Source organism: Streptomyces sp. NPDC002044 (assembly GCF_040296725.1).
Lineage (GTDB): Bacteria > Actinomycetota > Actinomycetes > Streptomycetales > Streptomycetaceae > Streptomyces > Streptomyces antarcticus.
On sequence record NZ_JBEOXU010000020.1, the window covers coordinates 1 to 54,791 of the forward strand.

At 73.2% G+C, this 54,791-nt stretch carries 57 protein-coding genes and 2 pseudogenes (1 of these 59 running past the window's edge); 27 read left to right on the top strand and 32 right to left on the bottom strand.

What is annotated here, in order from left to right; genetic code table 11:
- Positions 1 to 189: 189 nt before the first annotated feature.
- Positions 190 to 498, top strand: coding sequence for an SCO5918 family protein (locus ABT106_RS07915; RefSeq protein WP_351273901.1), 309 nt, complete (start codon positions 190 to 192; stop codon positions 496 to 498).
- A gap of 25 nt (positions 499 to 523) precedes the next feature.
- Positions 524 to 904, top strand: coding sequence for a hypothetical protein (locus tag ABT106_RS07920; RefSeq protein ID WP_267725252.1), 381 nt, complete (start codon positions 524 to 526; stop codon positions 902 to 904).
- Positions 905 to 957: 53 nt separating this feature from the next.
- Here ABT106_RS07920 and ABT106_RS07925 read toward each other — a convergent pair whose 3' ends face one another.
- A complete protein-coding gene (locus ABT106_RS07925; RefSeq protein WP_351273904.1) occupies positions 958 to 2,040 on the bottom strand; it encodes an alpha/beta hydrolase family protein in 1,083 nt (360 codons plus the stop codon).
- A 69-nt stretch (positions 2,041 to 2,109) separates the two neighbouring features.
- On the opposite strand from ABT106_RS07925, the gene ABT106_RS07930 reads away from it, so the two are divergent.
- The 3 genes and pseudogenes from ABT106_RS07930 to ABT106_RS07940 all read left to right on the top strand — a co-directional run.
- On the top strand, positions 2,110 to 2,709 hold the full coding sequence (locus ABT106_RS07930; protein WP_351273907.1) for a GNAT family N-acetyltransferase: 600 nt from the start codon (positions 2,110 to 2,112) through the stop codon (positions 2,707 to 2,709).
- A 77-nt stretch (positions 2,710 to 2,786) separates the two neighbouring features.
- A complete protein-coding gene (locus ABT106_RS07935) occupies positions 2,787 to 3,632 on the top strand; it encodes a PaaX family transcriptional regulator C-terminal domain-containing protein (RefSeq protein WP_502979261.1) in 846 nt (281 codons plus the stop codon).
- Positions 3,633 to 3,659: 27 nt separating this feature from the next.
- Positions 3,660 to 4,541, top strand: a pseudogene (locus tag ABT106_RS07940) (RNA polymerase sigma factor SigF); the annotation flags it as partial.
- 121 nt (positions 4,542 to 4,662) lie between these two features.
- Here ABT106_RS07940 and ABT106_RS07945 read toward each other — a convergent pair.
- Positions 4,663 to 5,124: an ATP-binding protein gene (locus tag ABT106_RS07945; RefSeq protein ID WP_351273913.1), complete on the bottom strand. Its 462-nt coding sequence runs from the start codon at positions 5,122 to 5,124 to the stop codon at positions 4,663 to 4,665.
- 293 nt (positions 5,125 to 5,417) lie between these two features.
- Here ABT106_RS07945 and ABT106_RS07950 point away from each other — a divergent pair, with 293 nt between their 5' ends.
- Together ABT106_RS07950 and pucL are read left to right on the top strand one after the other, a co-directional pair.
- Positions 5,418 to 6,767: an aspartate aminotransferase family protein gene (locus tag ABT106_RS07950; protein ID WP_351273916.1), complete on the top strand. Its 1,350-nt coding sequence runs from the start codon at positions 5,418 to 5,420 to the stop codon at positions 6,765 to 6,767.
- A 294-nt stretch (positions 6,768 to 7,061) separates the two neighbouring features.
- Positions 7,062 to 7,979, top strand: a complete 918-nt coding sequence (pucL, locus tag ABT106_RS07955) for a factor-independent urate hydroxylase (RefSeq protein WP_351273919.1) — start codon at positions 7,062 to 7,064, stop codon at positions 7,977 to 7,979.
- A gap of 58 nt (positions 7,980 to 8,037) precedes the next feature.
- On the opposite strand, the gene ABT106_RS07960 is transcribed toward pucL, so the two are convergent.
- Complete coding sequence (locus ABT106_RS07960; RefSeq protein WP_351273922.1) at positions 8,038 to 8,304, bottom strand: hypothetical protein; 267 nt, start codon at positions 8,302 to 8,304, stop codon at positions 8,038 to 8,040.
- 84 nt (positions 8,305 to 8,388) lie between these two features.
- On the opposite strand from ABT106_RS07960, the gene ABT106_RS07965 reads away from it, so the two are divergent.
- The 3 genes from ABT106_RS07965 to ABT106_RS07975 all read left to right on the top strand — a co-directional run bounded on the left by ABT106_RS07965 (position 8,389) and on the right by ABT106_RS07975 (position 9,714).
- On the top strand, positions 8,389 to 8,625 hold the full coding sequence (locus ABT106_RS07965) for a hypothetical protein (protein ID WP_351273924.1): 237 nt from the start codon (positions 8,389 to 8,391) through the stop codon (positions 8,623 to 8,625).
- A 506-nt stretch (positions 8,626 to 9,131) separates the two neighbouring features.
- Entirely contained in the window at positions 9,132 to 9,488 is a 357-nt protein-coding gene (locus ABT106_RS07970; protein WP_351273927.1) for a hypothetical protein, read from the top strand.
- A gap of 55 nt (positions 9,489 to 9,543) precedes the next feature.
- Positions 9,544 to 9,714 carry a hypothetical protein gene (locus ABT106_RS07975; protein ID WP_351273930.1) on the top strand — a complete coding sequence of 57 codons (171 nt, stop codon included), beginning with the start codon at positions 9,544 to 9,546 and terminating at the stop codon, positions 9,712 to 9,714.
- Positions 9,715 to 9,992: 278 nt separating this feature from the next.
- Here the strand turns inward: ABT106_RS07975 and ABT106_RS07980 are convergent, their stop codons facing one another.
- The 4 genes from ABT106_RS07980 to ABT106_RS07995 are packed head-to-tail and all read right to left on the bottom strand — an operon-like array spanning position 9,993 to position 12,521.
- Positions 9,993 to 10,922: an ABC transporter permease gene (locus ABT106_RS07980; RefSeq protein WP_351273933.1), complete on the bottom strand. Its 930-nt coding sequence runs from the start codon at positions 10,920 to 10,922 to the stop codon at positions 9,993 to 9,995.
- Positions 10,919 to 11,881, bottom strand: a complete 963-nt coding sequence (locus ABT106_RS07985) for an ATP-binding cassette domain-containing protein (protein ID WP_351274071.1) — start codon at positions 11,879 to 11,881, stop codon at positions 10,919 to 10,921. The genes ABT106_RS07980 and ABT106_RS07985 overlap by 4 nt, the downstream gene beginning before the upstream one ends.
- Positions 11,878 to 12,288 carry a hypothetical protein gene (locus ABT106_RS07990; RefSeq protein ID WP_351273936.1) on the bottom strand — a complete coding sequence of 137 codons (411 nt, stop codon included), beginning with the start codon at positions 12,286 to 12,288 and terminating at the stop codon, positions 11,878 to 11,880. Before ABT106_RS07990 ends, ABT106_RS07985 begins: the two co-directional genes overlap by 4 nt.
- A gap of 59 nt (positions 12,289 to 12,347) precedes the next feature.
- A complete protein-coding gene (locus ABT106_RS07995; RefSeq protein ID WP_351273939.1) occupies positions 12,348 to 12,521 on the bottom strand; it encodes a hypothetical protein in 174 nt (57 codons plus the stop codon).
- A gap of 91 nt (positions 12,522 to 12,612) precedes the next feature.
- Between ABT106_RS07995 and ABT106_RS08000 the strand changes: the two genes are divergently transcribed.
- From ABT106_RS08000 to ABT106_RS08015, 4 genes are all read left to right on the top strand, one after another.
- A complete protein-coding gene (locus tag ABT106_RS08000) occupies positions 12,613 to 13,440 on the top strand; it encodes a hypothetical protein (protein WP_351273942.1) in 828 nt (275 codons plus the stop codon).
- 87 nt (positions 13,441 to 13,527) lie between these two features.
- A complete protein-coding gene (locus tag ABT106_RS08005; protein WP_351273945.1) occupies positions 13,528 to 15,516 on the top strand; it encodes an FUSC family protein in 1,989 nt (662 codons plus the stop codon).
- Positions 15,517 to 15,596: 80 nt separating this feature from the next.
- On the top strand, positions 15,597 to 16,301 hold the full coding sequence (locus tag ABT106_RS08010; RefSeq protein ID WP_351273948.1) for a hypothetical protein: 705 nt from the start codon (positions 15,597 to 15,599) through the stop codon (positions 16,299 to 16,301).
- Positions 16,289 to 17,545, top strand: a complete 1,257-nt coding sequence (locus ABT106_RS08015) for an ATP-binding protein (protein WP_351273951.1) — start codon at positions 16,289 to 16,291, stop codon at positions 17,543 to 17,545. Before ABT106_RS08010 ends, ABT106_RS08015 begins: the two co-directional genes overlap by 13 nt.
- A gap of 74 nt (positions 17,546 to 17,619) precedes the next feature.
- Here the strand turns inward: ABT106_RS08015 and ABT106_RS08020 are convergent, their stop codons facing one another.
- A complete protein-coding gene (locus ABT106_RS08020; protein ID WP_351273954.1) occupies positions 17,620 to 19,707 on the bottom strand; it encodes a PhoX family protein in 2,088 nt (695 codons plus the stop codon).
- Between the two features lie 293 nt (positions 19,708 to 20,000).
- Between ABT106_RS08020 and ABT106_RS08025 the strand changes: the two genes are divergently transcribed.
- On the top strand, positions 20,001 to 21,617 hold the full coding sequence (locus ABT106_RS08025; protein WP_351273957.1) for a VWA domain-containing protein: 1,617 nt from the start codon (positions 20,001 to 20,003) through the stop codon (positions 21,615 to 21,617).
- A 114-nt stretch (positions 21,618 to 21,731) separates the two neighbouring features.
- Here the strand turns inward: ABT106_RS08025 and aspS are convergent, their stop codons facing one another.
- On the bottom strand, positions 21,732 to 23,558 hold the full coding sequence (aspS, locus tag ABT106_RS08030) for an aspartate--tRNA ligase (RefSeq protein ID WP_351273960.1): 1,827 nt from the start codon (positions 23,556 to 23,558) through the stop codon (positions 21,732 to 21,734).
- Positions 23,559 to 23,695: 137 nt separating this feature from the next.
- Here aspS and ABT106_RS08035 point away from each other — a divergent pair, with 137 nt between their 5' ends.
- Positions 23,696 to 25,909, top strand: a complete 2,214-nt coding sequence (locus ABT106_RS08035) for an ATP-binding SpoIIE family protein phosphatase (RefSeq protein WP_351274074.1) — start codon at positions 23,696 to 23,698, stop codon at positions 25,907 to 25,909.
- A 127-nt stretch (positions 25,910 to 26,036) separates the two neighbouring features.
- Here ABT106_RS08035 and ABT106_RS08040 read toward each other — a convergent pair whose 3' ends face one another.
- Positions 26,037 to 26,996 (bottom strand): pirin family protein, encoded by a 960-nt coding sequence (locus tag ABT106_RS08040; protein ID WP_351273963.1) that lies wholly within the window; start codon positions 26,994 to 26,996, stop codon positions 26,037 to 26,039.
- 155 nt (positions 26,997 to 27,151) lie between these two features.
- Between ABT106_RS08040 and ABT106_RS08045 the strand changes: the two genes are divergently transcribed.
- Positions 27,152 to 27,619: a hypothetical protein gene (locus ABT106_RS08045; protein ID WP_351273966.1), complete on the top strand. Its 468-nt coding sequence runs from the start codon at positions 27,152 to 27,154 to the stop codon at positions 27,617 to 27,619.
- Positions 27,620 to 27,690: 71 nt separating this feature from the next.
- Here the strand turns inward: ABT106_RS08045 and ABT106_RS08050 are convergent, their stop codons facing one another.
- From ABT106_RS08050 to ABT106_RS08065, 4 genes and pseudogenes are all read right to left on the bottom strand, one after another.
- Positions 27,691 to 27,963, bottom strand: coding sequence for a hypothetical protein (locus ABT106_RS08050; RefSeq protein ID WP_351273969.1), 273 nt, complete (start codon positions 27,961 to 27,963; stop codon positions 27,691 to 27,693).
- 51 nt (positions 27,964 to 28,014) lie between these two features.
- Entirely contained in the window at positions 28,015 to 28,476 is a 462-nt protein-coding gene (locus ABT106_RS08055; protein WP_351273972.1) for an SseB family protein, read from the bottom strand.
- A 67-nt stretch (positions 28,477 to 28,543) separates the two neighbouring features.
- Positions 28,544 to 28,759 carry a DUF397 domain-containing protein gene (locus tag ABT106_RS08060; RefSeq protein ID WP_351273975.1) on the bottom strand — a complete coding sequence of 72 codons (216 nt, stop codon included), beginning with the start codon at positions 28,757 to 28,759 and terminating at the stop codon, positions 28,544 to 28,546.
- Positions 28,740 to 29,596, bottom strand: a pseudogene (locus tag ABT106_RS08065) (helix-turn-helix domain-containing protein). The gene ABT106_RS08060 and the pseudogene ABT106_RS08065 overlap by 20 nt, the downstream one beginning before the upstream one ends.
- A gap of 116 nt (positions 29,597 to 29,712) precedes the next feature.
- On the opposite strand from ABT106_RS08065, the gene ABT106_RS08070 reads away from it, so the two are divergent.
- From ABT106_RS08070 to ABT106_RS08090, 5 genes are all read left to right on the top strand, one after another.
- A complete protein-coding gene (locus ABT106_RS08070) occupies positions 29,713 to 29,928 on the top strand; it encodes a hypothetical protein (protein ID WP_351273978.1) in 216 nt (71 codons plus the stop codon).
- On the top strand, positions 29,925 to 30,293 hold the full coding sequence (locus ABT106_RS08075; RefSeq protein WP_351273981.1) for an ATP-binding protein: 369 nt from the start codon (positions 29,925 to 29,927) through the stop codon (positions 30,291 to 30,293). Before ABT106_RS08070 ends, ABT106_RS08075 begins: the two co-directional genes overlap by 4 nt.
- 327 nt (positions 30,294 to 30,620) lie before the next feature.
- Positions 30,621 to 32,447 carry an acyl-CoA dehydrogenase gene (locus ABT106_RS08080; RefSeq protein WP_351273984.1) on the top strand — a complete coding sequence of 609 codons (1,827 nt, stop codon included), beginning with the start codon at positions 30,621 to 30,623 and terminating at the stop codon, positions 32,445 to 32,447.
- A 170-nt stretch (positions 32,448 to 32,617) separates the two neighbouring features.
- Entirely contained in the window at positions 32,618 to 33,355 is a 738-nt protein-coding gene (locus tag ABT106_RS08085; protein WP_351273987.1) for a hypothetical protein, read from the top strand.
- A gap of 102 nt (positions 33,356 to 33,457) precedes the next feature.
- On the top strand, positions 33,458 to 34,750 hold the full coding sequence (locus tag ABT106_RS08090; protein ID WP_351273989.1) for a M18 family aminopeptidase: 1,293 nt from the start codon (positions 33,458 to 33,460) through the stop codon (positions 34,748 to 34,750).
- 86 nt (positions 34,751 to 34,836) lie between these two features.
- On the opposite strand, the gene ABT106_RS08095 is transcribed toward ABT106_RS08090, so the two are convergent.
- Positions 34,837 to 36,717 (bottom strand): NHL domain-containing thioredoxin family protein, encoded by a 1,881-nt coding sequence (locus ABT106_RS08095; RefSeq protein ID WP_351273992.1) that lies wholly within the window; start codon positions 36,715 to 36,717, stop codon positions 34,837 to 34,839.
- Between the two features lie 147 nt (positions 36,718 to 36,864).
- Here ABT106_RS08095 and ABT106_RS08100 point away from each other — a divergent pair, with 147 nt between their 5' ends.
- Positions 36,865 to 37,419, top strand: coding sequence for a Uma2 family endonuclease (locus tag ABT106_RS08100; protein ID WP_351273994.1), 555 nt, complete (start codon positions 36,865 to 36,867; stop codon positions 37,417 to 37,419).
- 21 nt (positions 37,420 to 37,440) lie between these two features.
- Here ABT106_RS08100 and ABT106_RS08105 read toward each other — a convergent pair whose 3' ends face one another.
- Complete coding sequence (locus tag ABT106_RS08105; protein ID WP_351273997.1) at positions 37,441 to 38,241, bottom strand: ATP-grasp domain-containing protein; 801 nt, start codon at positions 38,239 to 38,241, stop codon at positions 37,441 to 37,443.
- Between the two features lie 32 nt (positions 38,242 to 38,273).
- Between ABT106_RS08105 and ABT106_RS08110 the strand changes: the two genes are divergently transcribed.
- Positions 38,274 to 38,771, top strand: a complete 498-nt coding sequence (locus ABT106_RS08110) for an LURP-one-related/scramblase family protein (protein WP_351274000.1) — start codon at positions 38,274 to 38,276, stop codon at positions 38,769 to 38,771.
- A gap of 74 nt (positions 38,772 to 38,845) precedes the next feature.
- Here ABT106_RS08110 and ABT106_RS08115 read toward each other — a convergent pair whose 3' ends face one another.
- Entirely contained in the window at positions 38,846 to 39,625 is a 780-nt protein-coding gene (locus ABT106_RS08115; RefSeq protein WP_351274002.1) for a carbon-nitrogen family hydrolase, read from the bottom strand.
- A 150-nt stretch (positions 39,626 to 39,775) separates the two neighbouring features.
- On the opposite strand from ABT106_RS08115, the gene ABT106_RS08120 reads away from it, so the two are divergent.
- Entirely contained in the window at positions 39,776 to 40,600 is an 825-nt protein-coding gene (locus ABT106_RS08120) for a maleylpyruvate isomerase family mycothiol-dependent enzyme (protein WP_351274005.1), read from the top strand.
- On the opposite strand, the gene ABT106_RS08125 is transcribed toward ABT106_RS08120, so the two are convergent.
- From ABT106_RS08125 to ABT106_RS08160, 8 genes are all read right to left on the bottom strand, one after another.
- Positions 40,590 to 41,942: an MFS transporter gene (locus ABT106_RS08125; RefSeq protein ID WP_351274077.1), complete on the bottom strand. Its 1,353-nt coding sequence runs from the start codon at positions 41,940 to 41,942 to the stop codon at positions 40,590 to 40,592. The genes ABT106_RS08120 and ABT106_RS08125 overlap by 11 nt on opposite strands.
- A 56-nt stretch (positions 41,943 to 41,998) precedes the next feature.
- Positions 41,999 to 42,649, bottom strand: coding sequence for a GntR family transcriptional regulator (locus ABT106_RS08130; RefSeq protein WP_351274008.1), 651 nt, complete (start codon positions 42,647 to 42,649; stop codon positions 41,999 to 42,001).
- A 150-nt stretch (positions 42,650 to 42,799) separates the two neighbouring features.
- Positions 42,800 to 43,126 carry a protease inhibitor I42 family protein gene (locus ABT106_RS08135; protein WP_351274011.1) on the bottom strand — a complete coding sequence of 109 codons (327 nt, stop codon included), beginning with the start codon at positions 43,124 to 43,126 and terminating at the stop codon, positions 42,800 to 42,802.
- 25 nt (positions 43,127 to 43,151) lie between these two features.
- Complete coding sequence (locus tag ABT106_RS08140; RefSeq protein WP_351274014.1) at positions 43,152 to 45,035, bottom strand: C1 family peptidase; 1,884 nt, start codon at positions 45,033 to 45,035, stop codon at positions 43,152 to 43,154.
- 208 nt (positions 45,036 to 45,243) lie between these two features.
- Entirely contained in the window at positions 45,244 to 45,843 is a 600-nt protein-coding gene (locus tag ABT106_RS08145; RefSeq protein ID WP_351274080.1) for a TIGR04222 domain-containing membrane protein, read from the bottom strand.
- Between the two features lie 19 nt (positions 45,844 to 45,862).
- Complete coding sequence (locus ABT106_RS08150; RefSeq protein ID WP_351274017.1) at positions 45,863 to 46,105, bottom strand: glutaredoxin domain-containing protein; 243 nt, start codon at positions 46,103 to 46,105, stop codon at positions 45,863 to 45,865.
- Complete coding sequence (locus ABT106_RS08155; protein WP_351274020.1) at positions 46,102 to 46,281, bottom strand: DUF397 domain-containing protein; 180 nt, start codon at positions 46,279 to 46,281, stop codon at positions 46,102 to 46,104. The genes ABT106_RS08150 and ABT106_RS08155 overlap by 4 nt, the downstream gene beginning before the upstream one ends.
- A 3-nt stretch (positions 46,282 to 46,284) precedes the next feature.
- Positions 46,285 to 47,166 (bottom strand): helix-turn-helix domain-containing protein, encoded by an 882-nt coding sequence (locus ABT106_RS08160; RefSeq protein ID WP_351274023.1) that lies wholly within the window; start codon positions 47,164 to 47,166, stop codon positions 46,285 to 46,287.
- A gap of 209 nt (positions 47,167 to 47,375) precedes the next feature.
- Between ABT106_RS08160 and ABT106_RS08165 the strand changes: the two genes are divergently transcribed.
- Positions 47,376 to 47,810: an ATP-binding protein gene (locus ABT106_RS08165; protein WP_351274026.1), complete on the top strand. Its 435-nt coding sequence runs from the start codon at positions 47,376 to 47,378 to the stop codon at positions 47,808 to 47,810.
- A gap of 12 nt (positions 47,811 to 47,822) precedes the next feature.
- On the opposite strand, the gene ABT106_RS08170 is transcribed toward ABT106_RS08165, so the two are convergent.
- The 7 genes from ABT106_RS08170 to pdhA all read right to left on the bottom strand — a co-directional run bounded on the left by ABT106_RS08170 (position 47,823) and on the right by pdhA (position 54,075).
- Entirely contained in the window at positions 47,823 to 48,587 is a 765-nt protein-coding gene (locus ABT106_RS08170; protein WP_351274028.1) for a hypothetical protein, read from the bottom strand.
- A 91-nt stretch (positions 48,588 to 48,678) separates the two neighbouring features.
- A complete protein-coding gene (locus ABT106_RS08175) occupies positions 48,679 to 49,632 on the bottom strand; it encodes a GNAT family N-acetyltransferase (RefSeq protein ID WP_351274031.1) in 954 nt (317 codons plus the stop codon).
- Between the two features lie 85 nt (positions 49,633 to 49,717).
- Positions 49,718 to 50,110: an Imm50 family immunity protein gene (locus ABT106_RS08180; protein WP_351274034.1), complete on the bottom strand. Its 393-nt coding sequence runs from the start codon at positions 50,108 to 50,110 to the stop codon at positions 49,718 to 49,720.
- 1 nt (position 50,111) lies between these two features.
- A complete protein-coding gene (locus ABT106_RS08185) occupies positions 50,112 to 50,312 on the bottom strand; it encodes a hypothetical protein (RefSeq protein ID WP_351274036.1) in 201 nt (66 codons plus the stop codon).
- A 109-nt stretch (positions 50,313 to 50,421) separates the two neighbouring features.
- Positions 50,422 to 51,849 (bottom strand): dihydrolipoamide acetyltransferase family protein, encoded by a 1,428-nt coding sequence (locus tag ABT106_RS08190; protein ID WP_351274082.1) that lies wholly within the window; start codon positions 51,847 to 51,849, stop codon positions 50,422 to 50,424.
- 31 nt (positions 51,850 to 51,880) lie between these two features.
- Positions 51,881 to 52,861: an alpha-ketoacid dehydrogenase subunit beta gene (locus ABT106_RS08195; protein ID WP_351274039.1), complete on the bottom strand. Its 981-nt coding sequence runs from the start codon at positions 52,859 to 52,861 to the stop codon at positions 51,881 to 51,883.
- Between the two features lie 5 nt (positions 52,862 to 52,866).
- Positions 52,867 to 54,075 carry a pyruvate dehydrogenase (acetyl-transferring) E1 component subunit alpha gene (gene pdhA / locus ABT106_RS08200; RefSeq protein ID WP_351274042.1) on the bottom strand — a complete coding sequence of 403 codons (1,209 nt, stop codon included), beginning with the start codon at positions 54,073 to 54,075 and terminating at the stop codon, positions 52,867 to 52,869.
- Between the two features lie 325 nt (positions 54,076 to 54,400).
- On the opposite strand from pdhA, the gene ABT106_RS08205 reads away from it, so the two are divergent.
- Positions 54,401 to 54,791: the 5' portion of a response regulator gene (locus ABT106_RS08205; protein ID WP_351274045.1), read on the top strand. Its footprint extends 272 nt past the window's final position; 391 of the gene's 663 nt are visible here — the first part of the coding sequence; its start codon is at positions 54,401 to 54,403; the stop codon falls past the right edge of the window.

Below are 54,791 nucleotides of genomic sequence, written 5' to 3' on the forward strand. Positions count from 1 at the left end.
CTCCGGGATCCCCGTCACCATCACCAACCCCGTCTCGGACCGCCCCAAGCGCAGCGCCGCCTCCTCCCGCGGACGCCGCAGCCGCCCCGCACAGGAGCGCCGGCGCGCGCACGGCATGGCCGCCTGACCGGGCTCCGCCCGCCTTCCGCTCCGTCGTCCCCGCGTATCCCATCCAGTCTGTGAGGCATCATGCGCTTCGTCATCGCCCGATACCCCTTCGACCTCGAGAAGAGCGAGGTCGAGCAGTCGATGAAGGGCATCAAGCCCGAGCCCGTCACGGGAGCGTCCGTGATCATCGGCCGCCGGTCCTACCCGGTCAAGCAGGTCGGTGAGGTCATCACCCGTCAGGACCGCCGCGACTTCACGGCCGCCGAGGTGACGCGGGCCCTGGCCCGCCTCGGCTTCACCTGCCGCGACATCGCCGCGCCCGTCCCGGCGCCCGCGCTGACCCCGCTGCAGGAGGCTTCGGCGCTGCTCGGATCCTCGACCGGCGTCTGAGAGCCCCTTGCTAGAGTCCGTGCCCATGTCGATCCCTGATGACCTGCTCGTCGATATCGCCACCATGGTCGAGTCGGAGCAAAGCAATCAGATGTCCCTCACCGTCGTGGTGAACGGTGCCGTGATCACCGGCCGCCTCGCACCCGAGAGCGTCTGGCGTCAGCGCGTGGCCGAGGTCCTGCGGGACTCCGACCAACTGGGCCCGTTCGCGGACATCTTCAGGTCACCCGATCCGGCCGGCCCACCCGGGCCGGCCGCCGGGGCGGCCCCGTCCCATCTGCACTTCCACGTGGCGCGCATCCTCCAGGGCACCCTGGGCATCCCCGAGACGGGCGGGATGTACCGGATCGCGCTGAGGGACGTGGGCGCCTGGACGGTCGGGGACTTCAGCTACTCCGACAAGTGACGCGAGACGCCCCCGGATCTGTTCCGGGGGCGTTTCGTCGTTTCCGGGCCCCGCTACCGGCGTTCCTCCAGGAAGCGGCGCTGGTCGTCGAGGAGGCCCGGCGGGAACAGGGCGCGCGGCGCGAACACCGCCGTCAGCGCCAGCCGCCACGGGGAGCGCTCGACCGGGGTGCGGACCAGGGCGTGGGTGGCCCCCGGATAGCGGCGTACGGTCAGCGTGCCGGGCGCGAGCAGGGCGCGGTAGACGGCCTCGGTCTCGGCGCCGTCCACGTTCAGGTCATCGGCGCCCGAGATCAGCAGCACCGGCACGGGCGGCATCGCCCGCAGGTCGGCGCTGGCGTCCGCGGTGTGGTTGCGGCTGATGAACGCCCAGCGTTCCGCGGTGAGTCCGGGATCGGCGCCGGGGCTCGCCCGGTACTCCCCGTACGCCGCCCCGCGCCGCAGGAGCGCGAGCGTGTCCTCCCGGGCGCGCAGGGCGCCCGCCGTGCGCGCGGCGCCGGCCCCCTCGGCGCGCAGTCCGGCGCGCAGGTGGTACTCCCCCTGGCGGTGCCAGTTCACGGCGGTGCCGACCGCGATGACGAAGCGCACGCCGGGCGCCGGGGCCCGCGCCACCACCTTGGGCAGCACCCAGCCGGCCTGGCTGGCGCCCCACAGGCCGATCCGGGCGGGGTCGACCTCGGGGCGGGTGCGGGCCGCCCAGGCCATGGCGTCGAGGGTCTCGCGGGCCCGGTCGTCCATGCTCTGGCCGAGCCAGTCGGCGGGCTTGTCCAGGGACAGCGAGGCGTATCCGGCCCGCGCGAACGCCTCCCAGTACGGCCGGTAGAAGCCCTCGTGGGTGGCGTCGGCCTCGCCGTCGCCGTGTACGAGGACGACGAGCGGGAAGGGGCCCGGGCCGCGCCCGGCGGGGGTGGCGAGCACGCCGCGCAGCTCGTGTCCGGCGGCCGGGACGGTGACGCTCCGCTCGCGCAGGCCGTAGTCGTGCTGCCACAGGACGACCCCGGTGAGGACGAGCGTGGCGGCGAGGAGGGCGGCGGCGGTCCGGAGCAGGGCGGTACGGAGCCGGCCGCGGCGCGTGTGGGGCTCACGGGGTGTGCGGGGCGTGCGGGGGCCGCTGCGCCGGAGGCGGAGGCGGATCATGGGGAACTCCCGTCATTCGCTCGTGTCAAAAACGATCGTAGCGACAATGAACGTATTAAGCTTGCCCGTATGACGACGGAGAAGAGCACGGAGGTCCGGCGCGGGGTGCCCGAGGGTGCCGGCGAGCGCGTCGCGGAGCTGTACTGGGAGGCGTTCGGGGGCAAGCTCGGCGCCGCCCTGGGCCCCGCCGCGGCGGGGCGGCGCTTCATCGCCGGGCATCTGCACGCGGACCGGGCGGTGAGCGCGCTGTCCGCCGGGCGGGTGGTGGGCGTGGCCGGGTACCACCTCGCCGGCCGCGGCCTGGTCGGCGGTGACGCGGCCGCGGTCAGGGCCGCGTACGGGCGGGTCAGCGGGGTGTGGCGGGTGTTCCTGCTGGCGCTGTTGGAGCGCACCCCGGCCCGTGGCGAACTGCTCATGGACGGCATCGCCGTCGACCCGGCCGAGCGCGGCCGGGGCGTCGGCGGGCTGCTGCTCCGGGAGATCGATGCGGTGGCCGTCGAGCAGGGGTGCCACCGCGTCCGGCTCGACGTGGTCGCGGAGAACCCGCGGGCGCGGGCACTGTACGAGCGGCACGGGTTCCGCGCGGTCGCGGTGCGGCGCACCCCGTGGCTGCGGGACGTCCTCGGCTTCGGGGCCGTGACGACGATGCACAAGGAGGTGGCGCGGTGAGCGGGGCGACGGCGGACACGGCGGGTACGGGCACGGGCGCTGCGGCGCCCGCGGCGGGGAGCGGCGTTCCCACCCGGATGGTCGTCCACGCGCTGGTCCGGGAGGACGGGACGGTCGACGGCGGCGAGCTCTACGCGGTCGCGGGCCTGCTCGGGATGTCCGACCAGCAGGTGCGGCTGTGCGTGAAGCGGCTGGAGGCGGAGGGCCGGTTCGCCGTGGAGGGGCGCGGGCGGCGGGCCGTGCTGCGGATGGCGGCCGGGGCCGGTCCCGGGCTGCCGGCCGTACCGGAGGTGGAGTTCGTACGGCACGCCTACCGGCAGGACCGCGGGCTGGAGCCGTGGGACGGCACCTGGCACGCGTTCGCCTTCGCCGTACCGGAGTCCTCGCGGGCGGCCCGGGACTCCCTGAGGGACGCGCTGACGGGCCTGGGGGCCGCGCCGGTGCAGGGCGGGCTGTACGTCACCCCGAACGCGATCGGCCCGTACGTGCGCGGCCACGCGGCCGAGCTGGGCCTGCCGGAGGCGCTGACCTGCCTGACCACCCGCGACCTGGAGGTCGGCGGTACCGCGGACCCGGTGGCCGTGGCCGCCCGGCTGTGGCCCCTGCCCGCCATCGCGGCCCGCTACGAGCCGCTGCTGCGGCTGTCCGCCGGCCCGGACGGCCCGGACGGCCAGGAGGGCCAGGGCGGCCAGGGCGGCGACCGGGCCGCCGGGGCGGCGGCGCTGGCGCGCGCGGTCGCGCTCGCCACGGCGTTCTCCGCCGCGATGCTCCCGGACCCGCTGCTCCCGCCCGAGCTGCTGCCGCGGCCGTGGCCGGGGGCCGCGGCGCGGGCCGCGGCGGCCCGGGCGTGGGACCGGCTGCGGGCGGACGCCCCGGCCGGAGGACCCCGGCTGTTCCGGCTGTACGCGGAGGCCGCGGGGTGACCGGGGCAACTCGCGGGTAGGGTATGGGTGAGTTCAAGCGGGTATATCCCCTGGGACAGCGCGACGACGCGCCCCGGGCGCCCCCGGGTCACACCGTCGGAGGAGCGCAGCGCCATGCACCGAACAGAACTCACAGACGTCGCCACTCACGAGGCCCGGTCCCTGTCCGTGGCCCTGTTCCACCGGCTGGCGGGGCTGGACGAGGGCGGTACGGAGTACTCGTACGTCCGCAACACCCTCGTCGAGCTCAACCTGAGCCTCGTGAAGTACGCCGCCCGCCGGTTCCGCGGTCGCAGCGAGCCGATGGAGGACATCGTCCAGGTCGGCACGATCGGCCTGATCAAGGCCATCAACCGGTTCGACCCGGAGCGTGGCGTGGAGTTCACCTCGTTCGCGATGCCCACGATCAGCGGCGAGATCAAGCGGTTCTTCCGGGACACGAGCTGGGCCGTCAAGGTGCCCCGCCGGCTCCAGGAGCTGCGCATCGACACCGCCAAGGCACACGACGCGCTGGAGCAGGACCTCGGCCGCGAACCGACCGACACCGAGCTGGCCGAGCAGCTGCACGTGAGCGCCGAGGAGCTCGTGGAGGGGCGGAAGGCGGCGCACGCCTACTCCGCGCGCTCGCTGGACGCGCCGGTGCAGGACGACGGCGACCGCGACGCCTACGCCGGCCGGCCCGCCCTCGGCGAGGAGGAGGGGGCGTACGACCGGATCGAGTGCCTGGAGTCCCTCAAGCCGATCCTGGCCGGGCTCCCGGAGCGGGAGCGGACCCTGCTCGCGCTGCGGTTCGGGGAGGAGCTGACGCAGTCCGAGATCGGCGAACGGCTGGGCCTGTCACAGATGCACGTGTCCCGGCTGCTGAACCGGACCCTGACGCGGCTGCGCGCCGGACTCCTCACCGACGAGGCGCCCCCGGCCGCGGACCACGAGCGGACCAGGGCCGGCTCCACCGGTGACGGCTCCACCGGAGCCGACCACGCCGGGGACGGCTCCGCCGGACCCGACCACGCCGGGACCGGTCCCGCCGCTACGCCCGGGTCCCCCGCGCAGGGATCTCCAGCCAGACCGTCTTGCCGGGCTGCCCGTCCGCGAACGGCTGCGCACCCCAGTTCCGTACGAGCCGTTCCACCACGATCAGTCCGTGCCCTCCCGGCAGCGACCGGTCGCCGGGCAGCCGCCGGCGGGGAACCTCGGGACTGTCGTCACTGACCTCGATGCGCAGCCGCTCGGCGTTGTGCCGCAGCACCAGCTCGCGCGGGCCGCCGGCGTGCAGGCAGGCGTTGGTCACCACCTCGGACACCAGCAGCAGGACGTCCTCCGCGGACTCGTGGCCGCCCGGCCACGCCCAGTCGTCGAGGGCCCTGCGCGTGAAGTCCCGGCAGCGGCTCACGACCCCGGCCGTGGCACCGCCCAGGACCAGCCTCCGCGTTTGCTCGGCCACCGGTCCTCCTGTCTGAGCGCCTGTCCCGGCCGCACCTACCCCCGCCACAGGCGGCCAATCCCGAACCCCTGCTCCACAACATCCTCCAGAGTTTCACATACCGGAAAGCAAATTCCGAGATGCGGCAGCTTAAGATCCGTACGGTCGATAGGATCAAGAACCGCCGGGGGAACGCAATGGCCGAGAGCCGCGTCGCCCTGATCAGCGGCTCTTCCTCGGACCGCCTTCGCGCACCGGCGCCGCCATCATCGCCCATCGCCTGACGGCCCACGGCCGGGGGCGCCGGACGGCGGCGCGGCGGCTGCCCCGGGGTCCACATCCTGGACAACTACGCTCGTTTCATGAACCCAGAAGCCGACGCACTCGCCGCCGTGAAAGAAGCCGACCGGAAGCACGTCTTCCACTCCTGGTCGGCTCAGGAGCTCATCGACCCGCTCGCCGTCGCGGGGGCCGAGGGCTCGTACTTCTGGGACTACGAGGGCAACCGGTTCCTCGACTTCTCCAGCGCCCTGGTCTACACGAACATCGGCTACCAGCACCCCAAGGTCACCGCGGCCATCGCCGAGCAGGCGGCCCGGCTGTGCACCGTCGCGCCCGGCTTCGCCGTCGACGTGCGCTCCGAGGCGGCACGCCTGATCGCCGAGCGGACCCCGGGCGACCTGAACAAGATCTTCTTCACCAACGCGGGCGCCGAGGCCGTCGAGAACGCCGTCCGCATGGCGCGGCTGCACACCGGACGCCCCAAGGTGCTGTCGGCGTACCGGTCGTATCACGGCGCCACCTCCACCGCGATCAACCTGACCGGTGACGCCCGCCGTTTCGGCAACGACAGCGCGACCGCCGGCGTCGTGCACTTCTGGGGCCCCTTCGCCTACCGCTCGCCCTTCTACGCGGCGGACCCGGCCGAGGAGTGCGAGCGCGCGCTGCGCCACCTGGAGGACACCATCGTCTTCGAGGGCCCGCGGTCCATCGCCGCGATCATCCTGGAGACCGTCGGCGGCGCCCCGGGCGTGCTCGTTCACCCGGACGGCTACCTGGCGGGCGTCCGGGAGCTCTGCGACCGCCACGGCATCGTCTTCGTCCTCGACGAGATCATGGTCGGTTTCGGGCGCACCGGTACGTGGTTCGCCTCCGAGCACTGGGACGTCACCCCCGACCTCATCTGCTTCGCCAAGGGTGTGACCAGCGGATACGTCCCGCTCGGCGGCGTCGCGATCTCCGACGCCATCGCCGAGACCTTCGCCCGCCGGCCCTACCCCGGCGGGCTGACGTACTCCGGGCACGTCCTGGCCTGCGCGGCCGCCGTCGCCACCATCAACGTCATGGAGGAGGAGGGCACCGTCGAGCAGTCCGCCCGCACCGGCGCCGAACTCCTCGGCCCCGGCCTGCGCGCGCTCGCCGAGCGGCACTCCTCGGTCGGCGAGGTGCGGGGGCTGGGCACCTTCTGGGCGCTGGAGCTCGTACGGGACAAGGAGACGCGCGAGCCGCTCGTCCCCTACAACGCGGCCGGGGCCGACAACGCGCCCATGGCCGAGTTCGCGGCCGCCTGCAAGAAGGGCGGGATCTGGCCGCTCACCGCCGGGAACCGCATCCACATCGCGCCGCCCTGCAACATCGCGCCCCAGGACGTGGCGAAGGGGCTGGCCATCCTCGACGAGGCCCTGACCGTCGCGGACGCGCACACCGTCTGACCTTCCGAGCTGCGCTTCTGTCGCTCTTCCCGTGCTCTTCTGTGGAGTCGCCCAAGCCGTGGGTGCCGGTGTTCGGAGGATCTGTGCGGGGCCCGCGCCGCCCCGCGCGTGCTGCAATCCGTGCAGGCCGTGTCACCACGAGCGGCCCCAGCACCTACGGACCGGGATGCACGTCAGTCCCGGGGCGGCCCTCCGGGGCCGAACGGCGGGGAGCGGGCTGAGACCGCTGGACGCCGGGCGTACGGGATCCAGACGACCGGACTCCGTGTTCCCGAGTACCCGAAGGAAGACAGCATGAGCAAGCACGTCCTGGCACAGAACCAGTACGGCAAGGCCGAGAACCGCATCGTCACGGTCACCCGCAAGGGCGGCGACGGTTCCTGGCACGAGATCCGCGACCTCAACGTGTCGGTCGCGCTCCGCGGCGAGTTCCGCGACGTCCACCTCACCGGTGACAACGCCAACTGCCTGCCGACCGACACCACCAAGAACACGGTGTACGCCTTCGGCAAGGAGCACGGCATCGCCTCCCCCGAGGCGTTCGGCATCCTGCTCGCCAAGCACTTCGTCTCCTCGCAGCAGCCGATCCGCGAGGCGCAGATCCGCATCGAGGAGTTCGCCTGGGAGCGGATCCCGGTGCCGACCCGCAAGGAACAGCACTCCTTCGCCCTCAAGGGCACCGAGGTGCGCACCGCGCAGGTCACCTACAGCGAGACGACCGGCCTCCAGGTCATCTCGGGTCTGAAGGACCTGACGGTGATGAACTCGACGAACTCCGAGTTCCACGGCTACATCAAGGACAAGTACACGACCTTGCAGGAGGCGTACGACCGCATCCTGGCGACCAAGGTCACCGCGCGCTGGGCGCACTCGGCGCCGGCCGCCGACGACGCCGGGTACGACTGGGACCAGTCGTACAAGAAGGTGCGCAAGAACATGCTGGAAGCCTTCGCGGAGACGTACTCCTACTCGCTCCAGCAGACCCTGAACCAGATGGCGGAGCGGGTCCTCGACACCTGCCCCAGGGTCAACGAGGTGCGCCTCAACCTCCCCAACAAGCACCACTTCCTCGTCGATCTGGAGCCCTTCGGCCTCAAGAACGAGAACGAGGTCTACTTCGCCGCGGACCGGATGTACGGCCTCATCGAGGGCACCGTGCACCGCGACGGCGTGCAGCCGGTGATCGCCACGTCCGACTGGATCGTCGCGTAGCGCACCGCACCCGCGTGCGGGCCGTCGCGCCGTTGTCCGCGGTGCCGGTGGTCCCCGGTCAGGTCTGCTCCCGTTCCCGGCCCAGCGGGAGGTTCCAGCGGCCTTCCCGGCCCGTCAGGGTCGTGACCGGCTCCGGGCGGCCGCCGAGCCGCCGGAAGGCCGCCGCGGGCAGTTCCAGCGCGTGCACCAAGGCCGCCCGTACGACGGACTGCCCGGCCTCCGCGCGGTGCGTCCCCGGGGGCAGGGCCGGCGCCGCCGTCTGCGGCCACGACCACGGCGAGGAGGCCCCGCCCTGTGGACGACTTTCGGCCTGGCCTTCGGACATCTAGCCGAAGGGGCCCTTGCGTCGGCTTCCGGACCCAAGAAGGCTGTGCAGCCGACCGGTTGACGATGAGGGGACCCGCAGCACATGCCCACGGCGATACGGGAGTGGCGGGGCTGGACGGGCGCCGCCCCGTTCTGGCTGAACGCCCTTCTGCTGCTCCTGGCCCCCTTCACCGCCGTCACGCTGTTCGGCCAGATCGGCGTCATCGCGGCCCTGGCCGCTCTGGGCGGCCTGGCCCGCCACCTCTGGTACGGCGACTACGGCCACCCCGCCATGCACCTCGCCGCCGCGCTGATGGGCGCCGCGCTCATCGTGGTGTGACCCCCGGCCCGGGCTTCGGGCCGGGCGGCGGACTGGGCTTGGGGCCGGGCTTCGGGGCTGGCTTCGGGGTGGGCTTCGGGGTGGGCTTCGGGGTGGGTTTGGGGACGCCGGGCGGCGTCGTACGGGACGGCTCCGCCGGGCCGCGGGCCGGTGCGAACCGGGCTGCACCCATGGCCAGGGCGTATGCGTGGGGGTCGTTCATGACTCAAGGCAAGACCGCCGGACGCGCCTGCGCAACTCGAACCGACGGCCCGTCACATGCGCTGGTGCGGGACGGGGGTTCGTCCGCGGCGGGGCCACTCGGCCACCCGGCCCCGCCGCGGGGGCCGCCCGCGCGGCCTTGCCCGTCCGGGTGTGCCCCCCTGCCGCCTCCCGGGACCCGCCGTCGCGGAGCGTGCGCCACGGGAGGGCCGACTGTGCGCCGTGGGGGGTGACTTCCTCCGCCGGTCGGGGGCTTCTCGGGTCCCGGACGGGAGCCGCCCGGCGTGTCGGGGCACACCCCCCGCATGATCGGGAGGCGGAGCGCGCGGACAGCCCCTGCCGGGGCCCTGACCAGGGTCCTGACGGTGGTCTGTGTCGTGCTGCTGTGCGTGTTCGGCGCCGGTCCGGCCGCCGCGACGGCCGCCGAGTCCCGCCCCGCCCACTCCGCGCCCGCGGAGGGATCGTCCGACCCGGCCGCAGACCCCGAGGTGCGGGTGGCCGTACGGACGGTGACCCGGGGGGCGCCGGTCGTACGACGGCTGCCGGCGGCGGTGTTTCACGTGAAACACCCCCTCCCACGGCCGGGCTGCGGACCCGTCTGGGCCCGGGACGAGCCGGTGCCGTCCCGGCGGGCGGTGCGGAGTGTGGTCCTGCGCTGCTGAGCGGGCCGAGCCCCAGCGCACCCCACACCCCCTCGAACACCCGTGAGGTTCCGCCATGCCCATCGACCCGTACGCCGCTCTGAACGCCATGCTCCGCGCCGAGGCCGCCCGCTTCACCCCGCCGGCCCGCAAGGCCCGGCCCACCGCGCCGCCGACGGTCCCGGACGCGGCCGCCGAGCCCGAGAGCGAACAGAAGCGCACCGCACCCGCGGATTCCGCCGCGTAGACGCGCCCTCCGGAGCCGCCGGAGACCGCCGGCACTCGCCTGCCGCGGCTCCGGCACCGGCTCGGTTTCGGCCGGCTCGGCACCGGCTTCGGCTCGGCACCGGCTCGGCTTCGGCCGTGACGTGGAACGGCGCCGGTTCCCGCGCCCCCGGCAGCGGGAGAGTGGTCGCGTGAGGTTCGACCACGGGACACGGGAACCGGCGCCCCTGCCAGTGTCGGCCGCGCGACGCCGCCCCCGCCTCGGGCGGAGGTACGGGATCCGCCCGGCCGGAAGTACGGCTACTTGCGGTTGTAGAGCCGCATCGTGACAGGACCGAAGACCAGGACCAGCAGCGCCGCCCACCCCAGCGACCAGACGATCGCGGACGCCGGCCACTCCCCCGCCATCAGCCCCCGCACGGCGGTGGTGAGGTGGGTCACCGGGCTGTTGTTCACGAACACCTGGAGCCAGCCGGGCATGGTCTTCGGGTCCACGAAGATGTTGCTGAGGAAGGTGAGCGGGAACAGCACCATCATGCTCACGCCCATGACGGACTTCTCGCTGCGCAACAGCAGGCCGAACATCGTCCACACCCACGAGAAGGCGAACGAGAAGACGATCAGCAGCGCCACCCCGGCGAGGACCCCCACGACCCCGCCCGCCGGACGGAAGCCGATGAGCAGGCCGACGGCCAGCATCACGGCGGAGGCGACGGCGTAGCGCAGCATGTCACCCAGCAGGTAGCCGACCATCGTCGAGGGCCGCCAGATGGGGAGCGTGCGGAAGCGGTCGAAGACGCCCTTCTCGATGTCGGTGTTGACGGAGACACCCGTGTACATCGTGATCATCACGATCGACATGACGAGGACGCCGGGCAGCAGGGTCTGGATGTACGTCTCCGGTGAGCCGGCCAGCGCACCGCCGAAGAGGTACGTGTACATCAGCACCATCATGATCGGGAAAGCGGTGACGTCGAAGAGCTGCTCGGGTACGTGCTTGATCTTCAGGACGGCCCGCCAGCCGAAGGTCAGCGAGGTCGAGAGCGCGCTGGGGCGGGGCGGGCGGCGGCCCGAGACGAGGAGTCCGGCGAGCCGGTCGGTGTGCGGGGCGGTGAAGTCCTGCTCCTGCCCGGCGGCCTGCCCGGCCGCCTGCGCGGTGTCCGCCGCGGTCTCCGCCGCGGTGTCCTGGCCGCCGCCGCCCGCTCCGGACTGCCGGGTGTGGACGCTCATGCCGCCGCCCCCTTGTCGTCGGTCAGCGCGAGGAACACCTCGTCCAGGCTGGGCTGTCCCAGTGCGAAGGTGTCGACCACGATTCCGGCCCGCGCCAGCTCGGCGAGCGCCTCGGCGGCCGAGCCGGCGTCGTCCACGCGGACGGTCAGCGCGACGGGGTCCGGATCCGGGGTGACGGGCTCGTCCAGTACGGCGGCCAGCACGCGCACGGCCTCGTCCCGCCGGTCCGGGTCGCGGAGCCGGACGTGCACGCTGCCCGAGCCTACGGAGCCCTTCAGCTCGCCCTTGGTGCCCTCGGCGATCACCTTGCCGTGGTCGATGACGGCGATCCGGGAGGCCAGTTGGTCGGCCTCGTCGAGGTACTGGGTGGTGAGCAGGACGGTGGTGCCCTGGGCGACGACGGCACGCACGATCTCCCAGACCTGGTTGCGGCTGCGCGGGTCCAGCCCGGTCGTGGGTTCGTCGAGGAAGAGCAGGTCGGGGGTGTTGAGGATGGAGGCGGCGATGTCGATGCGCCGCCGCATGCCGCCGGAGTACTGCTTGACCTGGCGGCCGGCCGCGGCGGACAGCCCGAAGGCGTCCAGGAGTTCGGCGGAGCGCTCGCGGGACGCGGGCCGGGAGTGACCGAGCAGGCGGGCGAGCAGCACCAGGTTCTCGGTGCCGGTGAGGTCCTCGTCGACGGAGGCGTACTGGCCGGTGAGGCTGACCCGGCCGCGGACGGCGTCGGCGTCGTGGGTGACGTCGCGGCCGAAGACGCGGGCCTCCCCGCCGTCCGGGCGCAGCAGGGTGGCCAGCATCTTCACCACGGTGGTCTTGCCCGCTCCGTTGGGGCCGAGCAGGCCGTAGACGGTCCCCTCGGGGACCCGGAGGTCGACCCCGTCGACGGCCCGGTTGTCACCGAAGACCTTGACGAGGCCGGTCGTCTCGATCGCGTGGCCGGAGGGAGGCGTGGGACTCAGTCCTCGTGGGTGTAGTACCGGTAGAACGCCACCAGTCCGACACCCACGCCGACGGCGAGGCCGATCACGGTGGATCGGAGCACGCTGGCATCGGTGAGGCTGTGGAGATAGCCGACGGCGATGCCGAGGAACGCCCCGTACGCGGCGGCGTGGACCTCGCGCCGCATCCGGGAGCCGATCCGGGCGAGGGCGAACATAATGCCCGCGAAGATCGCGCCGCACAGGATTCCGTAGAGGACATTGCCCGCGTTGACCGGGCCCATCTGGCGTTCGATGAAGGCGGCCCAGACGCCGTAGACGAGTCCCGCGAGCAGGGGGCGCGCGTAGGCGCTCTTGCCCGGGTGGTGGGCCGTGTCCGCCGTCCGGCGGTGCTGCCGCCCGAGGGCGGTGGGTGCCGCGTGTGCCATGACGGGCTCCTTTCTCCCATCATCCAGGGCACACCCGCGGCCGCCGACCGGCAACTGGATCAAGAGGTCAGCGCGCCCACCGCCACCGCGGCGACGCCGATCAGGGTCTGCGCGGGCAGTTCGGTGCCCCGGGTGGCGTGCAGCTCCTTGGCCTGGGCTTCGGCCTGCCGCCGGATCCCGTCGAGGTCCTGGGCCGCGAGCGCCTGCCTCCAGGCCGGCTCGGCCCGGGTCATGGCGCCCCCGTCCGCCATCCGGCCGCCCGTCCGCCACCCGACCGCAGCAACACCGCTCGCGCGCCGCGCCCCGCCCGCATTCCCTGGTGACGTGCGCACCATCCTGTCGGCGGTCCTCATCGTGCTCGTGACGCTCCTCGTGCCCGCGAGCGCCGTCGCGTACTGGGCCGACCGCGACCTGGGCGACGCCGACCGCTACACCGCCGCCATGTCCCCGCTCGCCACGGACCCGGCGGTCCAGAACGTCGTCGTCACCCAGGCCGCGCGCGCCCTCGCCGGGCAGATCGACGCCGGCCCCTTCCAGGGCGGGGTGGACGCCCTGCTCGGCGAGGCCCTGCGCTCCTTCGCCGGCACCCCCGCCTACCGGACCGCCTGGGACGCCGCGAACCGCGCCGCGCACGCCGCCTTCCTGGAGGCGCTGACCACCGGCGACGGCAACGCCGTGAGCATCGACCTCGCGCCCGTCATCGCCGAGGTCAAGGGCGAGCTCGTCGACGGCGGGGTGCCCTTCGCCGACCGCATCCCGGTGACCCGCGTGTCCGTGAAGGTCATGGAGTACGACAACCTCGGCGCGCTCCGGAAGGGGTTCCGCGTGCTTCAGATCGCCGGCGTCTGGCTGCCCCTCCTGACCCTGGTGCTGGCCGCCGCCGCCATCGCCGTCGCCGTCCGGCGACGGCGTGCGGTGATCGCCACCGGCCTGGGGCTCGCGGTCGGGGCGGGACTGCTGTGGATCGCGGTGGAGGTGGGCCGCCGGCTCACCCTGGACGACCTGCCGGCCGACATCGACCGGCCCGCCGCGGGCGCCGTCTACGACGCCCTCACCGCCTTCCTGCGCACCACCGTCTGGGCGGTGCTGGCGGTCGGGCTCGCCGCCGCCCTGGCCGCCTGGCTGGCGGGCCGGCTGCGCCGTACCCCATAAGCTCGGAAGGTACGGGCATCAACGTATGCATTACGGCGCAGAAGAGCCCAGAAGAATCGATTCGCGAGCGGCGGCACGGAAGCGGGAATGAGCACCGAACGCACCGGACGGATAGCGTCCCGGACCTCCCGGAACCATCCCCTGGCCCCACCCTCCTGGCTGCTCAACGGGCTGCGGCCGAGCAGTGCCCCGATCCCCTGGGCCGCAGTGCTGCGCGCGGCCGTCGCCCTCGCCGCACCGCTCGCCGTCGGCTTCGCGCTCGACCAGCCCGAGTACGGCGCGCTCGTCTCCATGGGCGCCCTCTCCGGGGTCATCGGCGACACCGCCGACGCCTACCGGATGCGCGTCCTCAACATCGCCGTCCCCCAGCTCTTCGGCGCCGTCGGCGTCGCCCTGGGCACCCTGGTGTTCGGGCACGGCTGGCTCGCTGTCGGCGCCCTCACCCTGATCGCCCTCGTTTCCGGGATGATCTCCTCCATCGGCACGGTCGCCTCCGTGTCCGGGCTGCTGCTCCTGCTCAACGCCGTCGTCGGCGCCGGCCTCCCGCTGCCCAGCCCGTGGTGGACGGCGCCGCTGCTGATGACCGCGGGCGGGCTGTTCGTCCTCGCGCTGAGCCTGCTGGGCTGGCCCCTGCGCGGACGGCAGCCGGAGCGCGCCGCCGTCGCCGCCACCTACCGGGCCCTGGCCGGCACCCTGGAGACCGCGGGCGGCCCCGACTACGAGGAGCGCCGCGTCCAGGTCACCCAGGCCCTGAACCACGCGTACGACCTCGTCCTGGCCCGGCGGGCCCGGGTGCACGGCCGCAGCCCCTCCCTGGTCCGGATGCTGGCCCAGCTCAACGTGGTCATCCCGCTCGTGGAGGCCGCGCCCGCCGCCCACCTGCGCGGCCGGCCGCTGCCGCCCGAGGTGCCGGCGGCCGTGCGGGAGCTGGCGGCCGCCGTCGAGGCGGGCCGCACCGGCACCCCCGACCTCGACCTCCCCGCACCGCACGGCCAGGCCGAGCGGGCCATCGACGCCGCCCTGCGCCACGCGGCGGCCATCGTGCTGCTCGCCGACCCGGACCCGTACAACGTCGACGACCGCCTCGGCCGGCCCGCCGCCCTGCGGGTGCGCGCCCGGCGCGCGGTCCGCGACATGATGTTCTCCCGGGCCTCCTGGCGGTACGGGCTGCGGCTCGCCCTGTGCATCGGGCTGGCGCAGTCCCTCGTCTCGCTGGTCGCGGTCGAACGGTCCTACTGGGTCGCCCTCACCGTCACTTTCGTCCTCAAGCCCGACTTCGGCTCGGTCTTCTCCCGCGCCGTGCTGCGGGCGCTGGGCACCGCGGTCGGCCTCGTCGTCGCCGCCGCCGTGCTCGCCGAGGTGCCGCGGGGCTGGTGGGCCGTGCCGGTGATGATGGTGCTGGCCGCGCTGATCCCCGCCTTCTCCGCCAAGGGGTACGCCTTCCAGACCGCCGCGATCACCCCCGTGATCCTGCTGCTCTCGGACCAGCTCAACCACCAGGGCTTCGACCTGATCCGCCCCCGGCTGCTGGACAGCCTGATCGGCTGCGCCGTCACCCTCGTCGCGGGGTACCTGCTGTGGCCCGAAAGCTGGCGCACCCGGATCGGGGACCGGCTCGCCGACACCGTGGACGACGCCGCCCGGTACGTCGAGCGGGCCTTCGCAGCGGTCCCCGACCCGTCCGGGCTGCCCGCCGCCCGGACGGCCCGGCTCCAGGCCCGGCGGCGCATCTACCGGGACCTGTCGGGCGTGCGCAGCGAGTTCCAGCGGGCCCTGACCGAACCGCCGCCGGTCGGAGCGCGGGCCGCCGCCTGGTGGCCCCTGGTCGTCGCCGTCGAGCGGATCGTGGACGCGACCACCGCCGCGCGGGTCCGGGTCAATCACGGGGCCGAGGCACCCTCGGCGGACGAGGTCGAGCAGGTCACGGGGCAGTTGCGGTCCCTGGCCGACGGCGTCCGCCGCAGTACCGTCCTCGTACGGGTCGACACCGACGCCGGGGGCGACGCCTCCAGCGTCCTGGCCCCGGTCCGCCAGGAAGTCGCGGCGGCCCGCGCCCTCGCCCACCCCGGCCCCTGAGCCCCCGCCGGGCCCCCGGGCCGGTACCCGAACGGACTCGCGGGCGGGCCCGGGGGCGCGCACCGGGAGAGCATCGGTACATGCAGCGCGCCCCGGCCGTGATCGCCCTCGCCGCCGCCCTGGCGGCCGCGTCCGGGTGCGCCGACGTGGACGGTCTGCGGAACGACGGCGACCTCGGGACGGTCCGCGCCCCGCTGACCCTCTGGAAGGACATCCGCCCCGCCCCGCCCGGCCCGGGCGGGACCACGGGCGCGGCCGCCGTCGTCCCCGGGCTGCCCAAGGTGCCCGCCCTGACCATGCGCGGCGTGGACCCGCTGGCCGTCGTACGCGCCGACATCACCTCCGCCACCGCCCAGGACGGCGGTACGGGCCGCCTCCCCGACCCGCGCGCCGCCCAGCGGCTCGCGCTGTGCACCGGCGCCGCCGACGCCGACTGCCCGGTGCGCCCCGGTGTCCTGCACGACCTGACGGGCGACGGCCGCGAGGAGCTGATCACCGCCGTGGACATCGACGGCCGGGTGAGCGAACTGCGCGTCTACACCGTCCGGTACGACGGCTCCGTCGCCCGCGTCCTGTCCCGGACCGCGGTGCTGGAGGGTGTCGAGGTGGCCGCCGAGCACCTGGCGGTCCGCGAGCCCACCTCGAACCCGGACTACGTCTCGGTCTCCGACTACGTGTGGGACCCCGACGCCGGGATCATGAACCTGTCCCAGCTCACCCTCGACGAGTGCCCCGCCCTCTCCGAGACCCCGCTGCGGACCGACGGGGCCCGATGCGCGCGCTGAGCAGCCTGCGCTGGAAGATCGCGCTGACCACCACCATGGTGTGCTGCATGGTCGCCGCCGCGCTGGGGGTCCTGGTGCACAACGTCGTCGCCCGGCAGATCGTCGGCGAGGTCCGCAAGGACGCGGACCGGGACCTGGAGCACGCCATCGGCCACTACCAGTACGGCACCGCCCACGGGGACGTGAACGTCGCCCTGGACCCGCCCTCGCTGCCGCGGCCGCTGCGCGACGTGATCGCGCGCGGGCAGACCGGGAGCATGGTCGGGGAGCGCGCCGGCCGCCCCGTCATGTGGGCCGCCGCGCCCGCCGACGACAAGGCCCTCGCCGTCTGGGTCCCGTACGAGGAGACCCGCGAGCGGCTGCGCGACATCGACACCGCCATCCTCGCGTCCTCGGCGCTCGCCGCCGGGGTGGTGGCGCTGGCCGGCCTGTTCCTCGCCAACCGGATCAGCCGCCGGCTCGCGACGACCGCCGCCGTGGCCCGCCGGATCAGCGCCGGTGACCTGGACGCCCGCGTGGGCCTCCAGGGCGACGACGGCCCGCGCTCGCCCGGTTCCCAGGACGAGGTACGGGACGTCGCGCAGGCGCTGGACTCGATGGCCGGATCGCTCCAGGAGCGGCTGGAGGCGGAGAAGCGCTTCACCGCCGACGTGGCGCACGAACTGCGCACCCCCCTCACGGGCTCACTGGCCGCGGCGGCGCTGCTGCCCGACGGCCGCCCCAAGGAGATGATCGTCGACCGGCTCAAGGCGCTGCACCTGCTCACCGAGGACCTGCTGGAGATCTCCCGGCTGGACTCGGGCGTCGAACGGGCCGACCTCGGCCGGATGGAGCTCGGCCGGGCGGTGGAGCGGGCCGTCGCCGGGACCCGGCTGGCGGTCTCGGTGCGGGTCGTGCGCGACACCGTCGTCCTCACCGACCGGCGGCGCCTCGACCGGATCCTGACCAATCTGCTGGTCAACGCGTACAAGCACGGGCAGCCGCCGGTGGAGGTGACGGTGGACGGGCCGGTGGTGGTGGTCCGCGACCACGGCGCCGGGTACCCGCCCGAGCTCATCGGGCAGGGCCCGCAGCGGTTCCGCACCGGGGACCCCGGACGCGGCCGCGGCCACGGGCTGGGCCTGACGATCGCCGCCGGCCAGGCGGCGGTGCTGGACGTCTCGGTGGACTTCGCCAACGCCCCCGACGGGGGCGCGCTGACCACCCTCACGCTTCCCGTCGGGCTGCCGGCGGACGGCAGTTGAACGGCCCGTGGGCCGTGTTTCACGTGAAACACGGCCCACGGGCCGGGTAGGTCCGGTCCGGTCAACCCGCCCGGTCAGACACCGATGTTGCGGCCGTCCTTGCGCCACACGGAGACGACCGCCGGACGGACGATCTTGCCGGGGCCGTCGGGCCACACCGACTGGGGCTTCTCGACCGACGCGCCGTCGATCTCACCCGGGTGCTGGACGGCGACCAGGACGCGCTTGTCCTGGATGATCGGGCCGCAGGTCTCGGCGCCGCGCGGGACGGTGAGGAACTGCTTCAGCTCGCCGCGGCGGTCACCGGCGGTCGCGACGCCGAACAGGCCGTCGTGGGTGCCGAGCTGGTTGCCGTCGGTGGAGATCCACAGGTTGCCGTGCGGGTCGAACGCGACGTTGTCCGGGCAGGAGATCGGACTGACCTTGTCCTTCGGGAAGCCAGCGAAGTAGGTGGCCGGGTCGTTCGGGTCGCCGGCCACGAGGAACAGCCGCCAGGCGAATCCGTCGCCCGCCGGGTCGTCGAAGTTCTCGGCGAGCTCCAGGATCTGGCCGTGCTTGTTCGCGTTGCGCGGGTTGGGCTCCGTCGCGCCTTCCTTGCCGGGCTTGCCGCGGTCGGTGTTGTTGGTCAGCGCGATGTAGACGCGGCCGGTGCGCGGGGAGGGCTCGACGTCCTCGGGGCGGTCCATCTTGGTGGCGCCCACCTTGTCGGCGGCCAGGCGCGTGAAGACGTACACCTCCTCGGCGGTCATGCCCTCGACGTGCGAGACGTTGCCGGTGGCCAGCTTGATCCACACACCGGAGCCGTCGAACTCGCCGTCGGCGGGCAGCTTGCCCGAGCCGTCGAACTGCTCGACCGGGGAGTCCCCGGACAGCTTGGCGACGTACAGGGTGCCCTCGTCGAGGAGCGTGAGGTTGTGCTCCTTCGCCGCGCGGCTGTTGCCCTTCTTCATCTGCTTGCTGGAGACGAACTTGTAGAAGTAGTCGAAGCGCTCGTCGTCGCCCATGTAGATGACGGGGCGGCCGTCCTCGGTCAGGCGGGGCTGCGCGGCCTCGTGCTTGAAGCGGCCCAGCGCGGTGCGCTTGCGCGGGGTGGACTTCGGGTCGTACGGGTCGAGCTCGACGACCCAGCCGAAGCGGTGCGACTCGTTGGGCTCCTGCGCGGTGTCGAAGCGCTTGTCGAACCGCTCCCACTTGCGCTCGGTGGCACCGGAGGTCAGGCCGTAGCGCTTGAGGCGGGCGGCCTGGACGGGGTCGGTGACCTGGCCGGCGTTGGCGAAGTACTGGTTGAAGTTCTCCTCGCCGTGGAGCGTGGTGCCCCACGGGGTGGTGCCGCCCGCGCAGTTGTTGAGGGTGCCGAGCACCTTCGTGCCGGTGGCGTCCGCGGAGGTCTTCAGCAGGGCACCGCCCGCGGCCGGGCCGGTCATCCGGAACTCGCTGGTGGCGGTCAGACGGCGGTTGAGCTGGTGGCGCGAGACCGCGGTCAGCTTGCCGCTGCGGTGGTCCTCCTGCACCACGACCACGGAGAGGCCGTGCGCGGCCCAGGCGATCTCGACCTGCTCGCGCGTCGGGTTGGCCGGGTCGTAGCCCTTGAACATGAGGATCTCGTCCGTGTACTCGTGATTGGCCACGAGCAGCTGCTGACGCTCGTAGTCACCGCCGAGCGGGAGGAGGCTCAGGAAGTCGTTGTTGTAGCCGAACTGGCCCGCCTGCGCCGCCGCGGTCTGCTTGTCCGCGTTGAAGCCCGGCGCTCCCTTGACGATCGGCTCGCCCCAGCGGATGACCACGTTCTGCTCGTAGCCCTCGGGGACGGTGACCTTGTCGGCGGTGTTCGGCGCGACCGACGTGAAGCGCAGGCCGCGGGCGGCCTCGCCGGCCCGGCCGGAACCCGTGGCGGCGTCGGCGGTGGGCGTCGCGTTGGCGCTCTGGCCCCCGCCGGCGCCGAGGGTGACGGCCGAGCCGGCGGCGGTGGCGACCGTGACGACGGCGGCCGAGCGCAGCATCGAGCGGCGGGAGTAGGCGCGGGCGATGACATCGCCGGCGTACTCGTTGTCGCTGGTGTTCGGCACCTCGTGGAAGCATGCGTCACCGCAGCGGTAGCGGCAGGTGAGAGCGGAACGGCCGCTCCCATGCGGGTTGCCGATGAGCGGCAGGAGCTTGCGCACGTGTGTCCTCCGAGGCTGCGTGGGCGCCGACAACGTGTCGGAATCAATCAGCCGTGACGCTAGGCGCGGGGTGCGCCGATGCGGCGGCGGCAGGATGAACGGACGGTGAACCCGGCACGGCGGAGAGGGAGTTCGGGGCCGGGGCGCGGACCTCGCGGGAGTCGGACGCCACGAAAGGCGCCCCTGCCGAAGTTCCAGCCGGGCGGCCGATAACCTTACGTGTCCACTCTGGGCAGGGATCATCCGCGCAGCACGGACATATGACTCACGCACTCATGCGAAAGGCCTGGCCCATGGGTATTCGGAGCTTGTTGCGCAAGGTGTTCGGACGGTCTACGGAGCCGGTTCCGGAAACGTCGGACGCCACTTCCCCGGCCTTCCCGAGCCAGGCGGAACGCACCCCCCTGGACGCGGCGGCCGAACTGGTGGCGGCGTCCTTCGACAACCCCACCGTTCCCCCGCAATCCGCCCCCCGCGACCGCGAACCGGGCACCCTCCTCACGGCGACGACCCCGGACCCCACGGTTCCGGAGGCCCGCCGGCCCGCGCCGTCCACGGTCCAGCAGAACCCCGCGGCTTCCCCCGCGGACCCCGCCGAAACGCCGGAGGCGCCCGCCGCCGCCGAGCCGGCGGGAGCCGCGGCCCCCGCGCCGGAAGCGGAGCCGGAGCCCGTGGTGGCCCCGGTGGAGCCTGCGACTCCGGTCGCCGAGGCCCCCGCGCCGGAGCCCCGGGAGACCGCCCAGGCCGCGCCGCAGGCCCGGGACGAGGCCACCGCGCCGGAAGCGGAGGCCGAGCCGGGGGCCGTGGTGGTGGATGTGGCCGCCGAGCCGGTCACGGTCGAGCCCGCCGCGGTCCAGCCGGTCACGGTCGAGCCCGCCGCGGTCCAGCCCGCCGCGGTCCAGCCGGTCACCGCCCCCGAACCGGCGCCGGTCCTGGAAGCGGAACCGGAGCCTGAGCCCGTAGCCGCCCCCGAGCCCGTCGCCGCCCCCGTGGCAGCCGAGCCGGAGCCCGCCGCCGTCGCCGCCCCCGAGCCCGTCGCCGCCCCCGAGCCGGTGGCCGAGCCCGTCGCGGTCCGGCCGGAAACCGCGCCCGAGCCCGCCGCCCTCCCCGCGCCCGTCGCCGCGCCCGCCCCCGTCGCCGCGCCCGAGCCCGTCCCCGTCCCCGTCGCCGCGCCCGAGCCCGCGCCCCTCGCCGCCCACGCGGCGCCGGTGGCGGACGCGGTCGCCGCGGCCGCCGTGCCGGAGCTGGCGGGTTCCGCCCACGCGGCGGCCGCCGTACGCCGCCGGGCTCCCGGGGTCGCCGGGGCGTACAAGGCCGCCGGGCAGGTGCTCCGAGGCAAGGGCCGGGCGGGCGCCCGCGCCAAGGTCTACCTCGTCCTCGACCGGTCCGGCTCGATGCGCCCGTTCTACAAGGACGGCAGCGCCCAGCACCTCGCCGACCACGCCCTCGCGCTCGCCGCCCACCTGGACGACGAGGCCACGGTCCACACCGTGTTCTTCTCCACGGAGGTGGACGGCACCGCCGACCTCACCCTCGACGGGCACCGCGCCTCCTGGGTCGAGGCCCGGCACGCCGCGCTCGGCCGGATGGGCCGCACCAACTACCACGTGGCCGTCGAGGCCGTCGTCGAGCACTACCAGAAGGCGGGCGGCGAGGGCCCGGCCCTCGTCCTCTTCCAGGTCGACGGCGCACCCGACAACCGCCAGCCGGCCCGGCTGGCCCTCGCCGAGGCCGCCGTCACCGTCCCCGGCGTCCACTGGCAGTTCGTCGCCTTCGGCGAGCACGAGTCCAAGGCGTTCGACTTCGTGCGCAAGCTGGACGCGGGCAACGCCGGCTTGTTCCACGCCGGCCCGGCCCCCGCCGAACTCCCCTCGGCCGCCCTCCTCAAGGGCCTCCTGAACCGCTTCTAGCCCCACCGGCGGACCCCACGGCAAAGGCGGCGCCCCCTCCACCCGGAGGGGGCGCCGCCTTTCTGTCCTACGCGGCCCGGCCGGCCCCGCACGCGGCCCGGCCGGCCCCGCGGGTCAGCCGCGCGGCGACCCGGCGTCCGGGGTGACGGCGTCGGAGACCGGGCGCTCGGCGGCGGCCTTCGTCTCGACCGGCCCCCGCAGCGCGATGTTCAGCTCGCGCAGGCGGGCCTCCTCCAGCACCGTCGGCGCGCCCATCATCAGGTCCTGGGCGTTGCCGTTGAGCGGGAAGGCGATGGTCTCGCGGATGTTCGGCTCGTCGGCCAGCAGCATCACGATGCGGTCCACGCCCGGGGCGATGCCACCGTGCGGCGGGGCGCCGAGGCGGAACGCGCGCAGCATGCCGGCGAACTCGCGCTCGACGGTCTCGGCCTCGTAACCGGCGATCTCGAAGGCCCGCAGCATGACCTCGGGCTCGTGGTTGCGGATCGCGCCGGAGGACAGCTCGATGCCGTTGCAGACGATGTCGTACTGCCAGGCCAGGATGTCGAGCGGGTCCTTCTCCTCCAGGTCCTTCATGCCGCCCTGGGGCATGGAGAAGGGGTTGTGCGAGAAGTCGATCTTGCCGGTCTCCTCGTCCTTCTCGTACATCGGGAAGTCGACGATCCAGCAGAACCGGAAGACGTTCTCCTCGAACTGGCCCGCGCGCTTGGCCGCCTCGACGCGGACGCCCGACATGATCTTGGAGACCTCGTCGAACTCACCGGCGCCGAAGAACACCGCGTGGCCGGCCGCGAGGCCCAGCCGGTCGGTGAGGACCTTGACGTTCTCCTCGGTGAGGAACTTGGCGATCGGGCCGGTCAGCGCGCCGTCCTCGCCCACGCGGACCCAGGCCAGGCCCTTGGCGCCCAGCGAGATCGCGTACTCGCCGAGGCCGTCGAAGAACTTGCGCGGCTGCCCGGCGGTGTCCGGGACGGCCAGCGCGCGCACGTGCTTGCCGGCGAACGCCTTGAACTCCGAGCCCGCGAACACGTCGGTGATGTCGACGAGCTCCAGCTTGGCGCGCAGGTCGGGCTTGTCGTTGCCGTACTTCAGCATCGACTCGCGGAACGGGATCCGCGGGAACGGGGAGGTGACCTCGCGGCCCTTGCCGAACTCCGTGAAGATCTCCGTCATCAGGCGCTCGATCGGCTGGAAGACGTCCTCCTGCTCGACGAAGGACATCTCGACGTCGAGCTGGTAGAACTCGCCCGGCGAGCGGTCGGCGCGGGCGTCCTCGTCGCGGAAGCAGGGCGCGATCTGGAAGTACCGGTCGAAGCCGGAGATCATCAGCAGCTGCTTGAACTGCTGCGGCGCCTGCGGCAGGGCGTAGAACCTGCCCGGGTTCAGACGGGACGGGACGACGAAGTCACGGGCGCCCTCGGGGGAGGTCGCGGTGAGGATCGGGGTCGCCATCTCGTTGAAGCCGAGGGCCACCATCTTCGAGCGGATCGACGCGATGACGGCCGAGCGCAGCATGATGTTGCGGTGCATGCGCTCGCGGCGCAGGTCGAGGAAGCGGTACTCCAGGCGCCGCTCCTCGTTCACGCCGTCGTCGGTGTTGATCGTGAAGGGCAGCGGAGCGGACGCGCCGAGCACCTCGACGTCGGTGACCTCGATCTCGACGTCGCCGGTGGGCAGCTCGGGGTTGACGTTGTCCGCGCCGCGCGAGACGACCTTGCCGTCGATGCGGACGACCGTCTCCTTGGAGACGCTGCTGAGCGCCTCGTTGGCCGCGGTGCCGGGGCGGGCGACGAGCTGCGTGATGCCGTAGTGGTCACGCAGATCGATGAAGAGGATGCCGCCCAGGTCTCGACGATTGTGCAGCCAGCCGCTCAGCCGGACGTCGGAGGCGACGTCGGAGGCACGGAGCTCGCCGCACGTGTGGGACCTGTACCGATGCATCAGTCATCCAGTTCTACGGGATACCAGGGTGGATTCAACCGTCCCAAGGTTACCGTCCGGGCGGGACCGCGCGCGGGCCCGCCCACAGCGGGTGGGCGAACAGGCACGTCAGGGGGATGACCTGTAAAGATGACCGGGTGCGCACCGAGGACGTCCTGGCCGCCATCGCGACCGGCTTGTGGAGATGGGACAACGCCTCCGGGACGGTCACGCTCGACGGCGAGGCCGCCCGGCTCCTCGGGCTGCCCGCCGAGCCGGCCGTGCTGCCGGAGGTCGCCGTGCGGTCCCGGTTCCACCCGGTGGACTGGAACGAGATCAACGGCATCGTGAACCTGGCCGTCGCCGAGAACACCCTCGCCGAGGCCCGGCTGCGGATCATGGACGAGGACGGCCGGGTCCTGCGGACGGTCCGCAGCCGTTCCAAGGCGCTGGAGAGCCGGGCCGAAGGGGGCCGCGTCGACTACGAGCTGATCGGCACGATCCAGGAGATCGCCGAGCCGCAACCGGGCACGACGGCCGCCCACACCCCGATCACCGGGGACTGGCGGCGCTCCCGCGAGGCGTTCCTGCTGGACGCGGGACGCGCGCTCGCCGAGGCCCGCTCCACGTCCGAGGTGCTGCGGGTCGCGGCCTCGCTGTCCATGCCGGGCTTCAGTCCGGACGGGCTGGCCGTGTTCGGCGTGGACGGCGACCGGCTGTCGGTGATCGGGCACCACGGGCACGGTCCCGGCGACGAGGGCCCCTTCACGGAGATGCGGCTGGAGACGGACTACCCGGCCGCGGAGGCCGTCCGGACGGGCCGGGCGATCTACCTCCCCACCCCGGACGACTACAAACGGCGCTTCCCGGCCACCTGGCCGCTCGCCCAGCGCTTCGACCGCACCTCCTGGGCCTTCCTGCCGCTGATCGTGGCCGGGCGGACCATGGGCGCCTGGATGGCCGCGTTCAAGCACCCGGTGTCCTTCTCCCCCGACGAGCGCTCGGTCCTGACGACCGTGGCCCGGATGCTGGCCCAGGCCCTCCAGCGCGCCGGGGTGGCCGAATCCGAGCGGGAGCTCACCACGGGCCTCCAGCGGTCGATGATGCCGCAGCTCGGGCCGGAGATCCCGGGCATGACCATCGCCGCCCGGTACGTCCCCACCGGCGGCGGGCTCCAGGTCGGCGGCGACTGGTACGACATGATCCCGCTGCCCTCGGGACGGTTCGCGCTGGTCATCGGGGACGTGCAGGGCCACGACGTCCGGGCTGCCGGCCTGATGGGCCAGTTGCGGATCGCGGTGCGGGCGTACGCCTCCGAGGGTCACCGGCCCGACGCGGTGCTCTCCCGGGCCTCCCGTTTCCTCGCCGGGCTGTGCTCCTCCCCGGGGCCCGGCTCCGACGCGGAGCCCTACGACGACGCCGACTTCCACAGCCCCCGCTTCGCCACCTGCCTGTACGTGGAGTGCGACCCGAAGACCGGCGTGCTGGAGGTGGCCCGCGCCGGGCACCCCGATCCCGTGGTCCGGATGACCGACGGCACCGTCCTGATGCGTTCCACGGCGGGCGGGCTGCCGCTCGGGATCGTGCCCGACACCGACTACCCCACCACCCGGTTCGCCCTGGAGCCGGGCGAGACGCTGATGCTCTGCACCGACGGGCTGATCGAGACGGGCGGGCACGACCTGGACACCGGCTGGGCGCGGCTGCGGGCGGTCCTGGAGTCCGATCCGTGGCCGTCCGCGGGCCCCGGGAGCGCGGGCGGGGAGCCGGGCGGCCCCGAGGCCGGGCACCTGGAGAAGCTCGCCGACCTGCTGGTCCAGGCCGTGCACGGCCCGTCCTCGCACCACACCACCGGTCCGCTCGCCGACCGCCGCGAGGACGACATAGCCGTGGTGCTGCTGTGCCGCGAGAGCGAGTACTGCGGCTGCGGCACGCCGGTGGGGCACCCGGCCCGGCCGTCGCGCCGCACCATGCTGACCGTGGCCCAGGCCGAGCCGGAGCGGATCTCGGGCGCCCGGCGGCAGGTCCGGGAACTGCTGCACGACTGGGCGGACGCCGACCAGGTGGACTCGGCGGTGCTGATGGTCTCCGAGATGGTGACGAACGTACTCGTGCACACCGACGGCGACGCGCTGCTCGTGGCGGAGGCGGTGGGCGAACTGGGCGAGCGGCGGCTGCGCGTCGAGGTCGCGGACGCCAGCGACGAGCTGCCGCACAAGCGGCGGCCGGGCGAGATGGCGTCCAGCGGCCGCGGGGTGCTGCTGATGGAGATGCTCGCCGACACCTGGGGCGTGGACCCGCGGGGCGAGGGCAAGTCGATCTGGTTCGAGCTGTACGAGCGGTCCAAGCCGGACCCCGGCGCGCCGCACTGACCCCCGGCCGCCACCGCCCGCGCCGCGCACCGCGGCCCCGGTACGCCGACGGGCCCGGTACGCCGGTGGGGCGTCCGGGCCCGTCGTACGGACTGCGGAACTGCGGAACTGCGGGGGCCGGGAACGGCTAGCGCGTGCGCTCCGTGGTCGGAACGGTGCCCAGCCGGCCGGCCTGGAAGTCGTCGAAAGCCTGCTGGAGCTCGTGCTTGCTGTTCATGACGAACGGCCCGTAGTGCGCCATCGGCTCCCGGATCGGGCGCCCGCCGAGGATGACGACCTCCAGGTCCGGGGTGCTGGAGTCCTGGGACTCGTCCGCCCGCACCGTGAGGGAGCCGCCCTCGCCGAAGACCGCGGTCTGCCCGGTCTTGACCGGCCGGCGGTCCTCGCCCACCGATCCGCGCCCGGCCATGACGTAGGCCAGCGCGTTGAAGTCCTCGCGCCACGGCAGGGTGATCCGCGCCCCCGGCGTGATGGTCGCGTGGATCATCGTGATCGGGGTGTGGGTGATGCCGGGGCCCTCGTGGCCGTCCAGCTCGCCGGCGATCACGCGGAGCAGGGAGCCGCCGTCCGGGGTGGACAGGAGCTGGACCTGACCGCCGCCGATGTCCTGGTAGCGCGGGGGCATCATCTTGTCGGAGGCCGGGAGGTTCACCCACAGCTGGAGACCGTGGAAGAGCCCGCCGGACACGACGAGGGACTCCGGCGGGGCCTCGATGTGCAGGAGGCCGGACCCTGCGGTCATCCACTGGGTGTCGCCGCCGTTGATGACGCCGCCGCCGCCGTTGCTGTCCTGGTGGACGAAGGTTCCGTCGATCAGGTAGGTGACGGTCTCGAAGCCGCGGTGCGGGTGCCACGGCGTGCCCTTCGGCTCGCCCGGCGCGTACTCCACCTCGCCCATCTGGTCCATCATGATGAACGGGTCGAGGTGCTGGTAGTTGATCCCGGCGAACGCGCGGCGCACCGGGAATCCCTCACCCTCGAACCCACCCGGGGCCGTGGACACGGCCAGCACCTTGCGCGGGACGGCGGCCTGCGGCTCGGCCACTCGCGGAAGGGTCAACGGGTTCTCAACAGTCACTGCGGGCATGGTCAGGACCTCCTTCTGCGTCGAGTTTAGTTGAAACTCGAACTTTCTGCCACACCCGACTGAACCGCGCCACCGTGTGGTTCATTCCCGGCCGGATCCGAGGCCACCGAACGGTGCATGACAACCGCGTCGCGCACCGGAGCGTCTGTCCCGGCATGGAGATCCACACGCCCCCGACCGGCGCCGCCGCCACCCCCGACCCCGACCCGTCCGGCCCGGCCGCACCCGAGTCCGCCCCGTCCGGCCCGGCCCGCTGGAGCCCGCCGGCGCCGCTGCGCGCCCTGGGCTGGGCCTGCGTCGTCACCGCCGTCGCCGTGGGCGCCGGGTACGCCGCCACCCGCTGGGGGGTGAGCATCCCGCTCAAGCCGCTCCCCGGCTCACCCTGGCCCTACCTCGGCGCGTGGGGCGGCTTCTGCTTCGCCGCGTACCTGGTGCTGCGCTGGGCTACCGCCGGCACCGGCTTCGAGGGCGGCGGCCAGTTGATCGCCCTGCCCGTCTTCGCGGGCATCCGCCTCTCCCTGCTGCACCGCCCCGGCCTCGGCCCGCTGTGCGCGTACGGCGCCCTGGCCCTGGCCCTCGCCGTGGTGGCGGCGGCCCGGTGGCGGCGCCGCCACCGGGCCTGAACGCGCCGTCCACGGGTGGCCGCGTGGCGACGCCGCCAGGAGGCCCCGGCCCCGGCCCCCGGCCCCTGGCGTCAGCCGCCGCTGTGCAGGAGGTCCACGCCCAGGCCCGTCGCCGAGTGCGGGACCGCCTTGCCGTCCCGCTCCGTCGTGATCAGTCCGGCGGCCCGCAGGGTGCGGGTGTGCTCGCCGCGGGGCAGGTCCCGGCCGACCCGGGCGCGCCAGCGGCCGAAGACTGCGGACTCGTCCGCGCGCTGCGCGGCGACCACGGCCATCGCCAGCTCCACCAGCGGCAGCGGCTCGCTCGCGAAGGTGACGTTGAACAGGTCCTCGGCCGTGAAGTGCACCCTCAGCATCGTCCGCCCCCCGCCGGGCCGTCCCTGGCCGCTACGCCGTCTCTAGCCGTACATGCGGCGCATCGCGAAGTCGACCATCTGCTCCACGGCCTTCGCGTCGAACACCATGCGGTGGTCGCCCTCCATGTCGAGGACGAAGCCGTAGCCGGTCGGCAGCAGGTCGATCACCTCGGCGCCGGTGATCACGAAGTACTTGGACTCCTTGCCGGCGTACCGGCGCAGCTCCTTGAGCGTGGTGAACATCGGGATGACCGGCTGCTGCGTGTTGTGCAGCGCCAGGAAACCGGGGGTGTCACCGCGCGGGCAGTAGACCTTCGAGGTCGCGAAGATCTGCTGGAAGTCCTCGGCGGCGAGCTGTCCGGTCGTGAAGGCCCGTACCGCGTCGGCGATCGACGGCGGCGAGGGCTCGGGGTACAGCGGCGGCTGCTGCGCGTAGCCCTGCTGGGGCGGGGGCTGCGCGTAGCCCTGCTGCTGGGCGCCCGGAGTCTGGTCGTAGCCGTACATGCGGCCCACCCTACCGAGCCCCCACGGCCGTACCGGCCGGTACCGGCCACCGCGGCCGAAGCCGCCCTCAGCCGCCGAGCCGGCCGGCCTTGACGGCCCGCACGAAGGGGGTCCACGCGGCGGCCGCCACGATCACGGCGGGCCGCCGACGGTCCTTGGTGTCCCGGACGGGGACGAACCCGGCGACTCCGTCGGCCACCTCGACGCACACGCCGCCATCGGTGTTGCTGTAACTGCTCTTGCGCCAGCACGCAGCGCTCAAATCAATGTGCCTGCTTGCCATTTCGGTAGTCCTCCGCGGCCGCCTCGATCAGGTCGAGGGACGCCTCTGGCGGCAACGCGGCAGCCCTCAGCAGATCGTACGACCTTCGGTAGCGCTTCACGATGGCCGGATCATCGAGTGTGACGCCACTGTGCAGGGACTCCGTATAGACGAGCGGTGGTGCGTCACCGAAGGTCAGGATCAGGAGGGTACCGGCGGCCGTGAAAGGGTGCGCTCCGGCGTTCCACGGGAGAACCTGTGGAACGATCCTCCGGCGCCTGCTCAAGGCCGCGACACGGTCGAGCTGTTCCGCCATCCCCGCAGGCGGCAGGACCGGCAGCCGAAGCATCGATTCGTGCAGGATGACCCAGTATTCCGTCGCCCTCCGCTCGTCCTCGAAGAGTCGGGCTCGGGCCAGTCGGGCGTTGACCTTCTCATCGGTCTCCGCCTGCGGTTCCAGGGGGCGTTCCGCTCGGAAGAGAGCCCGCGTGTACGGCTCGGTTTGCAGCACGCCCGGGAAGACGGTCGGGCACCACTCGTCAATGGTCTCTGCGAACTTCTCGGCCTCCAGCACCCTCTCGGCGTACTTGGCCTGGCCGATGGTCCGCGCCTCGCGCACTTCCTGACAGCGGCGCCCGAAGAAGCCGTCGGTACCCAGCACCTGGTCCACGTGCCGGGCCAGCTCCTCCGGCATGCGCCGCTTCCCCCGCTCGATCTCGCTCAAGTAGCCGGCGCGTAGAAGCTGCCTTCCACCGCCTGCTGGAGCGTCAGGCCCGCCGCCTCGCGCCGCCACCGCAGCTCCTTGCCGTAGAAGGCCGGAACGCTCTCCGAACCGTCAATGTCCTTGCGTGCGGCCATCGCTGGGGCCTGCCTTCCACACTTCGCGTCGTGGAGCCGGAAACCCTTCCCACGGTACGCACCACGACGCCAGCCTGTGAGGGGTTCGTCACACTCGGCTACACGAACGGAGCCCCATGAGCAACCCCACTGGCGACCGCGTATCGATCGCGGCGCTCACCGAGCTGCGCGGCGCGCTCGCCGCGCACGGGATCACCCTGCCCTCCCTCGACCTGCACCTCCCCTCGTACGCCGGGAGCCATCCCACCCCGCCCCTGATCAGCCTCGGCAACTGCAACCCGAACACCGCGCTCCGGATCGCCTCCGTGCCGAACCGGGCTCCCGGGCGGTGAGGCCGTTCCACGCCTCCGCGCTCGCGCTGCCGCAGGAGCTGGCCGGGCTGCGGCGGGCCGTGCGGGCGCACGTCGGCGGACCCTGCGACGACCTCCAGCTGTGCGTGAGCGAGCTGGTCGGCAACGTCGTCCTGCACGTCGGCGCGGGCACCCCCGTGTCCCTCGCCGTCACCCGTACGGCCGAGGGCCGCACCCGCCTGGAGGTCGGCGACCCCGACCCCCGGCTGTGGCCCGTCCCGCGCCTGGCCCAGGACGGCGAGGAGGGCGGCCGCGGCCTGGCGGTGGTCGACGCCGTCGCCGCCCGGTGGGGCGTACGCCCCGCGCCGCCCGGCAAGACCGTGTGGGCCGAGCTGGACCACCCGTAGCCGCCGGGACGGACGGGCCGACGCCCCGGGACGCAGGAGCGCAGGCCCCGGGACGGACGGGCCGAGACCCGGGGCCGGGCGGGCGCAGTCCCCGGGCCGGACGGGCAGAGTCCCGCGCGGCGCCGGGCATGGGCCCGCGTCGCCGGAAATTCGTATGCGGTCCGCTCCCCGGGCCTGGACTTCCGGCGGCGGCGCGGTTCTCCTGGCTTGATGCTGGTCACAGTCGCCAGGTAAGGGTTGTCCTTATTACCGGTGGGTAGCATGATGAGGTTACCGATTGGTATGTACGAGGAATCTGTCTCACCGAGCCTTAACGGAGCCGTCGCCATGGGGCACTACAAGTCGAATCTCCGCGACATCGAGTTCAACCTCTTCGAGGTGCTCGGCCGCGACAAGCTGTACGGCACCGGCCCGTTCGGCGAGATGGACACCGACACCGCCAAGACCATCCTCAGCGAGATGACCAAGCTCTCCGAGAACGAGCTGGCCGCCTCCTTCGAGGACGCCGACCGCAACCCGCCGGTCTTCGACCCGGCCACGAACACCGCGCCCGTCCCGGCGTCCTTCAAGAAGAGCTACAAAGCCTTCATGGACTCCGAGTACTGGCGTCTGGGCCTGCCCGAGGAGATCGGCGGCACCACCTCGCCCCGCTCCCTGATCTGGGCGTTCGCCGAGACGATCCTCGGCGCGAACCCGGCCGTGTGGATGTACTCCTCCGGTCCGGCCTTCGCCGGCATCCTCTACGAAGAGGGCAACGAGGCGCAGAAGAAGGTCGCCGAGATCGCCGTCGAGAAGCGCTGGGGCTCCACCATGGTCCTCACCGAGCCGGACGCCGGCTCGGACGTCGGCGCCGGCCGCACCAAGGCGGTCGAGCAGGCGGACGGCTCCTGGCACATCGAGGGCGTCAAGCGCTTCATCACCTCCGGCGAGCACGACATGGAGGAGAACATCCTCCACTACGTCCTCGCGCGCCCCGAGGGCCACGGCCCCGGCACCAAGGGCCTGTCCCTCTTCCTCGTCCCCAAGTTCCACTTCGACTGGGAGACCGGCGAGCTGGGCGAGCGCAATGGCGTCTACGCCACGAACGTCGAGCACAAGATGGGCCTCAAGGCGTCCAACACGTGCGAGATGACCTTCGGCGACCAGCACCCCGCCAAGGGCTGGCTGATCGGTGACAAGCACGACGGCATCCGCCAGATGTTCATGATCATCGAGTTCGCCCGGATGATGGTCGGCACGAAGGCCATCGCCACCCTCTCCACCGGCTACCTCAGCGCGCTGGAGTACGCCAAGGAGCGCGTGCAGGGTCCGGACCTGGCCAACTTCATGGACAAGACCGCGCCCAAGGTCACCATCACGCACCACCCCGACGTGCGCCGCTCGCTCATGACGCAGAAGGCGTACGCCGAGGGCATGCGCGCCCTCGTGCTCTACACCGCCTCCGTCCAGGACGAGATCCAGCTCAAGCAGGCGAACGGCGAGGACGCCTCCGCCGAGATCGGCCTCAACGACCTGCTCCTGCCGATCGTGAAGGGCTACGGCTCGGAGAAGTCCTACGAGCAGCTCGCCCAGTCCCTGCAGACCTTCGGCGGCTCCGGCTACCTGCAGGAGTACCCGATCGAGCAGTACATCCGCGACGCCAAGATCGACACCCTCTACGAGGGCACCACGGCCATCCAGGGCCAGGACTTCTTCTTCCGGAAGATCGTCCGCGACCAGGGCGCCTCCCTGAACATCCTCTCCGAGACGATCAAGAAGTTCCTGGCCGAGGCCGTCGGCGGCGAGGAGCTGGCCGGCGCCCGCGACGCGCTCGCCAAGGCCGCCGTCGACCTGGAGGCCATCGTCGGCGCGATGATCGTCGACCTCACCGCCACCGGCGAGGACGTCAAGAACATCTACAAGGTCGGCCAGAACACCACCCGCCTGCTGATGGCCTCCGGCGACGTCGTCGTCGGATACCTGCTGCTCAAGGGCGCGGCCGTGGCCGCCGAGAAGCTCCCCACGGCCTCCGCCAAGGACGTGCCGTTCTACACCGGCAAGATCGCCGCCGCGAAGTTCTTCGCCGCGCAGGTCCTGCCGGGCGTCTCGGTCCAGCGCCAGCTGGCCGAGGTCGTCGACAACTCCCTCATGGAGCTCGACGAGGCCGCCTTCTAGGCAGCCCCACACACGTACGCGGTGTACGCACAGCGGCCGGGTCCCCTCACCAGGGGCCCGGCCGCTGGTGTACTCCCGGACACCGGCCCGCGGACCGCCCGAGCGCGCGGGAACGGCTTCCGGGGCACCGGCTTTCCCCGTTGTCGGTCGTTCATGGGACGCTCGTAGACATGAGTCCACAGGATCAGCACGGCAGCAGGGGGTACTCCGTCCCCACCGGGCGGCCGTACGCCCTCAAGGAGCTGCAGGCGAGCCTGGGCAGCCTCGGCGACCACCTCCGCGAGCTGTACGACGGCGCGCACCCCGCCGAGTACGACGGGATCGCCGACGCCCTGTACGTGGCCTTCCAGACCGCCGGCGGGCTGGCACCCGCCAAGAGCTACACCGGCTGCTCCGAGCACCCCAACGGCGCCCTCGACCCCGAAGCCCCCGACGGATGGGGCCGCTGCCTCATCTGCAACGACCGGCGGCGACTCGGGCTGCGCGGCCGCGGCGGCCGCCCCGGCGCCCCGCCCCCGCCCGCCGGGGAACAGCGGCGCCTGGGCTACCCCGTGCCGGACCCCCCGTACACCCTCACCGTGCTGCGCACCTGCCTGCGCACCGTCGAGGACCAGCGCTTCCACCTGAGCCTCTCCTCCCCCGCCGAGGACTTCGTCCGCATCGCCGACGACCTGCACCGCGCCTTCATCGTCGCCCGCGAACTGTCCCGGCCCCGCAACGCCTCGGGGTGCTCCGAACACCCCGGGGCCCCCATCGACCCCGACGCGCCCCCCGGCGAGGGCTGTATCTTCTGCGCCGGACGCAAGAGACGCGCACAGCGCTCCGCGCAGACCCCGGAGATGCTCCCGCGCATCCGCCGGGGCGAGCGCAGGCAGCTCCAGCGCAGATTCGAGCGCCCGCCGGGCTGAGAACCGAAGGGACCGCAGATCACACACCCCGCGGCCCCCGACCTCTCGGCTATCAGCCGCAGTCCGGCCATGGCGAACACGACCGTCGTTAAGGTGAACCACATGAGCTCTCCCGCCCGCTTCGACCGCGGCCACACCGACGATCTGATGACCTTCCTGACGGCCAGTCCGTCGCCGTACCACGCCGTGGCCAACGCGGCCGAGCGGCTGGAAAAGGCAGGCTTCAGGCAGTTGTCGGAAACGGACGCCTGGGATGCGAGCACCGGGGGCAAGTTCGTGCTCCGCGGCGGCGCGCTCATCGCCTGGTACGTCCCGGAAGGCGCGGCCGCGCACACCCCGTTCCGGATCGTCGGCGCGCACACCGACTCGCCCAACCTGCGGGTCAAGCCGCTCCCCGACACCGGCTCGCAGGGCTGGCGGCAGATCGCCGTCGAGATCTACGGCGGCACGCTGCTCAACACCTGGCTGGACCGGGACCTGGGCCTGGCCGGCCGGCTGACCCTGCGGGACGGCACCGAGCGCCTGGTGAACGTGGACCGCGCGCTGCTGCGCGTCCCGCAGCTCGCCGTGCACCTGGACCGGTCGGTGAACACCGACGGCCTCAAGCTGGACAAGCAGCGGCACATGCAGCCGATCTGGGGCCTGGGCGAGGTCCAGGAGGGCGACCTCATCGCCTTCCTGGAGGAGGAAGAGGGCCTGCCGCAGGGCTCGGTGGCCGGCTGGGACCTGATGGTCCACTCGATCGAGCCGCCCTCCTACCTCGGCCGCGACCGCGAACTGCTCGCCGGGCCGCGCATGGACAACCTGCTGTCCGTGCACGCGGGCGTCGCCGCGCTCGCCGCCGTCTCCACCGCCGAGGCGCTCGACCACATCCCGGTGCTGGCCGCCTTCGACCACGAGGAGAACGGCTCGCAGTCGGACACGGGCGCCGACGGCCCCCTGCTGGGGAATGTGCTGGAACGTTCCGTCTTCTCCCGCGGCGGCACCTACGAGGACCGTGCCCGGGCCTTCGCCGGCACCATCTGTCTCTCCTCGGACACCGGGCACGCCGTGCACCCCAACTACGCGGAGCGGCACGACCCGTCGCACCACCCGCGCGCCAACGGCGGCCCGATCCTCAAGGTCAACGTCAACCAGCGCTATGCGACGGACGGCAGTGGGCGCGCGGTGTTCGCGAGCGCCTGCGAGCGGGCCGGCGTGCCGTGGCAGGCGTTCGTCTCCAACAACTCCATGCCGTGCGGCACGACGATCGGCCCGATCACGGCCGCCCGGCACGGCATCCAGACGGTGGACATCGGCGTGGCGATCCTCTCGATGCACAGCGCCCGCGAACTGTGCGGCGCGGACGACCCGTTCCTCCTGGCGAACGCCCTGGTGGCCTTCCTGGAGGGCTGAGGTCCCCCGCCCCCTCACCCAGGACGCAACCCCGCCCCGGACGCCGAGTCCGGGGCGGGGTTGCGTCGTAGGGGCCGTCGATCCGGCTACGCGTCGTCGTCCATGCCGGCGAGGACGAGCGGGAGGCGGGTCGTCCCGCCGGGGGCGACCGTCACCGGGACGCCCCAGTCCTGCTGGTGGACGTGGCAGGCCGGGTACTCGTTGGCCGGGTCGTCGTCGCAGGAAGCCGCCATCGCGGACACGTGCAGGACGCCCTCGGTGACCTCCGGATTCAGCTCCAGCTCCCGGAACAGGTCCGTCCCGGCCCCCTCGCCGCCCGCCAGCAGCCCGGGCGGGGTCGAGGAGACCAGCAGGCGGGTGGACGGCCCGTAGCGGGTGTCGAGCTTCTGCCCGGCCGGGGCCTGGAAGACCACGTCGAGGCGGAGCGTGCCGGGGGCCACCTCGGTCGCGGCCCGCTGCGTACGGTGGGCGACGGCGTCGACCCGTACGGCCTCCTCGGGGAGCCGCAGCCGGGTCAGCCGGTGCCGGGCCGACTCGACGACGACGATGTCCCCGCCGACGAGGACGGCGTCGCTCGGCTCGCGCAGATCCGTCGCCAGGGTGGTGACCTCGCCGGTGGCGGGGTCGTAGCGGCGCAGCGCGTGGTTGTACGTGTCGCAGACCGCGACGGAGCCGTCGGGCAGGGCCGTCACGCCCAGCGGGTGCTGGAGCAGCGCCTGCGCGGCGTCGCCGTCCCGGTGCCCGAAGTCGAACAGTCCGGTGCCGACGGCGGTGGTGACGGCGTAGCCGCCGCCGTCCCCGCCGCCGTCCCCGCCGCCGTCCCCGTCGACGGGGTGGACGTACCGCAGCGCGCTGGTCTCGGAGTCGGCGACCCACAGCCGGTCCCCGGCGGCCGCGAGCCCGGACGGCTGCGCGAACCACGCCTCGGCGGCGGGACCGTCGTGCAGGCCCTCGTTGGTCGTGCCGGCCGCGACCGCGACCGTGCCGGTCTCCGGGTCCCAGGTCCACAGCTGGTGGACGCCGGCCATGGCGATCCACACCCGGCCCCGCCACCAGGCGACGTCCCACGGCGAGGACAGGTCCACGTCCAGCGCCGGCCCGGAGGCCGGCGAGCCCTGCCACCACTGGCGTCCGGTTCCGGCGACGGTCTCCACGGCCCCCGTGGCGGGGTCGAAGCGGCGCAGCGCGTGGTTGACGGTGTCGGCGACGACGACGGTCCCGTCGGGCAGCAGCGCCAGCCCCTGCGGCTCGCTGAAGGCGTCGGGGCCGAACCCGCGCTCGCCGCTGCCGACACGGCGTACGACGCGCTCCCCGTCGGCGGCCAGCTCGACCAGCTGGTGCCGGGTCGAGTCGGACACGAGGAAGTTCCCGGAGGGCAGCAGCAGCGCCTTCCCGGGGAACCGCAGGTCGCTCGCCACCGGCTCGGGTGCCACGTACGGCCCGTCCCCGCGCCGCAGCGTCCCCTTGGCCCCGTGCTCGGCCTCCAGCTCCTCGACGAGCCGCGCGATGGCGTGCGCGTGCCCCTCGCCGGCGTGCTGGGCGACGACGTACCCCTCGGGGTCGATCACGACGAGCGTGGGCCAGGCCCGCACGGCGTACTGCTTCCAGGTGGCCAGCTCGGGGTCGTCCAGCACGGGGTGGTGCACCTCGTACCGCTCGACGGCGTCGACGACGGCGGCGTGCTCGGCCTCGTGCACGAACTTCGGCGAGTGCACACCGATGATCACGACGGTGTCGCGGTGCTTCTCCTCCAGCTCGCGGAGCTCATCGAGGACGTGGAGGCAGTTGATGCAGCAAAAGGTCCAGAAATCGAGAATGACAATCCGTCCTCGCAGGTCAGCGAGGGTGTAGGGCGTGCCACCGGTGTTCAGCCAGCCGCCCTTGCCGATCAGCTCGGGGGCACGGACACGGGCACGGCGGGGTGCGGGCGCGGGCGCGGGGGTGGGCGCCGGGACAGCATCGTTCATCCTTCAAGCTTGCCATCCGGGTGTGAACACCGGATCACGCGCGTACGGCGGCCCCCGCCCCGGCCCCGACTCCACCCGCAGGGGTGACGACGCGCGGCGGCGCCCCGTGCGAGCCTGGCGGCAGGAAGCCAAGGAGGGACCCGGACCATGACCACCGCGCGCGACTACAGCGAGGGCATCGATCCCGAGCGTGCCCTGAAGTACGTCATCCAGCACTTCCTCGGGGACCGGACCGAGATCGTTGAAGGAGTCGTCTCTCACGTGACGCCGAGTTGGGATCACGAGAACGCAGCCGAGGAGATCCGTGACCAGATCAGGCCGCGCGTCAAGGAGCTGGACTGCGTCACCGGGTCGGGCAACCTCGATCTGCCCGATTCGCCGAACTGGTATGTCCCGGATCTCGCCGTGGCGCCGAAGGAACTGGCCAAGGGAGGCGGGGCGCTGGTCCCCGACCAGACCCTGCTCATCGTCGAGATCACCTCCGAGTCCGACGCCGAGACCGACCGCGTCGTGAAGCGCAAGCGGTACGCCGAGTACGGTGCCCCGCTGTACCTCCTGGTCGACCGGGCGGAGAAGACCGTCACGCTGTTCGCCGGCCCCGGGCGGCTCGGGTACACGAAGGTCGACGGGCCGCACCCGTTCGGGACGGCCGTACGGCTGCCCGAGCCGTTCGGGATCGACCTGGACACCAGCGGGCTCTAGGCGCAGCGGCGGTGGTCGGGGTCAGGCTCCGAAGGTGTGGAGGGAGCGGGCGAAGGCCGCGACGAAGGAGTCCCGGACCGGTTCGGGGAGCAGGTCGAGCGAGAGGTAGGGGTTGAGGTCCTCCAGCTCCACCAGCAGCAGTTCGCCCGACGGCGCCCGGCAGGCGTCCACCCGCTGGATGCCGTGGTCCAGAGTGTTCCAGGCGATGAACGCGCGGGCGAAGTCCAGGTCCGCCGCGGTCGGTTCGTAGGGGGTCAGCTCCCAGCGGCGGGCCGGGTCGGGGGCGTACAGGGCGTACTGGAAGGCGTCGTCGACGAAGTAGAAGGACACCTCGTACGCGAAGTCGATGCGCGGCTGGATGAGGATCTCGCCCGCCGGGCCCCGCGGGGTCGCGGTGAAGGTGAGGCCGATGGAGTCGGCGCCCTGCTTGGGCTTGACCGCGTACTCGGCCGCCCGCGGCAGCTCGCCGACGCGGGCGGGGTCGTCGACCGTCGGGATCACGGGGTAGCCGGCGGCCGTCAGGTCGAGGAGGTACTGCTTGCCGGCCATGTCGCCGCGGCCGGTGAGCGGGTTGTAGACGGGCGTCCCGGCGGCGAGCGCGGCGGCCCGGAAGGCGTCGTACGCCTCCTGGTAGTGCAGGACCGGGCCGCTGTTGCGGACGACCACCGCGTCGAAGCCGGACATCAGGGCGCGGGCGTCCCCCGGATGGCACAGGGCCACGTCGAAGTGGGCGCGCAGCCGGGAGGTGAGGAATATGTCCTCGTCGCAGTACCGGCGGCCGCGCGCCGGGTACGCCAGGTCGGTCACGTAGAGCAGAGGCATGACAGCAACCTATCGCGGGCACGGATCAGCGCATGAAATACCTCGTACGGGACAAAATGCTGGCCCTCGGCGACGACTACTGGATCGAGGACGAGGACGGCCGCCACGCCTTCCTCGTCGACGGGAAGGCGCTGCGGGTCAAGGACAAGCTGGAGCTCAAGGACCCGGACGGGCAGATCCTGATCACCCTGCGGGAGAAGCTGTTCTCCTTCCGCGACGCGATGACCCTGGAGCGGGACGGGGAACGGCTCGCGGTGATCCGCAGGAAGCGGTTCTCACTGCTGCGCAACCACTTCCGCGTGACCCTGGTCGAGGGCACGGAGCTGGACGTCAGCGGGCGGATCCTGGACCGGGAGTTCAAGGTCGAGTACGAGGGTGAGCTGCTCGCGCCGGTCTCGCGGCAGTGGTACCGGGTGCGCGAGACCTACGCGGTCGACGTGATCCGGGAGGACGCGGACGCGGCGCTGCTGATCGCGGTGGCGGTGTGCGTGATCCGCATGGCGGAGAAGGAACGGGACGACGGGGCCTGACGGGCCCGGTGCGCCCGCGCCGCCCGCGTCCCGCCGTCGGCCCCGGCTCCGCCCCCGGGCCGGGGCCACAGGCGTCAGTGGGGCAGGCGACGGTCCTTCAGGGCGGGGAACTGGTCGCGGGTCTCCGCGACCTTCGCCGGGTCCAGGTCCACCGTCAGGACGTCCTCGCCCGGCCCCGCCTCCGCCAGGACCTCGCCCCACGGGTCCACCACCAGGCTGTGCCCGGCCTGCTCGACCCCCGCGTGCGTGCCGGCGAGGCCGCAGGCCAGTACGTACGCCTGGTCCTCCACCGCCCGGGCCCGGCTGAGCAGGGTCCAGTGCGAACGGCGGCGGGCCGGCCAGCCCGCCGCGACGACCAGCGTCGTGGCCCCGGCGTCGACCAGGCCGCGGAACAGCTCCGGGAAGCGCAGGTCGTAACAGGTGGCGATGCCGAGGGTCTGCTCCGGCAGGACCACCGTGGTCAGGGAGTCGCCCGGCGCCATGAGCACGGCCTCGCCCTGGTCGAAGCCGAACCGGTGGATCTTGCGGTACGTGGCGGCCAGCTCGCCCGCCGGGGAGATCACCAGGGCGGTGTTGTAGAGCGAGCCGTCGCCCGCCCGTTCCACGACCGAGCCCGCGTGGAGCCATACTCCGGCGTCGCTCGCCGCCTTGGACATGGCCGCGAAGGTCGGGCCGTCCAGCGGCTCGGCCTCGGTCTCGAACTGCTCGTAGGCGAAGGCGCCCACGGTCCACAGTTCGGGCAGCACGACGAGGTCGGAACCCGCCTGCTCCCGTACGAGGTCGGCCACCCGGGACCGCCGGGAAGTCACCGACTCACCGTCGTTCACCGCGATTTGGATCAGCGAGGCGCGCACACTACCACCGTCCTGGCATTCAAGCCGTCAACTCGGGCCTACGATCGTCACACGAAAGCACTGCCGGGGTGCTCACCGGCAGCGTAGTTTTGGAAACCAAGCCCACAGCTTCCAAAAACGCGCCACTGAACAGCACCGCGAGGGGTCCCGTTGACCGTCCATCCCAGCCTTCAGCCCTATGCCGACGCGTGGACGCATTCCATCGAGGCGATATCCGAGCTGGTCCTCCCGCTGCCGGAGCGCGAGTGGAACCGGGCGACGCCGTGCCCCGGCTGGTCGGTCCGTGACGTGGTGTCACACATCATCGGCATCGAATGCGAGCAGCTCGGGGACCCGCGGCCGATCCACACCGTGGCGCGGGACCTGCGGCACGTGGTCGACGAGTTCACCCGGTACATGGAGGTGCAGGTCGACGTACGGCGCCACCACACCGCGCCGGAGATGACCTCGGAGCTGGAGTACACCGTCATCCGGCGCATGCGGCAGCTGCGGAACGAGAAGCGGGATCCGGCCACGATGGTGCGGGGGCCGCTCGGGGAGCAGGTGACGCTGGAGCAGGCGCTGCGGATGCGCGCCTTCGACGTGTGGGTGCACGAGCAGGACCTGCGCCAGGCGCTGGGCGTCCCCGGGAACTGGGACGCGCCGGGCGCGTACGTCGCGCGGGACATGCTCCTGGCCGGGCTGGCGAAGGTCGTCGCGAAGACGGCCGGCGCCCCCGCCAACTCGGCCGTCGTGCTCGACGTGCACGGGCAGCTGGAGTTCATGCGGACGGTACGGGTCGACGCGGCGGGCCGCGGCACGCTGGACAAGGCGCCCTCGCTGGGCCCGGCCGTGACGCTGACCCTGGACTGGGAGACGTACGTACGGCTGGCGGCGGGCCGGGTGCGGGCGCACACGGTCGCCGACCGGGTGAAGGTGGAGGGCGACGCGGAGCTGGCGGACGCGATCCTGACGCGGTTCTCCGTCACCCCGTAGCCGCCCGCGCCGGCTCCGCGGGGGCGGTGCCGGCCGGGACGGGCGCCGGTGCGCGCAGCTCCCGTTCGCGGGCGAGCGCGCGGCCGCGGAGCCGGAGGATCCGGGTGACGCCCAGGGCCTCCAGGGCGAACACGGTCGAGAAGGCGATGCGGTAGTTGTCGCCGGTGGCGTCCAGCAGGACCCCCACGGCCAGCAGGGTGGTCATCGTGGCGATGAAGCCGCCCATGTTCGTGATGCCGGACGCGGTGCCCTGGCGTTCCGCCGGGTTGGCCGGACGCGCGAAGTCGAAGCCGATCATCGAGGCCGGCCCGCAGGTGCCCAGCACCAGGCAGAGCGTGACGAGCAGCCACATCGGGGCCCGGTCGCCGGGGTAGACGAGGACGGCGGCCCACAGCGAGGCGGTCAGCCCGACCGTGCCGAGGGCGAGGGGGAGCCGCGCGGACTGGCGGCGGCCGACGAGTTGCCCGTAAAGCAGCCCGAGCGCCATGTTCGAGGCGACGACGAGCGTCAGCAGCCCGCCCGCGGTGGTCCGCGACAGCCCCTGCGCCTCCACGAGGAACGGCATGCCCCACAGCAGCAGGAACACCATCGCCGGGAACTGCGTGGTGAAGTGCACCCACAGGCCGAGCCGGGTGCCGGGCTCCCGCCAGGACTCGGTGATCTGGCGGCGCACGTACCCCCCGCCGGTCCCCGCGCCCTTCCCCGGCTCCCGGTCGCGTTCGCGCTCCCGCGGCGGCGGCCCGAACCCCTCCGGGTGGTCCCGCAGGAACAGCGTCAGCGGCACCAGGACGACCAGCCCCGCCACCGCGCTGCCCGCGAACGCCGCGACCCAGCCGACGCCGTGCAGCACGGGCGCCAGCACCAGCGTGGAGACCAGGTTGCCCGCCATGCCGACGAGCCCGGCGAGCTGCGCCATCAGCGGCGCCCTCCGGGCCGGGAACCAGCGGGTGCCCAGCCGCAGCACGGAGATGAAGGTCATGGCGTCGCCACAGCCCAGCAGGGCACGGGCGGCGAGGGCCATCCCGTACGACGGGGACAGCGCGAAGCCGAGCTGCCCGGCGGTGAACAGGACGGCGCCCAGCGTCAGCACCTTCTTGGTGCCGAGCCGGTCCACCATCAGGCCGACGGGTATCTGCATGCCCGCGTAGACCAGCAGCTGGAGGAGGGAGAAGGCGGACAGCGCCGAGGCGTTGACGTGGAAGCGGTCGGCGGCGTCGAGTCCGGCCACGCCCAGGCTGGTACGGAAGATCACCGCAACGAAGTACACGGCGACGCCGATGGACCAGACGGCGACGGCCCGGCGCCCGCCCGGGGGGTCCTTCACGACCGGCACGGGGCGCATCGCCCCGGGGCTCACCGGTCCGGCGCTCACCGGCCCGGGGCTCATCGGTCCGGCGCTCATCGGCCCGGCCCCCGCACCAGGGCTTCGACGCGGCCGATGTGCCCGCGGACGGCCGCGGCGGCCGTGTCCGCGTCCCCGGACCGCAGCGCGTCGAGGATCTCGGCGTGCTCGGCCAGGGTGCGTTCCACCCGTTCGGGGTGGGCGTGCAGCAGGGCCACGCCCATCCGCAGCTGCCGGTCGCGGAGCTGGTCGTAGAGGCGGCACAGGATCTGGTTGCCGGCGCTGCGCACGATCTCGGCGTGGAAGCCCCGGTCGGCGGCCATCAGCGCGGGGAGGTCCCCCGAGGCGGCGTGCCGGCGGTGCTCCTCCAACAGCGCGGCGAGGCGGTCCAGCAGCCCGGGGGGCGCGGGCACGGCCCGGCGTACGGTGAACTCCTCGACCAGCAGCCGGGTTTCGAGCACGTCGGTGATCTCCTGCACGGAGACCGGCAGGACCAGGGCGCCCTTCTTCGGGTACAGCTTCAGCAGCCCCTCGGTCTCCAGACGCAGCAGCGCCTCGCGGACCGGCGTGCGGGACACCCCCACGGCGTCGGCGAGTTCGCCCTCGGTAAGGAGGGTGCCGCCCTCGTAGTGCCGGTCGAGCACGCCTTCCTTGACGTGCCGGTAGACACGGTCGGCGGCGGTGAGGGTACTGCTGGCGGCTGGCATGCGCACAGCATAGATACAACAGGGGTGCAAGCCGGAGCCCGGTCCAGGATGTGGACCGGGCCTTCCTCCGCCCGCACGACGTGCGGGCCCGCTCCCGCGGGACGCCGGACTCATGGCCGGCATCCCGCTCACCCCCGTTTCCCCGGCTGCTCAGCGGCCGGCGCTGACCTCCACGTCCAGCACGAACTCGTCGTACGGGGCCTCCTGCGGGTACGCCGGCCGCACCTGCGCGAAGCGGACGCGGGCCCGGCCCCCGGGCGGGCGGCCCCGTACGACGTACGACCGCTCCACCGCGGCGCCGGGGGCGGGCGGCGCGGGGGCGGGCTCCGAGGCCGGGGCGGGCGCGCCCTCCGTGACCGTCACCGTGTCGGCGTCGCCCGTGACCTGCCAGGTCCACACGTACCCGCGCGCCCCGCGCCCGGTGAGCCGCAGCTCGTACGCCTCTCCGGGGCCCAGCACGATGCTCCGTACCTCCACCGGGCTCCTTCCCGCGCCTCGCGCCTCAGACGGGGCCGATGACGGCCCCCTCGTGCCACCCCGCGCCGTCCCGCCAGTAGTGCTGGAGCAGGCGGTCGGTGCGCAGGGCGACGACTTCCAGGTTGAACCCGAAACTGCCCTGGAGCATCCCGGTGACCGCGAGCACGTCGTGCCCGAAGACCGCGCCGCGGCTCCAGGCCGAGCCGGAGGCGTTGCCGCGCCACCAGTGCTCCACCCGCCCGCCGGCGACGGCCACGCACAGCTCGTAGTTCCCGGCGGTGTCCTCGTCGGCGGCCCCGTACTGTCCCTCGATCAGGCAGGGCGCCGACACGGCCTCGGCTCCGAAGACCTCCCCGGGCCGCCAGGCGAAGCCGTTGGCGTCGTCGCGCCACCACAGCTGCATCCGGCCGTCGGTCCGGGCGGCGACCAGGTCCAGGCGCCGGGAGCGGGTCTGGACCAGGGCGGGGCCGTGGTGGGCGATGCCGGAGGCGAAGCGGCCGCCGTCGTGCCACGACCAGGGGGCGCCGTTGAGCCGCCACCAGTGGTTCAGCCGGCCGTCGGCGGTGCGGACCACGGCCTCGAAGTTGCCCGGCTTGCCGTAGTCGCTCTGGATGAACGCGGGGGTGGCGCCGAGCGCCGCGTCCCCCGGCCCGAAGGCGCCGCCGTCGCGCCAGACGCGGGCGGACTGCTCGAAGTACCAGTGACGCAGCCGCCCGCCCGTGGTGACGTGCAGGGACTCCATGTTGCGGTTGTAGGTGCTGCCGGTGAAGGCGGGCTGCCCGGAGGCGTCGTGCGCGAAGACCTCGGCGCGGGTCCAGGCGAACGGCGCGTCGCCCTCGCGCCACCAGTGCTGGAGACGGCCGCCGGCCGTGGTGGCGAGGAGCTCGAAGTTGCGGTGGGCGCGGCCGTTGCCGCTCTCGTAGACGTTGCCGGCGTGCAGGCGGCGCTTGCTCCACGGGTCGGTGTTGGTGCCGCGCAGGCCGCACTTGGCCCAGTGGTCGATGCTGACCTCGCCGTAGGCGATCCGGCCGTAGCCGCCGACGTGGTAGCCCGTGCCCCACGAGTTCTTGAACAGCCAGCAGCCGGCCGCGTCGTCGTAGCCGACGATCAGCACGCAGTGCCCGCCCGCGTACGGCCCGGCCGCGTGGTGGTAGACGCCGGAGCCGAGGGCGAAGAAGTCGTCGTACACGTCGAGGCAGGCCGTCAGCGGGCCCACCGTGTCCAGCCAGACCTTCTGCTGCTCCACGTCGCCGAGCCGGACGTAGTCGGTGATCCGTACGGTCCTTCCCGACCGGTCCCAGCTCGGCGTGTACTCGGCCCGCCAGGCGTCGCGGCGGGCGGCGGGCAGGCCCGGGGGCGGGGTGCTGTACGGCCAGCAGTCCGGGTCGGCGAGACCGCCGTTGGCCTTGACCCAGTCCAGGGCCGTTTCCGGGTTGCCGCCCTGCCCGCAGGTGCACTTGAGCCCGTCGTGCACGTCCCCTTCGGAGCGCTCGGCCCAGACGCAGTGCTCGATCCGGGCCATCGACTCCACCAGCCCGGCCGCGCCGAAGGCCCAGCAGGAGCCGCAGGGGTTCTGGTCCTTCACCTTGGTGATCCAGGGCCATCCCCAGCGGCCCCGCCAGTCCACGGCCGCGGGCCGGGCCGCCACGGCCGCCGCACCGGGCAGCAGGCCGTGCGCGGCGCGCCGCCGGGTGAGGTGCGGATTGCCGCTCTCCCGGCCGACGAGCGCGCGCAGGTCGACCGTGCCCGCGTCCTCGGCGGTGGTCAGGTTCGTCCCGGGCTCCAGGCCGAGCGCGGGCCGCGGCAGCGGCTCCGCGTCGGCCAGGTGCTCCAGGACCGACCACCGCGCCCCGTCGGCCACGAGCCGCGCCCGCAGCTCCCCCACCGTCCGCACGGACTCCTCCGGCATAGCGGCCCCCCAGCTGCAACCGTTTGATGCGAGACACGGGAGCGTCCCTCCCCCGGAGGGGGGCGTCAAGGGGGTCCGCACGGTCGCGCGGAGGCACGGGGGGCGTGCCGTTCCGGCTCCGCCGGGGAGGGCGGACGGCCGGCCTCCGCCGGGCGGCGGGCGAGCGGGCGGGCGGGCGGGCGGGCGGGCGGGCGGGCGGGCGGGCGGCTCAGTCCCCGCCCCCACCGCCCCCGCAGGAGGGGGCGGGCTGGTCGCCGTGTTCGGCACGGTCGGCCCGGTCGGCCCGGTCCATGCCCCGGTCCAGGGTGCGGCCGATGCGGTCCAGGGCGCGGCCGATCATGCCGGTGTCCAGCGGGGCGTGCCGGGTGGAGCGCCGCCGCTTCCGCGGTACCGGCCAGCCCTCGAACACGTACGCCGGCCACTGCCCGTCCGCCCGCGCCGCCGCGAGCACCCGCCGCCCGGCCGCCGTGGGGCGCCGCCGGCCCAGCAGCCCGGCCTCGGCCAGCACCCGCCGGACCCCGGCGGCTTCCGGCCCGGCGGCGACGGCGGCCAGCACGGCGGCCAGGGCCTTCCCGCGCGGGCACAGCCGCAGCACCGCCCGCTCGACGGGGTGGGCGCCATCCCCCGGGTCCCGCCCGGCCCGCACCCGGGGCCCGGTCACGGTGACGGCGCCCACCTCGCGCAACTCCAGCACCGCCACCTCGGCCACCCGGCGCGGTCCCCCCGCGAGATGGGCCGTCTCGTATATGTCCACACCGGGTTGATGTCCGCCGCCCGGCCCGGCCGAACCGCGCGGCCCCGCGTTCAGAGGAGAACCTGAGGTTCCGTCAGGCGGCGGCCAGCGCCTCGCGGATCCGGCCGAGCGACGGGTTGACCATCGCCGGCCCGTTCCCGACGACCACCGTCGGCACGGTCTCGTTCCCGTCGGCCACGCTCCGCACGAACGCCGCCGCGTCCGGGTCCCGCCAGATGTTGACCTTCCGGTACGGGATCCGCGCGAGCCGGAGCCGCGCGCGCAGCCTGACGCAGTACGGGCACCCGGGCCGCCAGTACAGGGTGACCGGCGTCACCGCACGGCCGCCGCGAACGCCGCCCACGCGGTGTCGGTGACCCGGACGACCGGCCCGCCCACCCGCGTGCTGTCCCGCACCCCGACGGTCCCGGCCACGTTGGTGGCCACCTCCACGCACTCGGAGTCGGCCTTGTCGCCGCTGTAACTGGACTTTGTGAACTCGAACTGGCCCACGGGCTAAATACCTTTACTGATGGCGTCGATCAGGTTCACGGAGTCGTGCGGCGAGAGACTCAGACGGGACACGCGGGCGAAAGCCTGACTGAACGCCACGTTGCTCTCCGACCCCTCCACCCACACCTTAGCCGCGAGGGTCTCGACGTAGGCCACGTCCAACGCCCCAGGATCCGCGAACGAGACGATGTTGAAAGCGCCCGAGGAACCGTGGTCCGCACCCGCCCGGAAGGGCAGTACCTGTACGTGCACATGGGGCAGCCTGGCCATCTCGGCCAGGTGGTCGAGCTGCCCGCGCATCACCTCGGGGCTGCCGATCTGCTGGCGCAGCGCCGCCTCCCACACCACCGCGTGGAACTCCAGCGGATCGTCGCCCCACAGCCGCGACTGCCGCTTGATCCTCGATGTCACCAGCACCTCGATCTCATCGGGGTGCGACCACTCGGACTTGACGCCCAACGCCCTGATGTACTCGGGGGTTTGCAGCAGGCCGGGAACAAGGGCGAGCTGCCACGTGCGGATGCGCGTGGCGACCTCCTCCATCGCGATGTACTCGCCCAGGTTGCCGACCAAGTGCAGCTGTTGCCACCAGCCCTTGACCTTGCGGCGTTCCCGGTCCAACCGGGCCAGGTCGAGCAACCCGGCCACGAACCGGACATCCGTCACGCCGTAGAACTCGCAGAGCACACGGATGTCCGGGTCCCGCATCGGCACCCAGCCGCTCTCCATCTTCACGATCTTCGTCGCCGTGGCGCTGATCGCCTGGGCCGCCTGAGACTGGGTCCGGTCCGCCGCCGTGCGCAACTTGTGCAGTTCGCCGCCCAGTCGGCGCCCCAGCACCGTTGACGCCCGGTTTCCCTGACCTTCACGTGTTCCACGGTTCACCGGCCCAGTCTCCCGTCCGCACGACCCGGAGTCGACCTCCTCCGTAACTCGTCCGGGGAATATATTCCCCGGACTTCTTGCCCCTGGAGTCGATGGCCCCCTACCGTCAGTGACGAACCACTCACCGCACAGCGTCAGTTGGCGGAAGGCACCGGCATGCCCCTGGGGCGCCGGCAGAGCCACCGCCCGCACAGGAGGTGCCACGGACCATGGAGCCCACGCCCGCCCGGTACGACGTACGGAACTATCCGCCCCGGCAGGACTCCATCCCAGCGGCACGGCGGTGGGCCGCTTGGCTGGCGGTGGCGTGGGGGCAGCCCGGGATCGCCGGGGACGTGGCGCTGCTGACGAGCGAGCTGGCCACCAACGCCCTGCTGCACGGCTCGCTCCGGGACCGGCACCTCCGCGTCGAGCTGAGCCTCCACAGAGCGGTGCTCCGCATCGCGGTCACCGATCCGAAAGGCGAGCGCCGCCCCGAACCGCGACGGGCCGCCGACGACGAGCAGTACGGCCGGGGGCTCCACATCGTGAGCGCCCTGTCCGCGCGCTGGGGCGCCTCGGACCGGGTCGTCGGCAAGACGGTGTGGGCCGAACTGGGCCTCGAACCGGGCGCACGGAGCCCCGGCACCCCCGGCACCCCGTAGCCGCCGCCAGGCTCACGGCAGCCGGGGCCGGACCGCCTCCCAGGCGTCGACGGCGCCGGCCAGCGGATCGCAGTCCGCGAGGTGCGGGCGGGCCACGGCCAGCCAGGGGAGCAAGTTCTTGATGCGGCGCAGGTGCAGGATCCGCGCGCGCGGCAGGTCCCGCCAGGCACGGGCCTCCGCGGCCGCCGCCCCCGGGGTGAGGTCGATCAGCGCGAGCAGCTCCCGGCACAGGGCCGCCGGGTCGCCGCCCGGACCGGGGCCGAACTCCCGGATCAGGTAGCCCCGTACGGCCGCCCGCTCGGCCCCCCGGGCCAGCGCGTCGGCGCCCTCGGCCCGCGCACGGCGCTCGGCGGCCGCCAGGGCCACCCGGCCCCAGCGCAACCGGATCCCGTCCGGCACCCGCTCGTCCCGCATCCGGCCCACGGCCAGGGTGTGCAGGGGCCCGGGCCGGGGCTCGTCGCCCAGCGGCGGACCCGTCGCCAGCCACTCTTCCAGCACCTCCAGCGCGTGCCCGTCCGGCGGCACCGCCGTCAGCACCTGTCCGCGGCTGAGCAGCGCCACCACGGCGCCCGTGAGGTGGACGCGCGCGATGTGGCCGGCGTCGAAGGAGCCGACGGTCCGCCCGTACCGCTCTATGCGGCGCAGCCCGAGCCGCAGCTCGCCCGCCGCGTACACCTGCCCGGCGCGCGCCACCCCGCCCACGCACCGGACCACGCACACGCCGCCCGTGACGTCGGCCTCCTCAACGGAGTACACCTGCAATTCGGCTATCGGCACGCCGGGAGGGTACCGCCTCGGGGTACGCGCATTCGACGGCCGGCCGGGGCGGGCGCTCACCACCTCAGCGCCTCAGCGCCGCCTCAGCGCCTCACCGGGCCGGGTCCTCCAGGACGAGGCGGATCTCCGTCACCTCGTACCCGGCCCGGTCGAAGGCCGCGGCCATCGGGACGTTGACGGTGTCCGTGGTCGCGGTGACGCGGTCGGCGCCCGCGGCCGCGTGGAAGCGGGTGATCTCGGCGAGGACCTCGTCGATCAGGCCGTTGCCGCGCTGCTCCGGTACGACACCCAGATAGCCGACGTTCCGGTGGTACGGGGTCGCTGACGGGACCGCCAGGCCCGCGAGGGTGCCGTCGGGCAGGTGCGCCAGCCGCCACCAGGAACGCTCGCCCGGGCAGTCGAGGTAGAACGCGATGTCCTCGCGGGCCAGTTGCGCGGCGTCCATGACGAGCAGCTCGTCGCGGGTGGCCTGGTCCAGGCTGCCCGCGGCGAGCCGCGTGAAGACGTCCAGGAACTCCTCGTCGGTGCCGTCGCGGAACACGAGCCGCCCGGTCGGCGGGGCGATGCCGGCCGCCGGGGTCCACTCGTAGCGCAGCCGCTCGATCTCCCGCGTCAGCCCGGTGGCCCGCGCGGCCCGGCGGCGCCAGGCGACGGCCTCGGCGATGGCCGGGTCGGCCCGCCAGCCGCGCGGCAGCGAGACGTTGTAGCCGGGGCGGGCGCCGAAGGCGGTGTGCCCGGCCTCCAGCAGTCCGGCGGCCACGGCGGCCGGGTCGGGGACGCCGGCCAGGACCTGGAGGCAGTCGAGCGCGACCGGACGCTCGCTGTCGGCGCGGCCCCACCACAGGGCCCGGCCGAGGACCCGGCCGTCCGCGTCCTCGGCGAGCCAGGTCCACTCGGGGCGCATCCGGTGCGCGGCGAACTCCTCCCGGACCTTCTCGGCGGTCAGCGCGGGAACGGGACCGCCGGCCGGCCAGGCCGTGGCGCGGTCCAGGTCTGCGGGGCGGGCGGGGTCTGCGGGGTCTGCCTCGGCGGCGCGGAAGAGCATCCCGCGATGATCACACGGGACGTTCCCGCAGGCCAGGGGTTTGCCGTGCCCCGCCGGGGGCCCGCATGAGCCACCGCCGGGCGTCTTACAGCGACCCCCGCAGATAAACCCTGGTGTGCGCGACCCGCGATGCCTCGGCGGAGAAGGAGATCTCCCGCCTGCCGCCGGTCACGGCCACCTCCAGGCGGTCCGGGGCGGCCGCGGTGATCCGGACGCCGCGCTCCGGCTCCGCGACGATGCCCGCCATGCGCAGGCCGCTCACGCCGGTGAACTCCACCCAGAAGCGCAGGGTGTTGTACGGCCCGGCCGCCCACTGCGGCTCCGGGTGCGGGGGCAGCCGTGCGGTTTCGAAGCCGAAGGTCACCGACGATCCGCGCTCGTCGACGTGGACGTGGAAGAAGTCGCAGGTGTCGAGGGAAGGCAGCGGTTCGGTGCCGTACAGGGCGCGGAGTTCCGGCAGTTCGCCCGGACCGGTCATCTCACACCCGCTCGTAGAAGGTGTGGGCGTACACGGGCGGCACCGTCGTGTAGAGCCTGCTGTCCAGTCGCCCGGCGAAGTGGTGCGGGCCGCCGTCGCCGCCGTCGGCGTCCCGCGTGAAGACGCTGAACCGGCCCGCCTTGAGCGAGGCGTTCGCCGTGAAGGTGCCCTTCGCGTTCACGACCTGGTCGGTCCAGTTCATGACAGTCATGATCCTCCGTGCCGGAAGGCTCCCGCGCGGCCCGGGGGACACACGGACGGCCGGCCTCCGGGAGCGGAGACCGGCCGTGCGCGCGTACCGACCGCGGGTGCTACGACCAGGTGACGAGGCGGCGCGGGTGCTCCAGCACCGCCGCGATGTCGGCCAGGAAGCGGGAGCCGAGCTCGCCGTCGATGAGACGGTGGTCGAACGACAGCGCCAGGGTGGTGACCTGGCGGGGCTTCACCTTGCCCTTGTGGACCCACGGCTGGAGCTTGATCGCACCGACCGCGAGGATCGCGGACTCGCCGGGATTGATGATCGGCGTACCGGTGTCGACGCCGAAGACGCCGACGTTGGTGATGGTGATCGTGCCCTGCTGCATGTCCGCCGGGGAGGTCTTGCCGTCGCGGGCCGTGGCGACCAGCGAGGACAGGGACTCCGACAGCTCGCCGAGGGTCTTGGCGTGGGCGTCCTTGATGTTCGGGACGATCAGCCCCCGGGGGGTGGCCGCCGCGATGCCCAGGTTGACGTAGTGCTTGAGCACGATCTCTTGGGCCGCCTCGTCCCAGGACGCGTTGACGTCCGGGTTGCGGCGGATCGCCACCAGGACGGCCTTGGCGATGAGGAGCAGCGGGTTGACGCGCAGCCCCGCCAGGTCCGGATCGGCCTTGAGCTCCTGGACCAGCTTCATCGTGCGCGTCACGTCGAGCGTGATGAACTCGGTGACGTGCGGCGCGGTGAACGCCGAGCCGACCATGGCCTGGGCGGTGACCTTGCGGACGCCCTTGACCGGGATACGGGTCTCCCGCGCCCCCGGCGCCACCGCCACGGCGGCAGCCGGGACGGAGGCCCCGGCAACGGCCTGCACGACGGCCGGAGCCGTCGCCACGGCGGGCGCCACGGCCTGCGGGGCGATGGCCGCGGCGGCCGCCGCGTGGACGTCCTCCCGGGTCACGACCCCGCCGTCCCCGGTGGGCACCACGAAGGACAGGTCGATGCCGAGGTCCTTGGCGAGCTTGCGGACCGGCGGCTTGGCCAGGGGCCGTTCCACGGCGGCGTAGGCGCTGCCGCTGCCGTTCGACTGGGCCGGGACGGCCGCCGGAGCGGGGACCGGCGCCGCGGGGGCCGCCGTGCCGTTCTGCGCGGCCGTGGCCGCCGGGGCCTTGCGGGGACGGCGCTTGGTGGAGGCGGTGGAGACCCCGTACCCGACCAGCACGGGCTGGCGGGCCGCGGGGGCCGGCTCCTCGACGGCGGCGGGGGCCGCCGCGGCGGCGGCCGGGGCCGCCTCCTGGACCGGGGCCTGCGAGGCGGCGCCCGGGGCGGTCCGCACGGAGATGATCACCTGGCCGACGTCGACCGTGACGCCCTCCTCGAAGAGCAGGGCGTGCACGACACCGTCGAACGGGATCGGCAGCTCCACGGCGGCCTTGGCCGTCTCCACCTCGCAGACGACCTGGCCGTCGGTGACCGTGTCACCCGGCTGGACGTACCACTTGAGGATCTCGGCCTCGGTGAGGCCCTCGCCCACATCGGGCATCTTGAATTCGCGGATCGTCACAGGGCTCTCCTCAGTACGCCAGCGAGCGGTCGACGGCGTCGAGCACCCTGTCCAGGCCCGGCAGGTACTCGTCCTCCAGGCGGGCCGGCGGGTACGGCGCGTGGAAGCCGCCGACGCGCAGGACCGGCGCCTCCAGGTGGTAGAAGCACCGCTCCGTGATGCGGGCGGCGATCTCCGAGCCCACGCCGAGGAAGACCGGCGCCTCGTGGACGACCACGAGCCGGCGGGTCTTCTCCACCGACGCCTGGATGCCGTCGAAGTCCACCGGGGACATCGACCGCAGGTCCACGACCTCGACCGACTTGCCCTCCTCGGCGGCCGCCGCGGCGGCCTCCAGGCAGACCTTCACCATGGGACCGTAGGCCGCCAGGGTGATGTCCGAGCCCTCGCGGGCCACCCGGGAGGCGTGCAGCGCGTCCGGGATGGCCTCGACGTCGACCTCGCCCTTGTCCCAGTAGCGCCGCTTCGGCTCGAAGAAGATCACCGGGTCGTTGCTGAGGATCGCCTGCTGGAGCATCCAGTAGCCGTCCGAGGCGTTGCTCGGCGAGACCACCTTCAGGCCGGGGACGTGCGCGAACAGCGCCTCCGGGGACTCCGAGTGGTGCTCGACCGCGCCGATGCCGCCCGCGTACGGGATGCGGATGACGACCGGCATCTTGATCTTGCCCAGGGCGCGGGCGTGCATCTTCGCGAGCTGCGTGACGATCTGGTCGTACGCGGGGAACACGAAACCGTCGAACTGGATCTCCACGACGGGCCGGTAGCCGCGCAGCGCGAGCCCGATCGCCGTGCCGACGATGCCCGACTCGGCGAGCGGGGTGTCGATGACCCGCTCCTCGCCGAAGTCCTTCTGCAGTCCGTCGGTGATCCGGAAGACGCCGCCGAGCTTGCCGACGTCCTCTCCCATGATGAGGACCTTCGGGTCCGTCTCCAGGGCCTTGCGCAGCGACTCGTTGAGCGCCTTCGCGAGCGACATCTTCTCGATGGCCATGGCGGTCACTCCCCACCCTCGAAGGACGCGAGGTAGGCGGCGAACTGCGCGCGCTCCTCGTCGACGAGCGCGTGCCCGTCCGCGTAGACGTTCTCGAAGATCGCCATGGTGTCCGGGTCGGGCATGGCGCGCACGGCCTCGCGCACGCGCTTGCCCAGCGCCTCGCTCTCGGTCTCCAGCTCCGCGAAGAACGCCTCGTCGGCGCCGCCGGAGGCCAGCAGGTGGGTCCGCAGGCGCAGGATCGGGTCCTTCGCCTCCCAGGCCGCCGTCTCCTCGTCCCGCCGGTACTTCGTCGGGTCGTCGGAGGTCGTGTGCGCGCCCATCCGGTACGTGAACGCCTCGACCAGGGTCGGACCCTCGCCGCGGCGGGCACGGTCCAGGGCCCAGCGGGTCACGGCCAGACAGGCCAGCACGTCGTTGCCGTCGACGCGGACGCCCGGGAAGCCGAAGCCCTGGGCGCGCTGGTAGAGCGGTACGCGCATCTGGCGCTCGGTGGGCTCGGAGATCGCCCACTGGTTGTTCTGGCAGAAGAACACCACGGGGGAGTTGTAGACGGCCGAGAACGTGAACGCCTCGGCGACGTCGCCCTGGCTGGACGCGCCGTCGCCGAAGTAGGCGATGACGGCCGAGTCGGCGCCGTCCTTGGCCACGCCCATCGCGTAACCGGTCGCGTGCAGCGTCTGCGAGCCGATGACGATCGTGTACAGGTGGAAGTTGTTGATCGTCGGGTCCCAGCCGCCGTGGTTCACACCGCGGAACATGCCGAGCAGGTTGGTCGGGTCGACCCCCCGGCACCAGGCGACGCCGTGCTCCCGGTAGGTCGGGAAGACGTAGTCCTCGTCGTTCAGCGCCCGCGCGGAGCCGATCTGCGCGGCCTCCTGGCCCAGGAGCGAGGCCCACAGGCCCAGCTCGCCCTGGCGCTGGAGCGCGGTGGCCTCGCCGTCGAAGCGACGGGTGAGGACCATGTCGCGGTAGAGCCCGCGCAGGTCCTCGGTGGTGATGTCGGCGACGAAGGGCGCGAATTCCGCGAGTTCGGCGCTGTTCGAGGCGTCGACCCGGTCCCCTTCGGGCGTCAGCAGCTGTACGAGCTGGGGTACGGCGTCCTGCGTCTGTGCGGTGGCAGCGGCGGTCTTGCGGGCGCTTGCCGCGCCTGCCGCCCGCTTGGTGCCACTGCTGCGTCGCGGCTTGCGCGCGGCAGTGCTCTCCACGGTCACGTGTGCTCCTCCGTCGGTCCGGCACCCGGGTTCTCCGGGGTCCAGTGCGGCTCACCTGCATCCGGACCCGCGCACGGGGTGGGTGCGCGTCTGGTACGGGATTCAGGCGTGACAGGTGCCCCGGCGAGTGCCCTGCGCAATGCACGTTACCCAGTACGCCGCATATCTGCGAAACCCCGTTTGACCTGCGTTTTTGCTTGGATTACCAAGTAAATACGCGGAACCGGGAACACGTACTGGTCACAGCCTTGCAGGGGGCCGGAACAACGGCACGTTATCCCGGGTAACTCCGGCAGGGAAGGGGTGAGTGTGTGAAACTGACTTCGTGCGCGAAGACGGAAAAATCAAGGTATTCCTCCTGGACGACCACGAAGTGGTGCGTCGGGGTGTTCATGAGCTGTTGTCGGTCGAAGAGGACATCGAGATCGTCGGCGAAGCCGGTACGGCCGCCGACGCCCTGGTCCGCATCCCCGCCACCCGCCCTGACGTGGCCGTCCTCGACGTGCGCCTGCCGGACGGCAGCGGCGTGGAGGTGTGCCGCGAGGTGCGCTCGGCGAACGAGGACATCAAGTGCCTGATGCTGACCTCGTTCGCGGACGACGAGGCGCTGTTCGACGCGATCATGGCCGGCGCCTCGGGCTACGTCCTGAAGGCGATCCGCGGGAACGAGCTGCTCAGCGCCGTGCGTGACGTCGCGGCCGGCAAGTCCCTGCTCG

Excerpts from the sequence above, each read along its gene's own strand:
- ABT106_RS07915 (WP_351273901.1), top strand. The coding sequence starts at position 190 with ATGCGCTTCGTCATCGCCCGATACCCCTTCGACCTCGAGAAGAGCGAG.
- ABT106_RS07920 (WP_267725252.1), top strand. The coding sequence starts at position 524 with ATGTCGATCCCTGATGACCTGCTCGTCGATATCGCCACCATGGTCGAG.
- ABT106_RS07925 (WP_351273904.1), bottom strand. The coding sequence starts at position 2,040 with ATGATCCGCCTCCGCCTCCGGCGCAGCGGCCCCCGCACGCCCCGCACA.
- ABT106_RS07930 (WP_351273907.1), top strand. The coding sequence starts at position 2,110 with ATGACGACGGAGAAGAGCACGGAGGTCCGGCGCGGGGTGCCCGAGGGT.
- ABT106_RS07935 (WP_502979261.1), top strand. The coding sequence starts at position 2,787 with ATGGTCGTCCACGCGCTGGTCCGGGAGGACGGGACGGTCGACGGCGGC.
- ABT106_RS07950 (WP_351273916.1), top strand. The coding sequence starts at position 5,418 with ATGAACCCAGAAGCCGACGCACTCGCCGCCGTGAAAGAAGCCGACCGG.
- pucL (WP_351273919.1), top strand. The coding sequence starts at position 7,062 with ATGAGCAAGCACGTCCTGGCACAGAACCAGTACGGCAAGGCCGAGAAC.
- ABT106_RS07960 (WP_351273922.1), bottom strand. The coding sequence starts at position 8,304 with ATGTCCGAAGGCCAGGCCGAAAGTCGTCCACAGGGCGGGGCCTCCTCG.
- ABT106_RS07965 (WP_351273924.1), top strand. The coding sequence starts at position 8,389 with ATGCCCACGGCGATACGGGAGTGGCGGGGCTGGACGGGCGCCGCCCCG.
- ABT106_RS07970 (WP_351273927.1), top strand. The coding sequence starts at position 9,132 with ATGATCGGGAGGCGGAGCGCGCGGACAGCCCCTGCCGGGGCCCTGACC.
- ABT106_RS07975 (WP_351273930.1), top strand. The coding sequence starts at position 9,544 with ATGCCCATCGACCCGTACGCCGCTCTGAACGCCATGCTCCGCGCCGAG.
- ABT106_RS07980 (WP_351273933.1), bottom strand. The coding sequence starts at position 10,922 with ATGAGCGTCCACACCCGGCAGTCCGGAGCGGGCGGCGGCGGCCAGGAC.
- ABT106_RS07990 (WP_351273936.1), bottom strand. The coding sequence starts at position 12,288 with ATGGCACACGCGGCACCCACCGCCCTCGGGCGGCAGCACCGCCGGACG.
- ABT106_RS07995 (WP_351273939.1), bottom strand. The coding sequence starts at position 12,521 with ATGACCCGGGCCGAGCCGGCCTGGAGGCAGGCGCTCGCGGCCCAGGAC.
- ABT106_RS08005 (WP_351273945.1), top strand. The coding sequence starts at position 13,528 with ATGAGCACCGAACGCACCGGACGGATAGCGTCCCGGACCTCCCGGAAC.
- ABT106_RS08010 (WP_351273948.1), top strand. The coding sequence starts at position 15,597 with ATGCAGCGCGCCCCGGCCGTGATCGCCCTCGCCGCCGCCCTGGCGGCC.
- ABT106_RS08015 (WP_351273951.1), top strand. The coding sequence starts at position 16,289 with ATGCGCGCGCTGAGCAGCCTGCGCTGGAAGATCGCGCTGACCACCACC.
- ABT106_RS08025 (WP_351273957.1), top strand. The coding sequence starts at position 20,001 with ATGGGTATTCGGAGCTTGTTGCGCAAGGTGTTCGGACGGTCTACGGAG.
- aspS (WP_351273960.1), bottom strand. The coding sequence starts at position 23,558 with ATGCATCGGTACAGGTCCCACACGTGCGGCGAGCTCCGTGCCTCCGAC.
- ABT106_RS08040 (WP_351273963.1), bottom strand. The coding sequence starts at position 26,996 with ATGCCCGCAGTGACTGTTGAGAACCCGTTGACCCTTCCGCGAGTGGCC.
- ABT106_RS08045 (WP_351273966.1), top strand. The coding sequence starts at position 27,152 with ATGGAGATCCACACGCCCCCGACCGGCGCCGCCGCCACCCCCGACCCC.
- ABT106_RS08055 (WP_351273972.1), bottom strand. The coding sequence starts at position 28,476 with ATGTACGGCTACGACCAGACTCCGGGCGCCCAGCAGCAGGGCTACGCG.
- ABT106_RS08060 (WP_351273975.1), bottom strand. The coding sequence starts at position 28,759 with ATGGCAAGCAGGCACATTGATTTGAGCGCTGCGTGCTGGCGCAAGAGC.
- ABT106_RS08070 (WP_351273978.1), top strand. The coding sequence starts at position 29,713 with ATGAGCAACCCCACTGGCGACCGCGTATCGATCGCGGCGCTCACCGAG.
- ABT106_RS08080 (WP_351273984.1), top strand. The coding sequence starts at position 30,621 with ATGGGGCACTACAAGTCGAATCTCCGCGACATCGAGTTCAACCTCTTC.
- ABT106_RS08085 (WP_351273987.1), top strand. The coding sequence starts at position 32,618 with ATGAGTCCACAGGATCAGCACGGCAGCAGGGGGTACTCCGTCCCCACC.
- ABT106_RS08090 (WP_351273989.1), top strand. The coding sequence starts at position 33,458 with ATGAGCTCTCCCGCCCGCTTCGACCGCGGCCACACCGACGATCTGATG.
- ABT106_RS08095 (WP_351273992.1), bottom strand. The coding sequence starts at position 36,717 with ATGAACGATGCTGTCCCGGCGCCCACCCCCGCGCCCGCGCCCGCACCC.
- ABT106_RS08100 (WP_351273994.1), top strand. The coding sequence starts at position 36,865 with ATGACCACCGCGCGCGACTACAGCGAGGGCATCGATCCCGAGCGTGCC.
- ABT106_RS08105 (WP_351273997.1), bottom strand. The coding sequence starts at position 38,241 with ATGCCTCTGCTCTACGTGACCGACCTGGCGTACCCGGCGCGCGGCCGC.
- ABT106_RS08110 (WP_351274000.1), top strand. The coding sequence starts at position 38,274 with ATGAAATACCTCGTACGGGACAAAATGCTGGCCCTCGGCGACGACTAC.
- ABT106_RS08125 (WP_351274077.1), bottom strand. The coding sequence starts at position 41,942 with ATGCGCCCCGTGCCGGTCGTGAAGGACCCCCCGGGCGGGCGCCGGGCC.
- ABT106_RS08130 (WP_351274008.1), bottom strand. The coding sequence starts at position 42,649 with ATGCCAGCCGCCAGCAGTACCCTCACCGCCGCCGACCGTGTCTACCGG.
- ABT106_RS08140 (WP_351274014.1), bottom strand. The coding sequence starts at position 45,035 with ATGCCGGAGGAGTCCGTGCGGACGGTGGGGGAGCTGCGGGCGCGGCTC.
- ABT106_RS08165 (WP_351274026.1), top strand. The coding sequence starts at position 47,376 with ATGGAGCCCACGCCCGCCCGGTACGACGTACGGAACTATCCGCCCCGG.
- ABT106_RS08175 (WP_351274031.1), bottom strand. The coding sequence starts at position 49,632 with ATGCTCTTCCGCGCCGCCGAGGCAGACCCCGCAGACCCCGCCCGCCCC.
- ABT106_RS08180 (WP_351274034.1), bottom strand. The coding sequence starts at position 50,110 with ATGACCGGTCCGGGCGAACTGCCGGAACTCCGCGCCCTGTACGGCACC.
- ABT106_RS08185 (WP_351274036.1), bottom strand. The coding sequence starts at position 50,312 with ATGAACTGGACCGACCAGGTCGTGAACGCGAAGGGCACCTTCACGGCG.
- ABT106_RS08190 (WP_351274082.1), bottom strand. The coding sequence starts at position 51,849 with ATGCCCGATGTGGGCGAGGGCCTCACCGAGGCCGAGATCCTCAAGTGG.
- ABT106_RS08195 (WP_351274039.1), bottom strand. The coding sequence starts at position 52,861 with ATGGCCATCGAGAAGATGTCGCTCGCGAAGGCGCTCAACGAGTCGCTG.